50 protein-coding genes, 10 tRNA genes and 1 pseudogene are annotated in these 55046 nt (G+C 41.2%); 36 read left to right on the forward strand and 25 right to left on the reverse strand.

From position 1 onward, the window contains the following. The 3 genes and pseudogenes from DS2_RS14470 to DS2_RS19995 form a co-directional block, all read left to right on the forward strand. Positions 1-628, forward strand: a pseudogene (locus tag DS2_RS14470) (extracellular solute-binding protein); the annotation flags it as partial. 7 nt (positions 629-635) lie between these two features. Further along, complete coding sequence (locus tag DS2_RS14475) at positions 636-3287, forward strand: hybrid sensor histidine kinase/response regulator (protein WP_035015552.1); 2652 nt, start codon at positions 636-638, stop codon at positions 3285-3287. A 343-nt stretch (positions 3288-3630) separates the two neighbouring features. Beyond that, entirely contained in the window at positions 3631-4995 is a 1365-nt protein-coding gene (locus tag DS2_RS19995; protein WP_051479907.1) for an EAL domain-containing protein, read from the forward strand. Position 4996: 1 nt separating this feature from the next. Here DS2_RS19995 and DS2_RS14485 read toward each other — a convergent pair whose 3' ends face one another. The 7 genes from DS2_RS14485 to DS2_RS14515 form a co-directional block, all read right to left on the reverse strand. Further along, positions 4997-5938: an alpha-L-glutamate ligase-like protein gene (locus DS2_RS14485; protein ID WP_035015553.1), complete on the reverse strand. Its 942-nt coding sequence runs from the start codon at positions 5936-5938 to the stop codon at positions 4997-4999. After that, positions 5919-7448, reverse strand: coding sequence for an inactive transglutaminase family protein (locus tag DS2_RS14490; protein ID WP_035015554.1), 1530 nt, complete (start codon positions 7446-7448; stop codon positions 5919-5921). The genes DS2_RS14485 and DS2_RS14490 overlap by 20 nt, the downstream gene beginning before the upstream one ends. A 10-nt stretch (positions 7449-7458) precedes the next feature. Beyond that, complete coding sequence (locus DS2_RS14495; protein ID WP_235188620.1) at positions 7459-8103, reverse strand: ATP-dependent zinc protease; 645 nt, start codon at positions 8101-8103, stop codon at positions 7459-7461. Between the two features lie 183 nt (positions 8104-8286). Next, positions 8287-9996, reverse strand: a complete 1710-nt coding sequence (locus tag DS2_RS14500; RefSeq protein ID WP_035015556.1) for a GNAT family N-acyltransferase — start codon at positions 9994-9996, stop codon at positions 8287-8289. Positions 9997-10121: 125 nt separating this feature from the next. Then, positions 10122-10928, reverse strand: coding sequence for a UDP-2,3-diacylglucosamine diphosphatase (locus tag DS2_RS14505; RefSeq protein WP_035015557.1), 807 nt, complete (start codon positions 10926-10928; stop codon positions 10122-10124). 121 nt (positions 10929-11049) lie between these two features. Further along, on the reverse strand, positions 11050-11514 hold the full coding sequence (locus DS2_RS14510) for a hypothetical protein (protein ID WP_035015558.1): 465 nt from the start codon (positions 11512-11514) through the stop codon (positions 11050-11052). Then, positions 11480-12913 (reverse strand): M28 family peptidase, encoded by a 1434-nt coding sequence (locus DS2_RS14515; RefSeq protein ID WP_035015559.1) that lies wholly within the window; start codon positions 12911-12913, stop codon positions 11480-11482. The genes DS2_RS14510 and DS2_RS14515 overlap by 35 nt, the downstream gene beginning before the upstream one ends. 138 nt (positions 12914-13051) lie before the next feature. Here DS2_RS14515 and DS2_RS14520 point away from each other — a divergent pair, with 138 nt between their 5' ends. Next, positions 13052-15952, forward strand: a complete 2901-nt coding sequence (locus DS2_RS14520) for a putative bifunctional diguanylate cyclase/phosphodiesterase (RefSeq protein ID WP_035015560.1) — start codon at positions 13052-13054, stop codon at positions 15950-15952. Between the two features lie 57 nt (positions 15953-16009). On the opposite strand, the gene rpsT is transcribed toward DS2_RS14520, so the two are convergent. Beyond that, entirely contained in the window at positions 16010-16270 is a 261-nt protein-coding gene (rpsT, locus tag DS2_RS14525; RefSeq protein WP_035015561.1) for a 30S ribosomal protein S20, read from the reverse strand. 258 nt (positions 16271-16528) lie between these two features. Between rpsT and murJ the strand changes: the two genes are divergently transcribed. The 12 genes from murJ to DS2_RS14585 all read left to right on the forward strand — a co-directional run bounded on the left by murJ (position 16529) and on the right by DS2_RS14585 (position 30716). Next, positions 16529-18085 (forward strand): murein biosynthesis integral membrane protein MurJ, encoded by a 1557-nt coding sequence (gene murJ / locus DS2_RS14530; RefSeq protein ID WP_035015562.1) that lies wholly within the window; start codon positions 16529-16531, stop codon positions 18083-18085. A gap of 51 nt (positions 18086-18136) precedes the next feature. Beyond that, on the forward strand, positions 18137-19069 hold the full coding sequence (gene ribF / locus DS2_RS14535) for a bifunctional riboflavin kinase/FAD synthetase (protein WP_035015563.1): 933 nt from the start codon (positions 18137-18139) through the stop codon (positions 19067-19069). Between the two features lie 23 nt (positions 19070-19092). Further along, on the forward strand, positions 19093-21918 hold the full coding sequence (ileS, locus tag DS2_RS14540; protein WP_035015564.1) for an isoleucine--tRNA ligase: 2826 nt from the start codon (positions 19093-19095) through the stop codon (positions 21916-21918). Beyond that, positions 21918-22430, forward strand: a complete 513-nt coding sequence (lspA, locus tag DS2_RS14545) for a signal peptidase II (protein WP_035015565.1) — start codon at positions 21918-21920, stop codon at positions 22428-22430. The genes ileS and lspA overlap by 1 nt, the downstream gene beginning before the upstream one ends. Positions 22431-22442: 12 nt before the next feature. Beyond that, positions 22443-22889, forward strand: coding sequence for an FKBP-type peptidyl-prolyl cis-trans isomerase (fkpB, locus tag DS2_RS14550; RefSeq protein ID WP_035015566.1), 447 nt, complete (start codon positions 22443-22445; stop codon positions 22887-22889). Positions 22890-22907: 18 nt separating this feature from the next. Continuing rightward, the gene (gene ispH / locus DS2_RS14555) at positions 22908-23837 is read left to right on the forward strand and encodes a 4-hydroxy-3-methylbut-2-enyl diphosphate reductase (RefSeq protein ID WP_035015567.1); all 930 of its coding nucleotides are present in this window, start codon (positions 22908-22910) and stop codon (positions 23835-23837) included. Positions 23838-24157: 320 nt separating this feature from the next. Next, positions 24158-24712 carry a type IV pilus modification protein PilV gene (gene pilV, locus DS2_RS14560; RefSeq protein WP_035015568.1) on the forward strand — a complete coding sequence of 185 codons (555 nt, stop codon included), beginning with the start codon at positions 24158-24160 and terminating at the stop codon, positions 24710-24712. 12 nt (positions 24713-24724) lie between these two features. After that, complete coding sequence (locus DS2_RS14565) at positions 24725-25765, forward strand: PilW family protein (protein WP_035015569.1); 1041 nt, start codon at positions 24725-24727, stop codon at positions 25763-25765. After that, positions 25753-26238 carry a PilX N-terminal domain-containing pilus assembly protein gene (locus tag DS2_RS14570; RefSeq protein WP_035015570.1) on the forward strand — a complete coding sequence of 162 codons (486 nt, stop codon included), beginning with the start codon at positions 25753-25755 and terminating at the stop codon, positions 26236-26238. Before DS2_RS14565 ends, DS2_RS14570 begins: the two co-directional genes overlap by 13 nt. A gap of 2 nt (positions 26239-26240) precedes the next feature. Continuing rightward, on the forward strand, positions 26241-29966 hold the full coding sequence (locus tag DS2_RS14575) for a pilus assembly protein (protein WP_035015571.1): 3726 nt from the start codon (positions 26241-26243) through the stop codon (positions 29964-29966). A 5-nt stretch (positions 29967-29971) separates the two neighbouring features. Beyond that, positions 29972-30409: a type IV pilin protein gene (locus DS2_RS14580; protein WP_235188621.1), complete on the forward strand. Its 438-nt coding sequence runs from the start codon at positions 29972-29974 to the stop codon at positions 30407-30409. A gap of 1 nt (position 30410) precedes the next feature. Beyond that, positions 30411-30716 (forward strand): TapY2 family type IVa secretion system protein, encoded by a 306-nt coding sequence (locus DS2_RS14585; RefSeq protein WP_035015572.1) that lies wholly within the window; start codon positions 30411-30413, stop codon positions 30714-30716. 1 nt (position 30717) lies between these two features. Here DS2_RS14585 and DS2_RS14590 read toward each other — a convergent pair whose 3' ends face one another. From DS2_RS14590 to gltX, 9 genes are all read right to left on the reverse strand, one after another. After that, on the reverse strand, positions 30718-31281 hold the full coding sequence (locus DS2_RS14590; RefSeq protein ID WP_035015573.1) for a GspH/FimT family protein: 564 nt from the start codon (positions 31279-31281) through the stop codon (positions 30718-30720). 105 nt (positions 31282-31386) lie between these two features. Further along, a complete protein-coding gene (locus tag DS2_RS14595) occupies positions 31387-31983 on the reverse strand; it encodes a GspH/FimT family pseudopilin (protein WP_035015574.1) in 597 nt (198 codons plus the stop codon). Positions 31984-32108: 125 nt separating this feature from the next. Beyond that, positions 32109-32184: transfer RNA gene (locus tag DS2_RS14600), tRNA-Glu, on the reverse strand. Between the two features lie 33 nt (positions 32185-32217). Next, positions 32218-32293, reverse strand: a tRNA-Glu gene (locus DS2_RS14605). 33 nt (positions 32294-32326) lie between these two features. After that, positions 32327-32402: transfer RNA gene (locus DS2_RS14610), tRNA-Glu, on the reverse strand. Between the two features lie 27 nt (positions 32403-32429). After that, positions 32430-32505 (reverse strand) — tRNA-Glu (locus DS2_RS14615). 27 nt (positions 32506-32532) lie between these two features. Next, a tRNA-Glu gene (locus DS2_RS14620) sits at positions 32533-32608 on the reverse strand. Between the two features lie 61 nt (positions 32609-32669). After that, positions 32670-32745 (reverse strand) — tRNA-Ala (locus DS2_RS14625). Between the two features lie 87 nt (positions 32746-32832). Then, a complete protein-coding gene (gltX, locus tag DS2_RS14630; RefSeq protein ID WP_035015575.1) occupies positions 32833-34242 on the reverse strand; it encodes a glutamate--tRNA ligase in 1410 nt (469 codons plus the stop codon). Positions 34243-34497: 255 nt separating this feature from the next. Between gltX and DS2_RS14635 the strand changes: the two genes are divergently transcribed. The 3 genes from DS2_RS14635 to DS2_RS14645 all read left to right on the forward strand — a co-directional run bounded on the left by DS2_RS14635 (position 34498) and on the right by DS2_RS14645 (position 34785). Then, positions 34498-34573 (forward strand) — tRNA-Val (locus tag DS2_RS14635). A gap of 30 nt (positions 34574-34603) precedes the next feature. Then, positions 34604-34679: transfer RNA gene (locus DS2_RS14640), tRNA-Val, on the forward strand. A 30-nt stretch (positions 34680-34709) separates the two neighbouring features. Next, positions 34710-34785 (forward strand) — tRNA-Val (locus DS2_RS14645). Between the two features lie 139 nt (positions 34786-34924). Here DS2_RS14645 and DS2_RS14650 read toward each other — a convergent pair. Further along, positions 34925-35440, reverse strand: coding sequence for an RDD family protein (locus DS2_RS14650; protein WP_035015576.1), 516 nt, complete (start codon positions 35438-35440; stop codon positions 34925-34927). A gap of 201 nt (positions 35441-35641) precedes the next feature. Here DS2_RS14650 and DS2_RS14655 point away from each other — a divergent pair. Beyond that, positions 35642-35728: transfer RNA gene (locus tag DS2_RS14655), tRNA-Leu, on the forward strand. Between the two features lie 227 nt (positions 35729-35955). On the opposite strand, the gene DS2_RS14660 is transcribed toward DS2_RS14655, so the two are convergent. Then, the gene (locus DS2_RS14660; protein WP_035015577.1) at positions 35956-36351 is read right to left on the reverse strand and encodes a hypothetical protein; all 396 of its coding nucleotides are present in this window, start codon (positions 36349-36351) and stop codon (positions 35956-35958) included. A 157-nt stretch (positions 36352-36508) separates the two neighbouring features. On the opposite strand from DS2_RS14660, the gene DS2_RS14665 reads away from it, so the two are divergent. Continuing rightward, positions 36509-37891 (forward strand): hypothetical protein, encoded by a 1383-nt coding sequence (locus tag DS2_RS14665; protein ID WP_035015578.1) that lies wholly within the window; start codon positions 36509-36511, stop codon positions 37889-37891. A 192-nt stretch (positions 37892-38083) separates the two neighbouring features. Continuing rightward, positions 38084-38758, forward strand: a complete 675-nt coding sequence (locus DS2_RS14670) for an inovirus Gp2 family protein (protein ID WP_035015579.1) — start codon at positions 38084-38086, stop codon at positions 38756-38758. A 26-nt stretch (positions 38759-38784) separates the two neighbouring features. Here the strand turns inward: DS2_RS14670 and DS2_RS14675 are convergent, their stop codons facing one another. Further along, the gene (locus tag DS2_RS14675; protein WP_035015580.1) at positions 38785-40266 is read right to left on the reverse strand and encodes a flagellin; all 1482 of its coding nucleotides are present in this window, start codon (positions 40264-40266) and stop codon (positions 38785-38787) included. A 68-nt stretch (positions 40267-40334) separates the two neighbouring features. On the opposite strand from DS2_RS14675, the gene DS2_RS14680 reads away from it, so the two are divergent. From DS2_RS14680 to DS2_RS14710, 7 genes are all read left to right on the forward strand, one after another. Beyond that, the gene (locus DS2_RS14680) at positions 40335-40562 is read left to right on the forward strand and encodes a hypothetical protein (protein ID WP_035015581.1); all 228 of its coding nucleotides are present in this window, start codon (positions 40335-40337) and stop codon (positions 40560-40562) included. Between the two features lie 144 nt (positions 40563-40706). Next, positions 40707-41276: a DUF6933 domain-containing protein gene (locus DS2_RS14685; RefSeq protein ID WP_152537618.1), complete on the forward strand. Its 570-nt coding sequence runs from the start codon at positions 40707-40709 to the stop codon at positions 41274-41276. 79 nt (positions 41277-41355) lie between these two features. Continuing rightward, complete coding sequence (locus DS2_RS14690) at positions 41356-41676, forward strand: macro domain-containing protein (protein WP_051479908.1); 321 nt, start codon at positions 41356-41358, stop codon at positions 41674-41676. Next, positions 41673-42074, forward strand: a complete 402-nt coding sequence (locus tag DS2_RS14695; RefSeq protein WP_035015583.1) for a helix-turn-helix domain-containing protein — start codon at positions 41673-41675, stop codon at positions 42072-42074. The genes DS2_RS14690 and DS2_RS14695 overlap by 4 nt, the downstream gene beginning before the upstream one ends. 311 nt (positions 42075-42385) lie before the next feature. Then, a complete protein-coding gene (locus DS2_RS14700; protein ID WP_035015584.1) occupies positions 42386-42802 on the forward strand; it encodes a DUF6088 family protein in 417 nt (138 codons plus the stop codon). Positions 42803-42934: 132 nt separating this feature from the next. Further along, positions 42935-43234 carry a type II toxin-antitoxin system RelE/ParE family toxin gene (locus tag DS2_RS14705; RefSeq protein ID WP_035015585.1) on the forward strand — a complete coding sequence of 100 codons (300 nt, stop codon included), beginning with the start codon at positions 42935-42937 and terminating at the stop codon, positions 43232-43234. Beyond that, a complete protein-coding gene (locus DS2_RS14710) occupies positions 43235-43549 on the forward strand; it encodes an addiction module antidote protein (protein ID WP_200870155.1) in 315 nt (104 codons plus the stop codon). Positions 43550-43659: 110 nt separating this feature from the next. Here the strand turns inward: DS2_RS14710 and DS2_RS20000 are convergent, their stop codons facing one another. The 4 genes from DS2_RS20000 to radC form a co-directional block, all read right to left on the reverse strand. Next, positions 43660-44097 (reverse strand): response regulator transcription factor, encoded by a 438-nt coding sequence (locus DS2_RS20000; protein ID WP_051479909.1) that lies wholly within the window; start codon positions 44095-44097, stop codon positions 43660-43662. A gap of 179 nt (positions 44098-44276) precedes the next feature. Next, complete coding sequence (locus DS2_RS14720) at positions 44277-44837, reverse strand: tyrosine-type recombinase/integrase (protein WP_035015586.1); 561 nt, start codon at positions 44835-44837, stop codon at positions 44277-44279. A 129-nt stretch (positions 44838-44966) separates the two neighbouring features. After that, on the reverse strand, positions 44967-45386 hold the full coding sequence (locus DS2_RS14725) for a DUF2787 family protein (RefSeq protein ID WP_035015587.1): 420 nt from the start codon (positions 45384-45386) through the stop codon (positions 44967-44969). A gap of 10 nt (positions 45387-45396) precedes the next feature. Further along, the gene (gene radC / locus DS2_RS14730; RefSeq protein ID WP_035015588.1) at positions 45397-45873 is read right to left on the reverse strand and encodes a RadC family protein; all 477 of its coding nucleotides are present in this window, start codon (positions 45871-45873) and stop codon (positions 45397-45399) included. Positions 45874-46019: 146 nt separating this feature from the next. Between radC and DS2_RS14735 the strand changes: the two genes are divergently transcribed. Continuing rightward, positions 46020-46202 (forward strand): helix-turn-helix transcriptional regulator, encoded by a 183-nt coding sequence (locus DS2_RS14735; RefSeq protein WP_035015589.1) that lies wholly within the window; start codon positions 46020-46022, stop codon positions 46200-46202. A gap of 58 nt (positions 46203-46260) precedes the next feature. After that, positions 46261-46518 (forward strand): helix-turn-helix transcriptional regulator, encoded by a 258-nt coding sequence (locus DS2_RS14740; protein ID WP_051479910.1) that lies wholly within the window; start codon positions 46261-46263, stop codon positions 46516-46518. A gap of 106 nt (positions 46519-46624) precedes the next feature. Here DS2_RS14740 and DS2_RS14745 read toward each other — a convergent pair whose 3' ends face one another. Continuing rightward, the gene (locus DS2_RS14745) at positions 46625-46948 is read right to left on the reverse strand and encodes a hypothetical protein (protein WP_035015590.1); all 324 of its coding nucleotides are present in this window, start codon (positions 46946-46948) and stop codon (positions 46625-46627) included. Positions 46949-47169: 221 nt separating this feature from the next. On the opposite strand from DS2_RS14745, the gene mads1 reads away from it, so the two are divergent. The 5 genes from mads1 (at position 47170) to DS2_RS14770 (ending at position 54952) form a co-directional block, all read left to right on the forward strand. Continuing rightward, complete coding sequence (gene mads1 / locus DS2_RS14750) at positions 47170-47370, forward strand: methylation-associated defense system helix-turn-helix domain-containing protein MAD1 (RefSeq protein ID WP_035015591.1); 201 nt, start codon at positions 47170-47172, stop codon at positions 47368-47370. Next, a complete protein-coding gene (locus DS2_RS14755; RefSeq protein WP_035015592.1) occupies positions 47357-50251 on the forward strand; it encodes an SNF2-related protein in 2895 nt (964 codons plus the stop codon). Before mads1 ends, DS2_RS14755 begins: the two co-directional genes overlap by 14 nt. A 157-nt stretch (positions 50252-50408) precedes the next feature. Beyond that, entirely contained in the window at positions 50409-51338 is a 930-nt protein-coding gene (locus DS2_RS14760) for an Abi family protein (RefSeq protein ID WP_035015593.1), read from the forward strand. A gap of 17 nt (positions 51339-51355) precedes the next feature. Next, positions 51356-53191, forward strand: coding sequence for an AIPR family protein (locus DS2_RS14765; protein ID WP_051479911.1), 1836 nt, complete (start codon positions 51356-51358; stop codon positions 53189-53191). A 57-nt stretch (positions 53192-53248) separates the two neighbouring features. Continuing rightward, positions 53249-54952 (forward strand): site-specific DNA-methyltransferase, encoded by a 1704-nt coding sequence (locus tag DS2_RS14770; RefSeq protein WP_035015594.1) that lies wholly within the window; start codon positions 53249-53251, stop codon positions 54950-54952. Positions 54953-55046: the final 94 nt, after the last annotated feature.

The following is a 55046-nucleotide window of genomic DNA, read 5'->3' on the forward strand; positions in this document are numbered from 1 at the left end:
TTTGGCTGCGCAAGCCTCTGGGTTAATGCGTTTTGCTGATATTGGCAACATGAGCAAACGAGAGTTAGATCAACTATTTGATATCTTGTTAGAGCTTAAATTTGACGGACACTTTAATGGCTTTTGGAATTCAGTACCCGAGTCAGTTGAATTTATGGCCAATGGTCGCGTTGTAATAGAAAGCATGTTTTCACCGGCAGTTTCTGCACTAAACGCCCGCAATATACCAGTTGTTTTTGCCGCGCCAAAAGAAGGCTATCGAGGCTGGCATGGGGTAATGTGTTTGTCTGCCGCCACACAAGGGATAAACAAAGACGTCGCATATGAATATATGAATTGGTGGTTATCAGGTTGGCCAGGTGCATTTATTGCGCGTCAAGGATATTATATTTCCAATCCCGAGCGCTCTAAACCATATTTAGCTCAAGACGAATGGGATTATTGGTATATGGGCAAACCAGCCGCAAAAGCTTTAACTGGACCGGATGGTCGATTGAGTGTACCGCAAGGTGATATTCGAACTGGCGGAAGTTACACAAAACGCATGAGTAATGTGGTGGTTTGGAATACAGTAATGCCCACTTACGAGTATAGTTTACAAAAATGGTACGAATTTATTAGTGCTTGAGGGTTAAATGGACATCATCAATTTAGCAATGCGCCATGCTAGAACTTTGTCTGTGCAAATTATTGTTGCCGGTCTAGTGTTCGCGTTATTACTAATTGGTGTTGCCTCTATCTTATTTCGCACGCAGGATGCGTTATCTACTAGCCTTAAACAAAACCAAGCGTCGATAGATGAAATTAACGCGGTTCGGTTGATCGAACGTGATGTAATTGATTTACAGCGCAATGTGCTCATATACAAAAGTACTGCGAGCAAATCAGCCCTCAAGCGTTTTACTATGTTGTATCAAGACATCCAAGAAAACTTAGCGGCGCTCACTTCTTTAAAGCGCAATGATAAATTTTCAGATTATAGTCGGCGTATGCAATCGCATTTAAAAGACTATCGAGATAATTTTAATACGGTAATAGACAACCGTTCGTTAAGGACAGAAATTGTACAAACTGAAATAACGACCATCTATACCGCTTTACACCAACTGATTGAGCAAGCGATTATCGATCAACAATCTGCGCAAGAATTATTACAAGCTATAAAAATAGAGTTGCAAAACACAGAAGTCGCTTTGCTGCGCTATTTAGAACAACCAGACTCAACCCATACACAAGCTTTTGCCCAAGCTCATAGCGCTATAGTGGCACTAGTAACCCAACTACCAGAGCAAATTTCACAACCTTTTAGCGAGTCTTTAACTGAGTTACACGAGCATTTTTACAACGTAGCTAATGTGACTCGAGGGTATAGCTTTTTGGTCAACGTAGTGATGGCTGGTACCGCCAATGAGATTCTATTTCTCTCTAAGCAACTGAGTGCGATAGAAAGAGCGCAGATTACACGCAAAAACGAGCAAATTGTCAGTGCTGTTGAAGCGCAACGTCAGCAAGCATTGTTTATTTCCATGTTTGGATTACTCTTTGCTGTGGTGCTAGGTATTTACTTTGTGTTACGAATTTCGCGGCCGATTATTGACATCACAAATGTTTTTCGTGCTTTATCACGAGACAAGCCCGTTGGGGTGATAACCCACAAACATAGAACGGATGAGGTTGGTGATTTAGCGAGGGCTGCTGATATCTTCCAACAAAAGATTATTCAAACTAAAGAGTTGTTATTGCAATCCCAAAGTTTAAATTTAGCTTTGTCTGAATCTAAACGGGAAGCCGAAGAGGCAACTATCGCTAAAAGTCAGTTTCTAGCTAATATGAGTCATGAAATACGCACACCGATTAATGGTATTTTGGGTCTAGTACATTTGGTATTAGAAACTGATTTAGACTCAAAGCAGCGTGAGTATTTAGAAAAAGCTGATTATTCTAGTAAATTACTACTGAGTATTATCAGTGATGTATTGGATTTTTCAAAAATTGAGGCGGGCAAGCTTGATGTCGATTATTTGCCTTTCTCGACCCATGACTTTATTGATGGTTTGTTGGCTAATATTCATACCATAGAGCAGGCGAGCAAGGTGCAAGTTGTCTTAGAAGCAGAGCCAACAATCCCTGTTAGTTTGGTGGGTGATAGCATGCGCTTAACCCAAGTGGTCATGAATTTAACCAATAATGCATTAAAGTTTACCGAGCATGGCCAGGTTAAAATTCGCATGTGGGGTGAACACCTGGCTGGTAGCAATTATCGCTTATATGTGCAAGTCAAAGACACAGGTATAGGTATGGGAGCCGATCAACTTGAGCGTATTTTTGACTCTTTTTGCCAAGCGGACGCGTCTTCTCGACGCAAATATGGCGGCACTGGACTGGGGTTAACTATCGTTAGAGAGTTGTGTAATCTTATGGGAGGCGATGTTACGGCAAAATCTGTGTTAGATGAAGGCTCTGAGTTTAACTTAAATGTGATGCTTGAGGCCGATAGTGACAACCAGATTATTGAAAGCCACCTCGCAAACCATGCAACTATACAAATATTTGGCAATGAGCCATGTTTTGAACGTTACTTAAAAGCCAGCCTAGCTGTTTACCAAAAACGTCGGCTTAGTACGTCGGCAAAATTTGAACCTGTTGATGGGCCTTTTGTCCTCATCTTGTCGCAGCGACTGTATGCGGATAATTATTTATCCAATTTGGACACACAGCAACACGCGTTTTTAATTGTTGCCGATATTTGCCATAAAAGCTGGTTAGAGCAATTGGCAAAAGTGCCTAAGCGCAATATTTTGTACCGGCCTTATGGACCTAGAGAGTGGTCAGATAAAATCTCAAGTATGTTGGCCAGCTCTGACAATCAAGAGCAAGAACAATTACAGGTGGCTGAAGATGAAGTGCCTAGCTTTGCTGAAGCAAAAGTATTATTGGTTGAAGACAATGAGATAAACCAACTTGTTGCACGGGCGATGTTAGAGAAATATCAAGTCGTGGTTGATGTTGCCGAAAATGGCCAAGTCGCGTTAGATAAAATCTCTGATGAAAATAGCTTTGAGCTGGTGTTTATGGATATTCAGATGCCAGTGATGGACGGTTATCAAGCAACCCGAGGGTTAAGAGAGAAAGGCTTTGCTAATTTACCTATTGTTGGCTTGTCTGCCAATGCTCTGCAGCAAGACTTTGAAGCGGCCAAAAAGGTAGGCATGGATGACTATCTAACAAAGCCGATTGATGAGCACAAGCTACTTGGAGTGCTTAGTCAATACTTAACCATAAAGTAGCAAGCTGCGCCATTTTGGTGAATTGAGTTTGTTGTAGTTGGTGAATGCACAAGCTTGATTATTTATTTCATTTATACTAAATATTATTTAAAGTTTATTGTTTGTTTGAATATGGATTGATTTTCATTTTGACTGTGCTTTTTTATATGTGAATTTTGGTTTTGTGTGTTTGATACCTTGTATTGTTGTTATAAAGTTGTTGGTATAAGGATCTGTTGGTTGTTACTCTTCGACGAGAATTCATCTAGTCTCAATGCCTGTGCCTTGCTGTCATAATTTCGGCATGTAATTTGATTATCATATTCAAATGTAAAACCTCAAGTCGGGCGGGGCGTCAACGAAGATGGTAGATCTTGAACTGGGCATTTTGAATCGCAGTGCATTTTTTACGGAGTTAAAAACTGAATATCAAAATGGCGTTAAAAATAATCAGCAAGCATTATTTATTGCACTAGAGTACGACTGTGTGTGTAAATTGCGCAGTGTTATATGTACCGAGCATATTAGTTTCTTGTTGGCGAATCTGGTTGAGGTTTTTAAAGCGCACTTGCCCGAACGTGCGATATTAGGCAGAAGTTTGAAAGAAATTAATGCCTATATTCCAAATGTTGAGTTGTCCGACTTAAATCAAATCATTCAGCGCTTACAAAACGCCTTCGAAATGCCGATCTACTTGCCTAACGGCCGCATGGTTGAAGTTAAACCCAAACTTTTATCTGCATTTTTACCCGGGATTTTACAAACGCCGAATGATCCTGATGCGGTGATTAATCAGCTTGCGATGTTTCTAGGACACGTTGACCAAATGGATCAAGTCAAAACGCATTTCCATTTAAATGAGCAAACTTTATCGTACCTAAATCAACGCATTCAGATTGATAAGCTAATTTTAGGGGCTCAAGCGAATGATGAGCTGTATGTACTTTATCAGCCAAAAGTTACTATGGGCAATCAAGGTATAATTGGGGCAGAAGCTCTAATTCGTTGGTCATCACCTCAGCTAGGTTTAGTGTCACCAGAGCAATTTATCCAACGTGCTGAATTTACAGGTATGATACAAGCCTTATCTCTATATGTTTTACAGGATGCCATTGTTTTATTAGATAGAGCTCGGGTACACAACGAACAATTTACCGTCAGCATTAACTTAACTGCTACTTGTATTGAGTCAGGTTATTTTATTGCTGAGCTTGAGCACTGTGTCAAGCATTCAGGACACCCAGCATCAGCCTTTGAGTTTGAAGTGACCGAAACCGTGGCCATACAGCACTATGAAACAGCCATAAAAGGATTGGAGCGCATTCATGCCTTGGGCTGTAAAATCGCCTTAGATGACTTTGGTACCGGATACTCTAGTTTATCTTGGTTGTCTAAGTTGCCGCTAGACACACTTAAAATTGATCGAACCTTTGTCAGCAATATGTTTAACTCAAATGCCGACGTACAAATAATCAAAGCTGTAATCGCGTTGGCTAAAGCATGTGAGCTAAATGTGATTGCAGAAGGTATTGAAACGGAAGAGCAAGCCGAAGTTTTAGAGTCTTTAGGCTGTGAGCAGGGTCAAGGGTTTTATTTTGAGCGACCAATACACCCAGTTAAGTTATTACCGTTAATTCAAGCGCAAAGCCACCAAAATGCGAAATATAAAGCCAAAGCACAACGGGCAAGTCGTCGGCTATGGCCAAATATTTTGAATAAGATGAATTAATTTACAATAAACTAAAAGCTTGTTGGCTGAACAAAACCCGCTCTATTGCGGTGCGGGTTTGTTGCTGTTTTTCGATCATTTTTAATCTTGGTTTCAAACCACAGCCGTTAGCGATTTGAATAGACAACCCAGGTCTTGCATTTAACTCAAGCAGTAGTGGGCCTTTTTCTACATCTAATACGATATCCGCACCTAGATAACCTAACTGAGTTTTTTCATAACACTTAGCGGCGAGTTCAAGCATGTCTGTCCAATTGGGTACTTTGAGTTCGCTAAGCTTTTGTTGGGTGTCAGGGTGATACTCAACTGGTTTGCCAAATTGCACCGCATGTAATGCCTGACCATTGGCTATATCTAGTCCAACGCCGACCGCGCCTTGGTGTAAATTTGCTTTGCCATCAGAAGCTTCGGTAGATAGGCGCATCATAGCCATCACTGGATAGCCTTTGAATATGATAATTCGAATATCAGGCACCCCTTCATAACTATAATCGCTAAACAGTTGATCAAAGTTAATTAAGCGCTCAATAATGGCTTTGTCAACTTTGCCGCCTAAACTATACAAGCCTGCCAGAATGTTACTGCAGTGGTGTTGCAAATGTTCGATATTCAGTTCACTGCCATTGGGTTTAGCAAAATTAGGGTTGGCATTGTTTTGAATTACTAATATACCTTTTCCACCACTACCTTGCGCTGGTTTAATGACAAACCCGCCTGTGCTGGGTAATAAAGTCATCAAGTTATTGATCTGTGATTGGTGCTCTATTGTTGCGATTAATTCAGGTACATGGATATCAGAATTTTCCAATAAACGTTTAGTTGCCAGTTTATTGTCGACTAGTGGGTAGAGCTTACGCTCGTTGTAACGCGCAATATATTTTATATTGCGCTCATTCATACCTAATATGCCAAGGCTGGCTAATTTAAACGGATTTACCAGCATATCTCTCTACCAATGATTTAAAGCGAGCAAGTTCAAACAATCGATAACCTGTATAGTTGCCGAGTGCTAAAATGGCCGCGAGCAAAATTAATTGCACACCCAAAAAGTTAAAAGTGAGATGACGAATAAATTCATTGGTCATAGCTAAATAGGCAATTACAGCAGTTAATAAGCTGCCACCGCCTTGAATCACCACTTCTTTTGCACCTTCTTCTTCCCATAACACAGACATACGCTCAATTGTCCATGACAAGATAATCATCGGGAAAAAGGTTACTTTGAGCCCTTCACTTAAACCAATTTGGTAACTCAATAAACTAAATAGCGTGATAATGGCGATAACACTGATGATTACTGCTGATATTCGCGCGACCAATAGTAAGTTTAAATGAGATAGGTAACTGCGTAGTAATAAGCCGGTAAAGACAATTAAAGTAAAGCCAACTAACCCGGTAACTAAAGAAGTTTGAATAAATGCGAGTGCGATCAACACTGGCATAAAGGTACCTGATGTACGTAAGCCGACGAGTATGCGCAACATACACACAATTAGCGCGCCGACCGGCAGTAGTAAAATAGTTTTGAATAGCGCTTGCTCTTCTAGCGGCAAGCTATGGATTGAGAAGTTGACTAAACTTTGTTGGACATTTTGTTGTGCTTTAATTGCGGAAGCTATGGTTTCTTGGTGTTTGATGATTGAGAAGCTGACTTTCGAATCAAAGCCGCCCATCACCTCTAACATTGGCATATCTTGTTGTTGCCATAACAACATATCTTGCGGTTTACCACGTTTGCCCGTTGCAGGGTCGAATATTACCGAGTTTTGGCCACTCTGCCACACTTTCACCAATGGAACTAAAGGTTGACGACGTCGGCCATCCTCTAGCTTCACCGCATGGATAACACTGGCGGCAATCCCAGCGTGATTTAGCAGTTTAACCGCAAGTTTAGCTGGCTCAGACTCTTCATCTCGCAACAAGGCTAAGTTCTGCTGGTTTTGCTGTGTGGTTAAGAGTTGAAATAGTTGTTGTGCATAACTGATCGAGTCTGCTGAAATTGATAATAACTGCTGATTGATTTGTTCAGCAGCGGTTAAATAGGGTTCTGCTAGGCTTACTGGTGGAATGGCGGGTGGTGTTGACTCGATATCGTTTTGCAACTGGTCATGTAAAAAATCAACCCGATAAAATAGAGTTTGTTCACCCTGAGCTTGGCGAATGCTCCATTCCAAAATGTTTTCATTGTCTAAATATGCAACACCATACCCGGAAGATGCGCTAGATTCTGATAAAACAGCGTAACCTTGCTGACTACTTGGACGCGCCAGTTTAATTTTTACTGGCCCATTGTCGGCAGTAAACTCCACTCGAGCTTCTATCGACCAAGTTGTTAAAGTTTCACCGGGCAAAAATGGCACTTGAAAGGTTAGGTGGCGGTATATCGACATCACCAAACCTGTTACAAATAATACGCCAATCAAAGCATAAAAAGGCCATCGGGCATACTGCATGGAGATTTCCTTATGATTTTACTTTAGGGTGGATAAATGACTTACCCACTTCGATTAAAGTGATGTCTTGTAAAAACTCGCGGCCGAGCAATACTGGGTAATCCATATCAGTTCTATCTGCCAAGGTAAATTCAGCCTCTTGCTGGAGGTCGTTACCCAGTTTTACGACCAGTTTGATGACGGTTCTACGCTCCAGTTTATCAGATGAAGCTTGGCGTATTCGTGCGGTCCTAACCACTTTGGCTTCCATATCATAGTCTAATTTAGCTTCTGTATGCGTTAAGGTGAATTTAACCCAGTCTTCCCCATCTCGTTCAAAACGCATGATATTTTTAGCGCTGATAGAGGAGGTGGTTGCACCTGAGTCGACACGAGCTTGGATATGTCTTTGTACAGAAGGCACAAAAATCCATTCAACCTCGCCTACAACTGTTTTGCCATTTAATTTATTAGATGTTTCGGCACATTGTTGGTTTTCTTGTTGTGAGGTCTGATTAAGCTGTTTATATATTTTATCGAGCTTTTTACTGGTTTGTTGCTGCTGTTTATCGAGTTTATTTAAACTTTGCTGTTGGTTTGAACATACCTGAGCAAAGGTTTTTTTCAGCTCTACTAGATTCTCTTGCTTGGATGTATCAGATGCATTAGGTGTCATCGAACAAGCCGGTAATAGTGCACATAACACAAATATTGGTAGGCTTGTTCTATTTGGGTGAGTAAATAGAGTATTTAACATACGTCCTAGTCTAGCGTTAAATAAAATCTATCTTCTCACCACTTAATTGTTTCCCGCAAGGGGTTGAAGGTAAAAAATTGCACTAATGCTATTTTTTACTATTTATTTTGCTAAATAGCGGGCTTTTTTATTGGCTTTTAGTTTAGTTATATCGACCAAGACTAAGCCGTCTATGCAGTCGGCAAAATCAGGGTCAACCCCAAAATCTAAAAATTTAACGCCATCTTCTTCACACAGTTCGCTGTATTGTTTATACAGTGTTGGCACACTGGTTCCCATGTTGGCGAGCATAGATTTCAGTTTAGCAAAATCCGTTTTGTAGTTATCGCCGGTGAACTCAGTTTTCAGAACCGAAATAACATCATTGGGTATTTTATACGGTTGTTTCGAGCTGGCGATAACTTCTTGGTGTTGAAAATACAATTTGTAAAAATATACCATTAAATCTTTTGCTGGTTTAGGCATGCTATTACTCATGCTTACAGGGCCAAAAAGATAACGAATGTTAGGATGTTTTTTTAGAAACGCTCCAATACCGTACCAGAGGTAATCAAGGCTGCGCATTCCCCAATATTTTGGTTGAACAAAGCTGCGGCCAAGTTCGAGACCATGCTCGAAGTATTTTTGCATTTGTTGGTCATAAATGAACAAAGAGTCTGTGTATAAACCGTGTTGCCCATGTGCTTGAATGATCTCAAGTGTTTGGCCTAGGCGATAAGCACCAACAATTTCTTGTTCTTGTTTATCCCATAAGATCAAGTGCTCATAATAAGCGTCGTATTTATCTATGTCGCGCTTTTTGCCACTGCCTTCGCCAACCGCTCTGAAAGATAACTCTCTTAAGCGGCCAATTTCTCGCATAATTGGCGAGCTGTCTTCAAACTTGTATAGATAGATATCTTTGTTGTCGGCGGTTTGACCTAACAACTCACAATTATAAATGGCTTTGGCCAATTCTTGACGATGTTCTGGACGTGCTATGGCCGATTCGGTAACAAAGCAGCCTTTTTTTTGTTTACCAATACGGTACAAATGGCGCTGGAAAAGTCTTATTTTTTCTTTATTGGTGAGTTGGCTGCCTTTAAAGCTGTCGTATGGTATGAGCTCACCAACTCGTACGGGCATATTTTTATCTTGTTGTTTAAACATTTCGTTGACCAAAAATAAGGTCGAAAGTGGTTTGTACAACATAGATAACAGATAAAAAGAGTTGGAGTTTTTCCCTTGAACATGAATTGGCAATATAGGCGATTGAGTTGCTTGGGCCAATTTAAGGAAGCCACCATTCCAGCGACTGTCGCGAATACCTGCTGGTTTTAACCGCGAGACTTCGCCTGCTGGAAATATAATGACGGCGCCGTTGTTATTGAGATAATCTTGGATCCCTCGGATATTTTCTCTTGCGGTGCGTCCTGCCATATTATTGACTGGCAATAACATTGGACGGAGTGGCTCAATTGCCATCAATAATTCATTGGCAACAACTTTAAAATCTTTACGAACTTCGCTGACTAATTTAATTAATGCTAGCCCATCCAATGAACCGATAGGGTGGTTGGCAATAATCACACAGCGCCCTTGGCTGGGGATCCGCTCTAAGTCTCTGGCTGAAATGGTGTAGCTGAAATCAAAATATTCGAGTGACTGTTCAACAAAATCTAAACCACGTAAATGTGGGTAATGATCGGCGAACTCGATGAACTCTTGTTCATGTAAAAGTCTTTTGAGAACTTTACGCGTAAGCGTGCTCAAAATAGGGTGTTTTTGTAGTTGAGGTAGATTTTTCTCTATAACTTCTTCAACAGTAAACATGGTTCAGCTCCTAATAAATAACAGCTGAACTCTAACGAGATAGTGTGAACAGTGGATGCAACTTTTATTGCATTTTTGTTGCTGATAATTTGCTCAATGCAATAAAAGCTGTTCGGCCAACTGAGTTAGGCTGCATGGCTAGCAGGTGTTGTGACCTTAGCCGATTTAAGCTGAGTTAAACTTTGTACGGTTTCGGTCCAATATATCAGTTCTAATTGCCCATCTAAGTGCTCCGTGAGCACAGTGCAGTTTTCAATCCAATCACCGTCGTTGCAATACAAAATACCGTTTTTATATTGCATATCTGGCTGGTGGATATGACCACAGACAATACCATCAACACCTTTGCTTTTGGCATGTGCAATTGCAGCATCTTTATAGCGTTCTATCGCCGCGGCTGCACCTTTAACTCTGCTTTTAATATAACCTGCTAATGACCAGTATCCCCAACCCATTTGTTTACGGAAGCCGTTGCAGCACCGATTTAAGAAGAGTAAAAAGTCGTATAGAACATCACCTAGTTTTGATTGCCATTCACCTAAGCAAACTTGACCATCAAATTCGTCGCCGTGCGTTACAATTAATTTTTGCCCAGTACCTGTGGTATGGATGATATCTTGGTGAATTTCTATGTCAGCAAAGGTCATTCCGATATATTGGCGTACTTTTTCGTCATGGTTGCCTGGTATGTAGACAACCCGTGTCCCTTTGTGGGCTTTATCAATTAAACTATCGATAACTTGATTGTGTGCCGCGGGCCAATGTACGCGTTTTTCTAGCGCCCAGATATCAATTATATCACCGACCAGGTAAATTGTTTTGGTGCTCACTTGTTCAAGCAGGTCGAGTAGAAAATGTGCTTTGCAGTCTTTGCTGCCCAAATGGATATCTGACAGCCAAATCGCTTGGTACTGCGTTTTCTTGTGTTTCATATTTGCATCCCTCTTGGTTGAGTTCCCAACGATATAGAAATGACCTTTCTGATTTGTTAGGGATAGATGCAAATATGCAGAGATGAGATTAAATTACGTTGACTATTTAATGAACATTCTATTACTGCTCTAAGTACTTTCCAACCGCAGCGAAAAAGCCTTGAGTGTCAACAATATCATATCGATTACAATGGCGTTGACCCTGTAAAGTATTGCACAAGTATAACCATCTATTCTGGCCATCTACTTGAACTTCGGCATTGGTATCTAATAAAAATGCTTTGCTGCCAAATCGACTTGGTATGTATATACTCTCAGCTACAACACCTAGCTTTTCGTAAGTGATAATTTTAGGGTAAGGCAAAAGCGCTGCAACAAGCGCCAATAAAGCCAAAAAATACCACTTTGCTTTGCTTGGTTTTTTAGCAACCACAGGTGCTTGAGCGGCCTGAGCCGCTTGTATTTGCGCCATTTTTTGTTTAATCAGCGCTTGCTGTTTGTCAATAGCTGCTTTTTGTTGCTTTTGTCTGAGCTGCTTTTGAAACTCTTCTTTATTGAGTAACTGTTGTTTCTGTGGGCTGTTCATGCTCTGTCACTTTATTACTGAAGATCAGGCCTTCATTGGCAACACTAAATAAAAAGATACTATAAGTTGCAACATTTTGCTGAATAGATTCTAAACTGATCTTGTCAAAAGTATCATTTGCAGAGTGTAAGTACTTAAAATAATTATCAGTTTTTTGCACCCAATTAAATATTGGAATATCCAGTGCAAGCATATGTTGTGTGTTAGTCGCACCACCAGATGCATTATGGCCACGCTCAATCGCCAAATCAGTTGTTAATGTGTGTATCTTATCTGCAAGCTTGAGCGCCGACTCATCAATATTGGTGTCTAGCCTGAAAATAGACTCGCCACCTAAATCAGCTTCAGTTGCAACAACTATGTGTTTGTCATTTAAGTGTTTAATATAGGTTTTTATACCTAGTTGATTAAACTGTGCCGCGGTTACAAAGACAATTTCGATGTCATGTTTTAGTTTATCTTGAAATTGGATTAATTGTTTAATTATACCTAAACCAATGCCAATGCCGGCTGCATTATCTAACGCGCCCGTGCCTAAATCCCAAGAATCAATATGTGCGATAAAAACAACTTTGTTTGGATTGTTTTGACTGTGATCAGCGCTCAGCGTTGCAATAAGGTTGTAGGTATCTACCCAACGGCTTTCGCTATTTTGTAAATTGATGAGTAATGCAACGGGCAGGTTTCGTGCAAAGAGTCTGTCGAGTAAGTCAGCATCGGCTGGTGAAATCGCTGCTGCCGGAATTTGGGGGGAATTACTGTGATACCTGACTGCGCCTGTATGAGCCGTTCGGCTTTTGTCAGTAGTTTGTGAACGGATAATGAGTGCCTTAGCCCCTTTATTTGCAGCGATAATCGCTCCTTTTTGGCGGATTCTCTGCATGTTTAAATAATCTTCTGCTGGACTATGTTCATCTAACTTTCGTGAGATATAAACAATTTTATCTTTTAATTTGTCGGCTTCTACAGAATTTAAATGGTCGAAGTTATTTATTTTAATTACTTCGGCTTCTAGGCCCTCTGCAGGGGTTGCAACACTGCCACCCAATGATTCAATGACCAATTCATGTTTATACGGAGAAATGACCTGTGCCGAGGCGGATATACGCTGCCAATTGCGGACTTTTAGTGGTTGTTTGCTCAAGTGACCAACCGACAGTTCAGTTAGTTGCTGCTCTAACCATTTCAGTGCGTTTAATTCTTTTGCGCTGCCTAAAGGGCGAGCGCCAATTTCTGTGGTGATGGCTTCAATTTGGTGATACGCATAGTCATCTGATAAAGCTTGGTTCTTTATCTTTTCAATCATTTGCAGTGACTCGGCTGCAAAACTTACTTTTACTAAAGAAATGATTGATATTAAACTTAACCACGCAGTTTTGGTTTTCAACAATTTTTGCATTGAAATAATACTAATTATTTATAATTCAACTAAGCTCAATATTATTGCATTAAAAAGGCCAAGAATCAGCGTACAACTGAAAATATTAATATCTGAGGTGTGTTGGACCCTTTTGTTTAACTAATTTAGGCAGTTTGCATGGAATTATTACATCAAGCGTATTACTTCTCTGTTGGTGTTAGTACGTTAGTAGCACTGGTGTTATTTGCACTTGCTGTGGTGAGCTATCACAAAGGTCGGATGATCTCTTTGGGCATTATTTGTATCATGGTGTCTGTTTTTCAGTATATTTCAGCGCAACTCATTCTAGAACCTGAGCTACTAGCACAACTCGAATTACGCAGGCTACGCAATATTTGTGTTGTGACCTTTCCAGCAGTTCTGCTTTATTTCCTCAATACATACTCAAAATTCAAATGGAGCTCGGCAGTTTTTTATCTCGCGTTGACTGTCGGTCTAACGTTTGTTTATGCAAATTTTGCCTTGCCTTACACAACTCGGTTTAGTTCACTGCCAACAATGCAAACGGTGACTTTGGGCCAACAACAATATTATCTAGCCGTAGGAGAAGCTAGTTGGTGGAGCCATGCATGGTTTATTTATTATTTTGTTGTGATGGGGATTGCGCTATACATTGCTAAACGCTTGTTCGAATTAGGCTACAAGGCTATTTCGCTAGCGCTTAGCAGCTATTTTTTCGTGCAAGTGTCAATGGTCTTTTACGTCTACTTAGCAAATTGGGGGATCCACAAAGATTTTCCGGTTACAGGCTTTGGCTTTTTAATTTTCATAGCGTTGATGTGTGTGGCGCTAATATACGAATTTAAATTAGCTGACGCTAAGCTCAGACATAAAACGAAAGCCTTGCGCGAAGAAGCGTTTAAACGTGGGCAACTGGAAAAGGAGCGTGATAAACTCATTCAGTTAGTCCAGGAAGATCCCATTGCAACTCATGTGGTTAACTTAAAAGGTGAAGTTGAACAAACAAATGCGGCAAGTGTTCGTTTTTGGAAAAGTGATTTGGCGCAGCAAAAGTTTAATTTGGTGGCGTTTTTGCGCCATTGTTTCGAGAGCCATCAGTATGTGCTTAACATGCACAAAAATACCAAGTTACCTGAGTTTCAATTAAATAATGTTGATTTGTCTGCTTGGCCACAAGCACAGGCGATTAATCATAACGCTTGGCTCAAAATATATATCTTTCCATTGCATAATCGACAAAAGGAAATTACTCATTTTTGTGTTCGGATTAAGGATGTCTCACAAGAGAAATATGTAGAGCAAGCCATAAACAAAATTGCCCAGGGTGTGGTTGGTGAAAGAGGAGACACCTTTTATCAATCTATGGTTCAGAGTTTAAGTCAAATATTCCCTGTTGATTATGTGTTTATCGCACAAATCTCGCAACAACAGGCAAGTGCTCGCACACTCGCTGTTGCGTATAAAGGTGCAATTGTCGACAACTTTGAATATGCTCTAGAAAATACCCCGTGTGATAAAGCGCGCCTAAATGGTTTATGTTGGTATCCGCAAGGGGTACAAGAGGCGTTTCCGCAAGATTTATTGCTGACCGAAATGGGCATTCAGGGTTATTTAGGGATTGCTTTGCAAGACAGTGAAGGTAATGGCATCGGCATATTAACCCTACTGAGCGCAAGCGAGTTAGATGTTGGCTACCAAGGGCAAGAAATTTTAAATATCTTTGCGGTGCGTGCAAGTTCTGAATTGCAAATGGAGCGAGCTGAATTAGAAATTAGAAATTTAGCTTATTATGATTATTTGACTCAGTTGCCGAATCGAGCAAACTTGTTGAATAAACTAGCGACGTTTTTACAGAGCAAAAACCAGCATTTTGCGCTGTTATTGGTTGACTTGGATAACTTTAAATTTGTTAACGATGCTTTAGGTAACGATGTAGCGGATGAGTTGTTGCGTAAGGTCGGCCAACGCCTTGCATCCTTCAATGAGTCGCTAGCTGCTCGGTACGGTGGCGATGAGTTTATTATTATTTGTCAGCCTCAATCGGCTGAAGATATTAGGCTCTATGCAGAGAAGCTCGCCCATTCAGTTATTCAGCGCTTATCCCAGCCGATTCAAGTTGGCGAGCGAATTGTCAATATTGCCGCGAGTGTTGGTATTTGCCTATTTCCACAGCATAGTACTGATAGGCTTGAAGTTTTACGATTTGCCGAAACTGCCTTGATGCAGGCTAAAGAGTTGGGGCGAGGGCAATTTTATTTATTTGATCCTGAAATTCAAAAGCGCGTTGAACAACGGATATCGTTAGAGCATGATTTAAAAAGGGCGATTGCTCAGAATGAGTTTTCTTTATTATATCAACCTCAATTTAATGCTCAGCAGCAAATTTATGGCGCAGAGGTGTTAATTCGTTGGATCAGTGAACAAAATGGGTTTGTCTCTCCTGCTGAGTTTATACCTTTAGCTGAAGAAACGGGGTTAATTCATGCTATCGGTGATTGGGTGATTGAAAGTGCATTGTTGCAAATGACTGTCCTCAATCAATATGCTTCATTTAAACGTTTGTCGATCAATGTGTCGGCATGGCAATTTGCCGATCATAATTTTGTGAAAAAATTATTAGCGCAGACGGATAAATTTAATATTGATGTTTCAAAAATCACGCTAGAACTGACAGAAACTGGGTTATTGCAAAATGTAGAAGAAGCTAAAGCTAAGTTGTCAGAGTTACGTGCAGTCGGCTTTAAAATAGCATTAGATGACTTTGGTACAGGTTATTCTTCATTGTCTTACTTGCGGGAATTACCGTTAGATGAATTAAAAATCGACAAAGCATTTGTTGATGAAGTTGATGGGATAAAACCCGCACCTTTGGTTGAATCTATGGTGTCTATCGCCAAACATCTAAAATTGTGGGTGGTTGCTGAAGGGGTGGAAACTAAAGCGCAATATCTAGCGTTAGAAAATATGGGGTGTGATCACTACCAAGGTTATTACTTCTCTAAACCTATTACAGCTGACAAGCTGATTGAGCAGTTAGTGCAGGAGCAACAGGCATAAAAAAACCAGAACCGGTGTTAGCCGTATTCTGGTTTCCTGCAATTGTGTAATTGCGAATTATAAAGCTTTAATCTGAGCAGCTAGGCGGCTCTTATGACGTGCAGCTTTATTTTTGTGGATCAAACCACGAGATGCAAAACGATCCAAAATCGGTTGAACGGTTTGGAAAGCAGCAGTTGCGCCTTCTTTGTCACCAGCTGCAATAGCGGCAACAACTTTTTTCAAATACGTACGCATCATTGAGCGGCGGCTTGCATTATGCTGGCGACTTTTCTCGGCTTGAACCGCGCGCTTCTTAGCAGACTTGATGTTAGCCAAAACTAAACTCCTAAAAATCGAAAACAGGGATACCCTTTCTAAAGGCGCGGAAATATGCCTGTAAAAAGGGAAAATGTCAATCTATTTCGGACAAAAAATGCACTTTTCTTCTAGTAAACCAGCTTACTTATTTGCTAATAGATACTAGGGCGTAAATTATCATTCGATTTAATGAAATCAAAGCGAAAAATATGCCACAAAGATCAACTGGCTTTAGTATACTGCAACGCCTGCTCAATATGAAACTGGATAACACTTTTGGCGAAAGGTTTATTAAAATCAGGCATAATTTTTAGTGCAATGACTTTAGTTTCTCGTGTACTTGGATTGGTACGCGATGTGGTAATCGCAAATCTACTGGGAGCGAGCGCTGCCGCTGACGTTTTTTTTCTGACCAACAAAATTCCCAACTTCTTGCGACGATTGTTTGCTGAAGGGGCATTTGCACAAGCTTTTGTGCCAGTTCTAACTGAATACAAAGAAAGTCGCAGTTTAGATGAAACTAAATTATTAATTGCCCGTGTTGCAGGTACCTTGGGTACAATTGTGATGATCACCACCATTTTGGGCGTGATAGGCTCGCCCGTGGTGATTGCGTTATTTGGTACAGGTTGGTTTTTAGATTATTTAAACGGAGGCCCAGGTACCGCAAACTATCTACTCGCGAGCCTGATGCTCAAAATTACCTTTCCATATTTAATGTTTATCGCAATTACCGCTTTGGCAGGAGCGGTACTAAATACTTGGGGGAGGTTTGGCGCAGCTGCATTTACACCTGTATTACTCAACATTAGCATGATTAGTGCTGCAATATTTTTTGCTGATTATTTTGAACAGCCAGCGTTTGCCCTTGCTTGGGGGGTGTTTTTTGGCGGTATTGTCCAGTTTATCTTTCAGTTGCCATTTTTACACAAGGCTGGGTTGATTTGTCGACCACGTTGGGGTTGGAATGATCCTGGCGTTAAAAAAATTCGCTTGTTAATGTTGCCGGCTTTGTTCGGCGTTTCTGTCAGTCAAATAAACTTGCTGTTAGATACTGTGTTAGCAAGTTTTTTGCAATTTGGTTCAATTAGTTGGTTGTATTATTCAGACAGGCTATTAGAGTTCCCGCTTGGTTTATTTGGCATTGCTATCGCTACTGTTATATTGCCTCAGTTATCTAAAGAGCATGTTAATGCTGGCAAACAAGATTTTGCCAACACCATGGATTGGGGTATTCGTATGGTTTGTATTTTGGGTATTCCTTCAAGCTTCGGCTTAATGCTGTTGGCTGAGCCTATGCTGATGGTGTTATTTATGCGCGGTGAGTTTAGTGCTTTTGATGCAGCTCAAAGCCGAATGAGTTTGATGGCGTATGCAGCAGGGTTAATTTGTTTTATGTGGATTAAAGTGCTCGCCAGTGGGTTTTTCTCACGCCAAGACACTAAAACACCTGTTAAAGTTGGTATTTATGCCATGGTACTGAATATGGTGTTTAATCTACTGTTAATTGTTCCGTTTAAGCATGTCGGACTTGCTATGGCTACCAGTTTATCAGCATTGTTTAACGCTGGGTGCTTATATTACTTTTTACATAAACAAGGCGTATATCGCTTGTCTACTGTTGGAGTAATGACACTAGTTCGGGTTATTGCTGCAAGTTGTGTGATGATTGCCACGATCTATTATCTAATGCCCACTCGCATTGAATGGATTGACATGGAGCTAGTAATGCGTGCCTTTTGGCTGGCTGGATTAATCGGGGTTGGTGCTGCTGTGTATTTATTGTCATTATTTGCAATTGGTTTAAGACTTTGTCATTTGAAAGCTGCATAGTTTTGTTAGCTAAGTTATAATCGCGCCGAATTTTTTAGTTAGTGGGCTAGCATGGAGTTAATCCGAGGTATACATAACATCAAACCACAGCACAAAGGCTGTGTTTTGACCATAGGTAATTTTGATGGTGTTCATTTGGGCCATATGTCAGTTTTGGCACAGCTCAAAGCGAGCAGTGTTCAGCATCAATTGCCTTCTGTTGTGATGACATTTGAACCTCAACCCGTTGAAGTATTTAACCCTGCAGCGGCTCCAGCTCGGCTGATACGTTGGCGCGATAAATACCAATTATTGCAACCGCATGTTGACCGGCTTTTATGCGTGCGCTTTAACCGAGCGTTTGCAAACTTGCCCGCAGATGAATTTGTGAGCGAATTATTGGTCAATAAATTAGGCGTTAAACACTTGGTTATCGGTGATGACTTTAAGTTTGGTTATAAGCGTCAAGGTGATTTTCATCTGCTACAAGTTTTGGGTGAGCGCTACAACTTTAGTGTAGAAGACACTCAAAGTTGTATTCTTGGCTCTGAGCGAGTGAGCAGCACGGCTATTCGACAAAGAGTGGCGAATAGTGATTTTACCGGCGCAGAGAAGTTGTTAGGACGGCCATATAGTGTTTGGGGAACGGTTGTACATGGCGCTAAAAATGGTCGTACAATTGGTTTTCCTACCGCTAATATTTTAATGCATCGTAAAGTTTCCCCTGTGTCTGGTGTGTTTGCGGTGCAGGTCAAGCTTGATGGCGTTTTATACGATGCCGTGGCGAATGTCGGTTATCGGCCAACTTTAAATGGCACACGGAATCAACTAGAAGTACATATTTTCGACTTTAATGGCGATTTATACCAAAAGCGCTTGCAGGTCATATTTAAGCACAAAATTCGTGCTGAACAGAAGTTTCAATCTTTAGCGGCATTGCAGCAGCAAATTGCATTAGACTGTGAATCTGCCAAACAATTTTTTGCGCTTGAAAGAGCAGAATAACTATCAGGAATACGGCGAAAAAAATGAGTGATTATAAAAGTACCTTAAATCTACCTGAAACTGGCTTTCCAATGCGAGGCGATTTAGCTAAGCGAGAGCCTGGTATGCTTAAAGCTTGGCAACAAAAAGGTTTGTACCAAGCGATTAGAAAAGCTCGCCAAGGTTGTGAGCAATTCGTTTTGCATGATGGCCCTCCATACGCCAATGGCAACATTCATTTGGGTCATGCAGTTAACAAGGTACTTAAAGATATTATTATCAAGTCTAAAACCTTATCCGGATTTGATGCGCCGTATGTACCAGGTTGGGACTGTCATGGTTTGCCAATAGAACTTCAGGTAGAGAAAAAAGTTGGTAAACCAGGTCGAAAGGTCACAGCGGCTGAATTCCGTGAAAAATGCCGGGCTTATGCGGCAAAACAGGTCGATGGGCAAAAAGAAGATTTTATTCGTTTAGGTGTGTTGGGTGAGTGGGACAAGCCATACCTAACCATGGACTTTGAGTTTGAAGCCAATATTATTCGCTCGTTAGGCAAAATTGTTGAAAATGGCCACTTGGAAAAAGGTTTTAAACCGGTTCATTGGTGTACTGATTGTGGGTCTGCTTTGGCTGAAGCTGAAGTTGAATACAAAGATAAAGAATCGCCAGCGATAGATGTTCGCTTTAAATTAATTGATGAAGCGATTGCTGATAAGTTTGATCATCCAGAAGGGCATAGTGGTCAAGGTGATATTTCGGTGGTTATCTGGACGACTACCCCTTGGACCTTACCAGCGAACCGCGCGGTTGCCGTGCATCCAGAACTAGACTACACCTTAGTTCAAGTAGAAGGTGACCAACCTGAGCGTTTGATTGTTGCGTCTGATTTAGTTAAATCAGCAATGGATCGTTTTGGTTTTGAAAAATATCATGCACTTGGGTATTGCAAGGGGGCCGCATTAGAACTGGCGCAAGCACAACATCCTTTCTACGATTTTACTGTGCCTATTATTTTAGGTGAGCATGTAACTACTGAGTCAGGTACAGGTTGTGTACATACAGCACCGGGCCATGGGCAAGACGACTTTGTGGTTGGTGCAAAATACAATCTAGAAGTAGCGAACCCAGTTGGCGCCAATGGTGTTTATTTACCTGGTACACCTTTATTTGAAGGCCAGCACGTTAGCAAAGCGAATACGCCTATAGTGGATTTGTTACGTGAAAATGGTGCATTGGTCCATCACCATAATTATCCGCACAGCTATCCACATTGCTGGCGGCACAAAACGCCGATTATTTTCCGTGCCACACCACAATGGTTTATCTCTATGGATAAAGCTGGTTTACGTGAAAAATCATTGGCTGAAATTAAACAGACTAAATGGATCCCAGCTTGGGGTGAAGGCCGTATTTCCAACATGGTTGAAGGCCGTCCAGATTGGTGTATTTCACGTCAGCGCACTTGGGGTGTGCCAATTGCTCTATTTGTACATAGTGAAACAGGTGAATTGCACCCTGATTCACCCGCTTTGATTGAGCAGGTTGCGCAACAAGTTGAAGAAAAAGGCATTCAAGCTTGGTTTGATATTGAGCCAACTGATTTGCTTAGTGCTGAAGATGCAAAAGTTTACGTAAAAGTACCAGACACCTTAGATGTATGGTTTGACTCAGGTGTAACACATGCATGCGTGCTTGATGCGCGTGACACTTATACCAAGAAACAAGCAGATTTATACTTAGAAGGTTCTGACCAGCATCGTGGTTGGTTTATGTCATCATTAATGACAGGCATTGCTTTAAAAGGTGCAGCACCGTATCAGCAAGTATTAACCCATGGTTTTACTGTTGATAAAGATGGCCGCAAGATGTCTAAATCAATTGGCAACACGGTTAGTCCACAAGAAATAATCAAAAAATTTGGTGCAGATATTTTACGTTTATGGATAGCATCGGCGAACTATACTGCAGATATTACAGTCTCTGATGAAATCTTTAAGCGCTCTGCTGATGCTTATCGTCGTATTCGCAACACTGCACGCTTCTTATTGTCAAATTTAAATGGCTTTGATCCGACCAAAGATATGGTCGAATTGGATGAGATGGTTGAATTGGACCGTTGGGCAGTTGCAAAAGCATATGAAGTACAACAAGACATTACTCAAGCTTACGACGAATATCAAATTTTACAGGTAGTGCAAAAACTAATGCACTTCTGTTCAATTGATATGGGAAGCTTCTATCTTGACGTGATTAAAGATAGACAATACACAGCGAAAGCAGATGGTCATGCGCGTCGCTCTTGCCAAACTGCATTGTATTTAATCGCTGAAGCAATGACACGTTGGATGGCGCCAGTATTAAGCTTTACCGCACAAGAAATTTGGACTGCACTGCCGGGCAAGCGTGATGAGTTTATCTTTACCCAAACTTGGTATGACAAGTTAGCGCCATTGCCTGAAAGTGCCAAATTATCGGATGCTGACTGGCAGCAAGTGATGGCAGTTAAAGATGAGGTGAATCGTTTGATTGAAGTGGCTCGTCGTGAAGAGGTGATAGGTGCTTCGCTGCAAGCAGAAGTTTCAATTTTTGCCGATGAAAGTTTATATGCATTGTTGGCGAAATTAGAAGATGAATTGCGTTTTGTGTTAATTACATCAAAAGCGGACATTCAACCGTTAGCACAAGCAACTGACGCGGCAGACACTGAAATCGCTGGATTAAAAATCACTATTGAACCAAGTAAAGGTAAAAAGTGTGACCGTTGTTGGCACTATCGTGAAACTGTTGGGCAAATAGCTGAACATCCAACTTTATGTGATCGCTGCGTGACCAATATTGATGGAGCAGGCGAAAGCCGACAATTTGCCTAATGATTGCACAATATAAACAAACAGGTTTAGCTTGGATTTGGTTGGCGTTGTTGGTGTTAATTGCCGACCAAGTGAGCAAAATAGCTGTATTGCAAAGTTTTCAATTGTACGACAGTGTAAAAATTACCGAATTTTTTAACCTAACTTATGTACGAAACTACGGTGCGGCTTTTAGTTTTCTAGCCGACAGTGGTGGTTGGCAGCGATGGTTTTTTACCTTGATCGCTGTAGTCGCTGTTGTTTTGTTGTCGTATTGGTTAGCTAAAACGCCGAAAAAACAAATTTGGTTAGTGATTGGTTTTAACTTAATTTTAGGAGGCGCAGCCGGTAACTTGTACGATCGAGTTGCTTACGGTTATGTGGTCGATTTCCTTGACTTTACTATTCCGTTATATGGCCGATGGCCAGCATTTAATATTGCAGATATGGGAATTGTGATTGGGGCGGCTTGTGTATTAATTGATGCGTTTATTCATCAAAACAAGCAACAAGCGAACGAAAATAAAACATAGTAGTGATTTATCATGAGCACAGTTATTCAACAAAATAGCCAAGTAACATTCCATTTCGCAATTATTTTAGAAGATGGTTCTGCAGCAGAGAGCACAAAAGTTCACAACAAACCTGCTCAGCTAACCATTGGCGATGGTTCATTAACGCCTAGCTTTGAACAATGTTTATTAGGGTTAAAAGCAGGTGATAAAAACAAATTTAAACTGGCACCTGAAGATGCATTTGGTCAAGCAAACCCTGACAATGTGTATCACTTGGATCGCGATAAATTTTCTGCAGATTCACCAGCAGAAGTCGGCAATATCATCGCTTTTACTCAACCTGATGGCAGTGAGTTACCGGGTATTATCCGTGAAGTAGAAGGTCAGTCAGTGACAGTTGACTTTAATCATCCTTTAGCGGGATTAACCGTTGAGTTTGACGTTGAGATAATCGACGTAGTCAACCCTGAAGCTTAACAACAGGTAATCAGAATTATGCAAATACAATTAGCAAACCCAAGAGGCTTTTGCGCGGGCGTCGATAGAGCAATTAGCATAGTCGAACGTGCGTTAGAACTGTTTGAAAAACCAATTTATGTCCGCCATGAGGTTGTTCATAACAAATACGTTGTAGACGGTTTGCGTGAGCGTGGTGCGGTATTTGTAGATGAATTAGAAGAGATACCTGACGACAGTATTGTGATTTTTAGTGCGCATGGCGTATCTCAAGCCGTTAGGCAAGAAGCTAAAGACCGTGGTTTAAAAATATTTGATGCGACCTGCCCACTTGTCACAAAAGTTCATATGGAAGTCACTCGAGCCAGTCGAAAAGGCATCGAATGTATATTGATAGGTCACCAAGGTCACCCAGAAGTTGAAGGCACTATGGGGCAATACTCAAACCCAGCAGGTGGCATTTATTTGGTCGAATCGGCAGAAGATGTTGCCAAGCTTGAAGTAAAAGACCCGACCAATTTATATTATTGTTCTCAAACAACTTTATCAGTGGATGATACTGCAGATGTCATTGATGCGTTACGCGCTAAATTCCCAGAAATCGGTGGACCACGCAAAGACGATATCTGTTATGCCACACAAAATCGCCAAGATGCTGTGCGTCAATTAGCCGCTGATAACGATGTTGTATTTGTGGTTGGAGCTAAAAATAGTTCGAACTCAAATCGCTTGCGAGAATTAGCTGAAAAAGTTGGTAGTCAAGCTTACTTGATTGATACTGCAGATGATATTCAACCACAACTTCTCGAAAATGTGAACTCGGTTGGGGTGACTGCTGGCGCTTCTGCTCCTGAAGTTTTAGTCAAACAAGTAATTGAAAAGCTTAATCAATTGGGTGGCGTATCCGTTAATGAAAAACCAGGCATTGAAGAAAATGTGGTCTTTTCATTGCCTGCCGAGTTAAGGTAGTTTATTTTTCTATTCGCAATCTCTCGAATTTGATCTATAGTTATTTGTGATAGATTAAAAATTGTACGGTTATTTCGATGGCCATTTTGCAAAAGGACGAGAGATTGTGTTGTACTCAAGGTTTTTGCTGCTTCAGCGAGCTGATTATAGATTAGCCCCTTCTGATTATGCTGTTGCGATTAAGTTTTTTTTAAACTTAATCGTGATAACAACAAAATTTGTGAGCTTGTTAAATGTTACAGGCTTGTCTTTTGTGTTAAATTCTTGCATTCTTCCGTGCTGTAAAAAGCACTTTTTCACCAGTTATCAATAGGGATATTATGCGTAACGTAAAAGGCCAATCTGGCTTTTCTTTAGTTGAACTTATTGTAGCCATGTCGGTTATGGCTATTGGTATTGTTGGTGCAGTCGCGACACAGGCTACAGCTAAGCGCTCAGGCGTGGACGCAAGCCAGCGCTCGTTGGCGGTATTTTTTGCGCACGATATGTTGGAGCGCATGCGCCTAAACAAGACTCAATTAAATGCATATCAAGGCACAAGTTACGGTACTGGCAGTTTTTCTGTCAGCAATCAGGTGAATTGTTCGGCCAATAACTATTGCACGCCTCAGCAGTTAGCACTTTACGATACTTTCCAATGGCACCTAAATTTGGCTGGGCGCACTGTAATCAACAGTGAAGGCTCTAGAGTGGGTGGACTGCTCAAACCAACCGGCTGTGTTGAAAACAATAATGGCTACATAACAATAGTGGTTAGTTGGTTGGGCAGGCAAGCAACACAAGATGCTGCTGACGACGGTTCGACATTTGAGAAAAATTGCGGCACCGTCAGTGATAAGCGTCGGCAAGTTACGCTGACCGCTCACATATATTAAGGACAATTTTAGATGCACAGAATTAAAAGTGGTCATAGAGGTTTTTCATTAGCCGAATTATTAGTCGCAATGGCGGTTGGTTTAATCGTTTTTAGTGGTGTTATTGGACTATTGATAGCGTCTGACGAAACCGTTTCCGATACAGTTCAAAGAGGCGAAATGCAAGAAAATGGGCGTCTTGCAATGGCTTTATTGTCTAAAGATGTAATGATGGCGGGTTATTGGGGAAACTTTACCGGAATGGATATTCACGAAGCTGCAGGTGCTGATATTAGAGCAATTCGATTGAACCAAGTGAATGGTAACAAAGTGGCAGTGCAGGGTGCAGACTGTTTGGGGGAAGGTGAAAACAATGGCTCATTTTTTGTCGAAAATAGTGACTTTTTCTTCCGCTTTTTATGGGGAACACATACAACATTTAACCAAATTTTTAACGGGTGTATTGTTGATGCTGTTGTTGGCTCGGATGTATTGCAAGTCAAGCGCGTATTGGGCAGTACTACAGAACAAGGTAATGAAAAAGACACCCGCTATTATTTAATTTCAACTGATAACCAGGGCATTATTTATGCAGGGTCGGATGCTACTCCTGATATTGAAAGTGCGGATATTAACGAATATCTACATCATATATATTACATCGCAGAAGAAATGAGAGGTGGGCTGTTAGTTCCTGTCCTTAAGCGTAAGTATTTGTATAAAACAGCCAACAGCACAGGTAATCAAGGGCAGCTTAAAACCTATAACCTAGTTGAAGGGGTAGAAAAACTCGGTTTTTTATACGGCATAGATACCGATGGTGATGCTACAGTTAATTATTATGCAAAAGCCAACGAATTAGATCGTGAAGATTGGGAGCAAGAAAGGTCGACTATTATGTCAGTTCGTATTCATATATTAGTGCGCGCTTTGGAGCAAGATTTGTCTATAGACAATACCAATATATATGACTTGGGCAGTTATACCTATCAAGCGAATGACAACTATCGTCGAACCTTATTTACCACAACAGTTAAAATTGTAAATGCAGGGAAAGAAGTATGGCGAAATTAATTTGTAGGCCGACATATGCAAAACAGAAAGGTGCAGCACTTGCAGTCGCTTTAGTCTTAATGCTCGTATTAACAACCTTATCTGTTACTTTAATGTATAATACCTCATTAGACACAAAAATGGCTCATGCAACTGTTGTTAAAAAGGCTTCGTTAAATGCATCTCTGGGTGGTAGTGATGAATTTATCCAAAAGGCACATACTCAAGATGCTGTATTTGCTGGTTCAAACCCATTAACAGGTAACACCGATGTTGCAAGTGTCAATTTAACTGGTACGGACTTAACTGGTGAAGCAGAAGCATTGACGGATTTTCCAACCAATTGCCCACATTTTAGTCGTTCTGAAGCCAGTGATTCATATATCCGCTGTACTAGATTCGAAATTAAAGTAACGCATGAATTTGGACAGAACAACCAAGGTAATACCGAGGTGGTGACGGCGGTAGCTAGTCAGATCCCGGGGGAGAGTTAAGGATGAATATTTCGAAGTTAGCCGCTTATTTAAGCGTTAGCGCAGCTGTACTAACTAGTTTTTATTCTGGTGCGGAAGATATAGAGCTTTACGTAAGGAATATAGCTGATCGTGTCGGCACGGCTCCTCAAGTCATGATTATATTTGATAACTCGGGCAGTATGCGGCGCAGTGAAAGTGTTCGCTCGAGTTATGATCCAACCGCATCCTACCCTGGTCGTTATACCAATGGGGCAAATGATAGGGCTGTGTTTTTTACCATAGGTGCTGCAGGTGTTGCAGAGCTACCAGATCCTGTAGACGACGAGCGTCGATTTAACGAAGCAATCAATGCTTGTAATCAATCTTTTATTCCGCTTTATGGACTTTGGAAGCACAAATCCACTGGCGCTGAAATAAATGGTTATGAATTAGAACAACAAGGTTTAAATTACGCTGACTACAATTTAATCGAAGGCGGTCAAGGTTATTACGTAGACCGTGTGGCAGAGTACTATTCGTCAGGGCAAAATAAGAATACTTGGCGTAGTCTGCGCGAAAACAATGGTATGAATGCAACAGATGTTATGGATTGTCTTAAAGATATTTTGGAAATTGACCAAAATAACCCAGGCGAATTTGGCGCACAAAATGGTAATGGTACGCCAATATCCGCTGGTTTACCAGTGAACGGTATGGTGACTGGTAACGGAAATAATCGGGTTGTGCATACTCATTACTTTGTATCAGATCCAAATAACATTGAGAATGATGCAACTTATCAAAGTGCTAAAGCGACATTTGCTGATGTAAATGTGGTGACCTTATATACCGGGAATTATTTAAACTGGAAGACAGCTGCAGATGAAGATGTTGGTACCACCAATAGAAGTCGACTAGACATTGCAAAAGATGCGATTACATCGGTTATTAATGCCACTTCGACTGTCGATTTTGGTTTAAGCTTGTTTAATATTAACTACCCAAACGAAAATAATAACGACGGAGGTCGAATAGTTTCGGCTATAAAAAATAGAACCAGTGCTGAAACTCAAACTTTACTAAATACAGTTAATAACATTCGAGCTGAAACTAACACGCCATTATGTGAAACCATGTATGAGGTTTATCGATATTATGCTGGATTGTCCGTGCAATACGGAAACGAGAATGGTAGTGATGTACCATATTGGTTAGATCATTCGGATGTTTATATCCAACCAGGTAAAGATACAAGTGCAGAAAGTGGTGGAAACTATATTTCTCCATACGGTAATAACTGTAGAAACGAAGCTTATGTTGTTTTGATTACCGACGGTTACCCAACGGTTGATAGAAACGCTGATAATGCAGTAGCTGGTTTGCCCGGCGCAATCTCTAGCTCAAGAGTTGATGGTAATTATTTACCTGTGCTGTCCGAATGGATGTATAACCACGACGTAAATACCAACCTTGATGGGGTGCAAAATGTAGTCAGCTACACGATTGGATTTGGTAGCGACGCGTTAAGTGCAGAACCTATATTAAGAGCCGCAGCGCAAAAAGGTGGTGGTGAGTATTATGCCGCAACTGACCCTGATGAATTAGCTTCAGCCTTGCAACAGGCGTTAATTAGCATTCTAGAGCAAAGTGCGTCTTTTACTTCACCATCGGTCGCATCTAACAATTTTGACCGCACAAGAAGTTTAGACAATGTATATTATTCAATGTTTTTTCCAGAGGACGGCCCTAGATGGCCTGGAAATTTGAAAAAGTTAGTTGTTACAAACAATGTGATCGTCGATTCAAATGGTCTGCCTGCGATTGATTCAAATGGCAATATAGCCAACACCGCATTTACGTTTTGGGGGGCGACCAGCAATTGTGAATCTGGTAATGTCTGTGCCGATGGCAACGATGTTAACAGGGGGGGGGTTGCAGAATACCTAGCTAATAAGTCGCCAGCTGATCGTGATATCTACTCTAATGTTGGACCCGGTGGCGCATTGCAAAATTTTACGCCTGCAAATGTATCTAGCGGAGTAGGTAATTTAGCCAATGTACTAGGCGTAGCTAATGGCGAAGAAGCAGAATTAATAAACTGGGCAAGAGGCCAAGATGTTCACGATGAAGATAATGATGGCAATACCAGTGAAATGAGACTCGATGTATTTGGTGATCCACTGCATTCTAAACCACTTGTAATCAATTATGGTGGCAGTGCTGAAAATCAAGATTTACGTGTGGTTGTTGGCACGAATGCTGGTTTTCTCCATATGTTTGATGATAACGGCTCAAATTTAACGGAATCTTGGTCATTTATTCCAAACAGTCTATTTCCCAATCTTGATCCTCTGCGTGATAACTTAACCAATGACGCGAAAGTATATGGTATGGATGGTTCTCCGGTTGCATATGTTAAGGACGTAGACGGAACGGTTAACGCAGGAGATGGCGATAAAGTTTGGTTATTTGCAGGTATGCGCCGCGGCGGCAATCAATATTTTGCTTTTGATGTTACATCGCCTGACTCTCCGTCAATGAAGTGGAGTATTACAGGTGGTTCAAGCGATTTTCCAACCTTAGGGCAAACGTGGTCACAGCCAATAGTCGGTTTTATTAAAGCATCGCAAATCGATGCTAGTACACCAGTGCTGATTTTTGGTGCTGGTTATGCGAGTGATTCAGACTCAACAGGTGCCACAGACACAGGGAGGGGGATATATATTGTAAATGCAGACACTGGGCAAAGAATCTGGAGTTTTACCCCAGATACAAATTTAGCTAACAATACTCTAGTGAATATTCAGGATGCGATCCCCGCGAAAGTTGGTGCACTAGACTCTGATTTTGACGGCTATATCGATAGAATTTATGCTGGCGACTTAGGCGGTAATATTTGGCGAATGGACTTATTTGGCAGCGACCCAACCAAATGGACAGCTTATCAGCTTGCAGCTTTATCAGGCTCTGATGCAGCAGACAAACGTAAGTTTTTTAACGAGCCAACGATCGTCCGTACATTTATTAATGTGAAAAAGCGTGTCAGCGTGCAAAGCAATGAAAATTCAACCATTATCGTTTCTAAAGAAGTACCCTATGAAGGTATAGTGATAGGAAGTGGTGACCGAGCGCACCCTAACTCTTCGACAGTTAATGACAAACTATATGTAATTCAAGATCGAAACATTATTACAGACTCATATACAAGTACACCATCTTGGTCAGGTATTAGCGAAAGTGACTTGTTTGATATGACCGGTGACCCAGTCCAGCAATCAATTGCGGATGATGATTTAGACTCATTATTAATAGACGGATTATCTACCAAAAAAGGTTGGTATATAGATTTACCAAGAATGGGTGAAAAATCATTATCTGCCGCCCGAGTGATAGGTGGGGTTGCCTATTTCACCTCGTATACGCCACCAGATTCAGGAGTGCTCGCCAATAGTTGCACAATCAAAGCTGGAACTGGGCGTTTGTATGCAATGGATTTAAGTTATGGCACCCAAATATATGATTGGGGAACGGAGATGGTGGTGGGTAATCGTATTCCAGATACACCGGTCACCTTTGCTGGAGAGAACGAATCAGGTAAAAGCTTGTTGTCTTTTATAGGTGTTGGTCAAGGTGAAAATAATACTGGCGTTATAGAAGCCAAAGGTTCGACTGGTGAACCAGGGCAGTCGTGCGCCGATTCTAACACTTGTGATGTTGACTTTGGTTTAAAAACTTACAAACTACATACAAAAGTAGAAGAGAAGTGATTGAAATGAAAGCTAAAAAGCTAGGCTTAACGCTTGTTGAACTTATGGTTTCGGTGGCGATTGTAGGGATTTTAGCTGCTGTGGCTTACCCTGCGTATGTTGATTATTATGCTCAAAGCTACCGAAGTGATGTGATGCGTGAATTAGTCAAAGCGGTTAATCGGCAAGAAGCCTATTATTCAGATCAAATGACCTATACTGCAGATATGACTAACTTGGGTTATGCTGCTGATCCCTACGTGGTTGAAAATTCTATGTATTCGATTGATGTTGTGACTTTTGAAGGTATGGATTTAACCCAAGAATTTGAATTACGGGCGACGGCAGTGGTAACTCAAAAAAATAATGATCCTAATTGTGCAAGCTTAAGCATTAATCACCTAGGTGAGAAATCAGCGCTCGATTCAAATGGAAATGATTCTACTTCGACATGTTGGTATTAAGATGATGAAATTCAGATATATTGCAGGTGTTATCGCTATACTGTGCAATCCAATTCAAGTGTTCGCTTCAACTGAAGACTTTAAGTGTTACGTGCAATTGCATAATAAAACCCATCAAATAGCGTTTGTTGATGGCTCTCAAGTGAGTTCAACAGCTCAAGCTGCAAAAACTTTGTTAAACCAAGGCTTTTACGCAGAAGACGGTAAAAGCATTATCAAAATCAAAAAAGTGATAGAATGCCAAAAAATGTATACGTCGTTTGTTGATGTTAATGCGAATATTGCGGACGAAAGAACACCTAGATAATTTAGCTACAGCTGATGTGACTTGAGTTATTGTTTAGTTCGTCTTTCCCGTCGTTGTCAATATCACGAGACATACGAGGTCTGCCACCTAGGCTAATAATCAGCGCGCGTGCATAGTGCTCGCTGTTGGTTACGTTTGGACAATACCTGAAAGTTCCAGCAAGTCCTTTCAAATTACCAGTTTCGGCAAAGCGCAGGTAGCGCCCTCCAGAAAATATAAGTTGGTCATTAGTCGTCAGCGCTTGGCGAATTCGAATGGTTTTATCTAAGTTTAGATCAAACTGAGCATTGTTATTTTTGTCAATAAAAACTCGATAGCCTATTTTCCATTGGTCAACACAGTTTCCCTGACTGTCGGTGGGGCATATTACGACAGGGTAATTATATTGAATTGCATGATTTCGCGATAACAACACATCTTGATTTAGTTGATATAAGTGGTTGTCTACCCTAGATTCTATCAAGGTTTCTTTCAGGCTGGGTATACCAAGCAATAAAACGATAGCAGCAATAGACAGTGAGATTAATAGCTCTAATAAAGTAAAGCCTAAGTTTAGTTTGGGCATTCTGTTATCCTTAACAGTCTTATTAATTCCGTTGAGCTTGATTCCTGGGTTCTTAATCCATACGATTAAAGTTTAAGCATATAACATAGAATTGGCAACGACTTTTTAAGAGCAAACAATATGGTCGCTGGCATCATTTATTTCGTCTTTGCCATCACCATCTATATCTGATGATGTCCTAGGCCTACCACTTAACCCGATGATTAATGCTTTTGAATATAACTCGGCATCACTCACACTTGGGCAATATTTAAAGGTGGCCTGGGCGTTATTGGTGAATGTAGTAATAGGAGTGCCATCAAATTGAAATTGCAGTGAGCTCCCATCTGAAAATACCAGACTGTCACCTGATGTTATCTTGTCTCGAATAAATAACTTTTTTTCGGTGTTCGAGCTAAAGCTCTCATTACCATCTCTGTCGATAAACACCGTGTAGCCCAAATGCCAGTTTGTGTCACATTCATTATTGGTATTTAAATGACAAATGGTAATCGTTGTTTCATAGTTAACGGCATAGCTGCGTGCAGACACAATATCTTTGTTTAGATTCATGACAACCGTATTGACGCGATTTTCTACAATAGCTTCTAGTAAGCTTGGCACGCCTATTGTCAAAGCAACGCCTGCAATAGCCAAAGTAATCATCAGCTCCAATAAAGTAAAGCCACGTTGGAAAGATTGATGTAAAGTAAATAAGGACATCCGTACTCCTGCTTAAATGCACCGATGGTAACAGGATCAATTATGGCAAATTTTTACCGAAAAGCGAAAAGATATAATGAAAACGTGAATTATATTCAACAATGATTGGTAATTGACTGAGGATATGGCGTCCCATAGGGGATTCGAACCCCTGTTACCGCCGTGAAAGGGCGGTGTCCTAGGCCTCTAGACGAATGGGACGCATAGGAACTTGCGTGATTTATAAATTGTAAATGGCGTCCCATAGGGGATTCGAACCCCTGTTACCGCCGTGAAAGGGCGGTGTCCTAGGCCTCTAGACGAATGGGACGCATAGGAACTTGCGTGATTTATAAATTGTAAATGGCGTCCCATAGGGGATTCGAACCCCTGTTACCGCCGTGAAAGGGCGGTGTCCTAGGCCTCTAGACGAATGGGACACTTAGGAACTTACAAATCAAAAATATTGGCGTCCCATAGGGGATTCGAACCCCTGTTACCGCCGTGAAAGGGCGGTGTCCTAGGCCTCTAGACGAATGGGACACTTAGGAACTTACAAATCAAAAATATTGGCGTCCCATAGGGGATTCGAACCCCTGTTACCGCCGTGAAAGGGCGGTGTCCTAGGCCTCTAGACGAATGGGACGCTGAGTATTTCAGAACAACTAAAAGTTGTTAGGCCATTACATTGAAGTTAAGCAAAAACTTGGTGGAGCTAAGCGGGATCGAACCGCTGACCTCAACACTGCCAGTGTTGCGCTCTCCCAGCTGAGCTATAGCCCCTCTTGCTTAGGTAATCCTTTGTAGAAAGGCTTTCCCTTCAACGCGGGGCGCATTCTATGCACCCCGACCTATCATGTCAACAAAAAATTATGACTTTTCTCGATTATTTATAAACTCAAAGGCTAAGTCGATTCGATTGATTATTTTTTGTCTATCTATTAACGCTAAAGTAACATCTAGTGAAGGTGAGTTACCACCACCTGTTGACGCCACTCGCAGTGGCATACCTACTTTGCCCATGCCGACAGATAATTCTTCGGCAGTTTGGTTGATTGCTGCTTGAATTGCTTCTGGTGTCCAATCAGCCAAGTCAGCTAATTTTTGTTGAACTAACTTTAATGGCTCTTTGGCAACTGGACGTAAGTGTTTTTTCGCCGCATTTGCATCAAACTCGGTAAAGTCTTCAAAGAAGTAACGCGAAATTTCAACCAATTCTTTTAAGGTTTTCACTCGATCGGCTTGAATTTTTATCACCTCAGCTAACGATGGGCCATTCGACACATCTAATTTTTGTTCTGCAAGATGCCATTGCAAATGATCAATGACCTCTTCAACAGGAGAGCTTTTTATGTAATGCTGATTTAACCAAATTAATTTTTCTGTATTGAATGCTGAAGCCGCTTTATTAATTGCTTCTAACGAAAATAACTCGATCATCTCTTCTAAACTAAAAATTTCTTGGTCGCCATGTGACCATCCCAATCGAACCAAGTAGTTTAATAGTGCTTGCGGTAAAAAACCGTCGTCACGATATTGCATTACGCTTACTGCGCCATGGCGTTTAGAGAGTTTTTTGCCATCGTCACCTAATATCATCGAAACATGGGCATAAGTTGGAATAGGTGCACCTAAGGCTTGCAAGATATTAATTTGGCGTGGAGTATTGTTAATATGGTCTTCGCCACGAACAACATGGCTGATACCCATGTCCCAATCATCAACAACCACACAGAAGTTATATGTTGGTGAGCCATCTGAACGTTGAATGATTAAATCATCGAGTTCGCTGTTGGCCACTTCAATACGGCCGCGGATTTTATCGTCAAAAACAACGCTGCCAGTTTGTGGGTTTTTAAAACGGATGACAAAAGGTTGATCACTTGGATGATCGTCTCTATCACGCCATAAACCGTTGTATCTTGGTTTTTCACCCGCAGCCATTTGTTTTTCGCGCATCTCTTCCAATTCTTCAGGTGTGCAAAAACATTTGTAAGCTTTGCCTTCGTCTAATAACTGCTGAATTAAACTTTTGTAACGATCAAAACGTTTAGTTTGATAATAAGGGCCTTCATTCCATTCTAAGCCTAACCAGTTCATTCCATCCATAATCGCGTCTATCGCTTGCTGAGTAGAACGTTCTAAATCAGTATCTTCGATGCGTAATACAAATTCACCCTGATTTGCTTTTGCAAATAACCAAGAATAAAGGGCAGTTCGAGCGCCACCTACATGGAGGTAGCCAGTTGGGCTAGGTGCAAAACGTGTTTTAATCGTCATTTTTGTCTTCCACAAACTTGAAGTTAATGTAATGAATAAAGAGAAAGCAGGCATTTTAGCAATGCTAAAGGCACTTGCCTAATTAGATTTGCGCTTCAGTGCATTTTATTTGGCTATATTTTGGCGCTTTCGCTGGTTTTTTGTTCGTTTGATATAAAAGCGCAATTTTTTTTAGATTTAGTGTTGACAGAATAGCGCGCATCCCTATAATGCGCACCACACACAGCGACATGGTGTAGCCATGAAGCAAAAGATGGACGTTTAGCTCAGTTGGGAGAGCATCGCCCTTACAAGGCGAGGGTCACTGGTTCAAGTCCAGTAACGTCCACCATCTCTTTCTTGTGTGTTCTGTCTTTAAGATGGACGTTTAGCTCAGTTGGGAGAGCATCGCCCTTACAAGGCGAGGGTCACTGGTTCAAGTCCAGTAACGTCCACCATCTCTTTCTTGTGTGTTCTGTCTTTAAGATGGACGTTTAGCTCAGTTGGGAGAGCATCGCCCTTACAAGGCGAGGGTCACTGGTTCAAGTCCAGTAACGTCCACCACTTATTCATACCTATCCTAAATAATTCAACTGATTATTCACAAACCTATCCACAGTATTGGTATTGTCCCTTAATTATCCAGAAATTATTCAAACCTTTTCCACTGGTTATTCACAGAATTGTTTTATATTTGGAAAGGCTACATATAACCTTTCCAATTCACGTGTTTGTTTTGATCTTTTGAAAGCACCACTACTTCGGTTTTGGATATTATATCATGCAGTGCGCGCTTACCGCTCCAAGGAAAAATCACCCAAAGGTTGCTTAAACCACCAAATGAACATGCTAAACGAATTAAACATTGTGCATGAGTGAGTTGTTTACCATTTAAACTGCGCAGCTGCAGTCGCCACGTTTTCATTCCTGCGGTTTGGCCACCGCGACGCCAAAACCAAACGTAAAAGCCGATAAAACAGCACGCTAAATAAACTTGATAAATTAGATTGTTGCGGGCGTATTCAGAAATGTCTCCATGAATGCCAAGCTCAATCAATCCTGCTGATTTTAGACCGTTAATCACGGCTAAACCAACAGATGATGCTAACAACATTATTGCGATAATAATGAGTCCATCATAAACCCAAGCTCCGATGCGACGAATCAGTCCAGCGCGTTTTATGAGTGGTTGAGGATTTACACTTGTTTGTTCTGACATAATCTCTTTTTTGGCTACTAAATTACGTCGCTATTGTACCTACTAAGTTTGATTAGTGGCTAGATAATTATTGTTTTGTCAGCGCCTGACGCTCTGTTGGTGGTTATTTAAGCACTTAAACCATCAATTTCAAAAAAATACTTGCTTGAATACATTGGCTTTGTATAATGCGCGTCACTCTTTAAGAGTTTCCCCCTAAGTGCCTGGGTGGCGAAATTGGTAGACGCAGCGGATTCAAAATCCGCCGGGGTTAAACCCGTGACGGTTCGAGTCCGTCCCTAGGCACCATAATTTTAAATTTTTCTGTTATTTTTCAAATATTTATCCTTGATGCTCTTTTGGTTGCCCCCCAATATACCCACCAATTGGTTTTCTTTAATCTATTCTCATAGTTGGTCATTTTAAGGTGCTCTAGCTTTAATAGACCTTCGGCGTTTTTGGGGACATACCCTGCTAAATACCCTTGTTTTGTTTGAACAGAGTTGATCCTACACCACCCGCATACACAACAATACTTACTTCTTTTTGATTCTTTTGTGTGCTGTGTTTACAAGTTCTGATATGACCATTGAGTAGGTGCTATTTGGGATTTTTGCATTTCGGCATAGTTCTATCAAATTACTGTAAGTAGACTGGTCTAGAGAAATATTGATGCTTTGCTTATTATTTTTAAATTTTTCTATGCGCCACTCACTTTTCATTGTGGTTAGTAGGTTTTTAACCCATTCTTCTCCACCCCCTACAATGGCCTTGTTTACATATTGTAATAGAGCTTCGTTTATGTAGGGACTTTTCGCACCTAAGTCAATTTGATTATAGCTTAAAAAATTTATAATAAATTGCTGTTGCTCTTGAGTTGCATCTTCCAACCAAGTTTCGAGGCGTTTAATTGTCGGATTTTTCTTATACATTAATATAACGTTCTTGATTGTTTTCCTTATGTTATAATTATGTTTGATGTCATTCAATAAATATTATCTGGTGTTATGTTTGATTATAAATCATTATCTATCATTATAGACTGGAAAGTTATATACGGGGGTTTAAATTAAAACTTCTGGGGGGTATATGAAAGTTTCAAATATTCTATTAGATGAAAGTTTGAATGCAAACGAAAAATTAAATTTGATTAAAGTTGTTTCTCTGAATATAGAATCAGATGAGGATTGCAATTCTATTCGGGAGCTGTCGTGCAGATATTCTATTCAGCGAGATGCGCTTGCTAGCATATTAAAAAAAATTAAACTTGAAACTACGGCGAGCCAAAGCGCATTTTATAAACTGGTTGGCTGTGTGAATCATTTCTCCCAACCCAAAGAGTTGCTGAATAGAATAGGCTCTTCCGATAAAGCACAGCATTATTGCAGTGGTGATTGGGATAGCCATGCTCACATAACTATTCTACAAGATTTGTTGGTAAGTGATTTTCCGTATAGCCACAAAGCAAAGAAATATCCATTAAACAAAAATGAAAGAGTTTTGCTGGCTATTTTATATGTGCTTTCTAGCAACTACTTTGTTGTTCGCGACATCCCAAATAAATACCTCGCATTATTATTGGGATGTAAAATTGGATCAATTCGGCCTTTGGTAAATCGTTTGATTAGGAAAGGGTTTATTCGATGTCTTATTGCGGGTGGATCTTCAAAAAGTTTGGGGTTAGTGGCTTCCACGTATTTATTGCAAAGCGATGTGTTTGGCATTAAAAACAGTCGCGTTTTTCAATGCAGGAACTCATTTTCTTACTTGAACTTGATGTCCGCACTAGGCTTAATGCATGAAAATAAGTGGGCGTCTCCTGAAGGCGCTTCCTATGAGGAAATGGTAAACACTTTAATGGATAAAAAATCTCATAAACTTTTTGGTGATGGGTTTAAACTAGACTGCAAAGAGCCAACTGATTTTGCTTATAGCACAAGTGAGCTCCGTCCTATACTATCGACTGTTGCGAAATTAAACACGGTAATTTTACAAGAGTATGTTAGAGCTTTTGATAAAATCAAACCTAAGACTGAATTAGCTAAGGGGGTATTTGATTGCGTCTTACAGAGAGTGTTTGGTTCTGAAACTATTAGACCATTTCAATATTTGCTAGCGCTGTGTTGTTTGCATCATTTGTTAAAACATAATGGGTGGGTGGACATGGTCCGCGCAAATGTTTTAGAGAATATAATTCCCTCCAAAGATTGTGATTCAGCTGGGGATGATAGCAAGCCCAATAAAGACGCAGATTCAAGCAATGGTGGTAGTGACAAGGATGCAGAATTGGCCAATACCAAAAAAGGTGATAAGCAAACTAACAATAAACCTTTAGCAATTCCTGATGCGAAGCTGTGGCCTCGAATTCAGCACATAGAATATTTTATGAGTGTAGCGGATTTGCGTGTCCAGACCAAATGTGAAGAAACAATCTTGTTTTCTCTGACTTCTGAGCAAACTTTATCGGAGTGACTAATAATTAAAAAACCAAGGCCTGTCTTGGCGGCTAAATCAAAAAAGCCTTTATCTCCTTGGTCGGTTAGATGAGTAGTATGTCGGATTGGTATTATAGAAATAGAATAGAAATTCACTAACTGAAAAAGACTGAGTAAAACTATACGTGCAACAACCTTGATATGTGTTTAACCAATTAGGATATAAATCATGTCAAGACAATATCGAGCAATAACAGAATCACACGTAACAGAGTTTAACGGTTTTCCTCTTCCTAAAGGTGGGGGTCCATACTACACCAATCACTTGGATAAAATTGATAAAACAATTCAGTGTGCATTAAGAGAACATCCTCGTACTATGGCCGTTAGATTAGATTTACACATACCCAGCTACCATAGGGATGATTATTGTGCGCCAGCGTATACCGGCTCCAGCATAATTACCCGCTTTTTTGAATCATTGAATGCTAAGTTGACTGCCGATGAAATGCAACGCAGAAGAAACAATACCAGAGTACACCCATGTCGATTGAGATATATATGGTGCAAAGAAAAGGTGAGCTCATTGCACCCACATTACCACCTTGTGTTATTTGTGAATAAAGACAGGTTCCACACTGTAGGCAGTATCGATATGCAAAGTGGTGAGCGTGGGTTGTTCAATATGGTAGTCGAAGCATGGGCGAGTGCAATTGGGATACTGTCACCAAATCCAACAATCGTACATATGCCGGTTAAAGCAGTGTATTGGCTTACGCAGTCAGACCTTGCTCAGAAGAGCCCGAAAATATGTGATTTTTTTCAAAGAGCCGCTTATTTAGCCAAAGTGGATTCAAAGCATGCCGAGAAAGGCGAGCACTTCTTTGGTAGTAGCCGAGGGTAAGGTGTCGCCATTAGATGTGCTGCAGGTTATGAGGCAAGTAGTGACAGTGCAATATTCGGTTGCTGCTGTGCCTGTATTAGCAAGGTTTCGGCGGATTGTTTGAGAATTTGGTGTTTTACAAGGCTTGCCGTTTCCGCAGCATAATCTGCATCATGAATGCGACTTTTGGCGTTAGTCACATTCTCAGCAACGTTAGATAAGTTTCTGATGGCAGATTCAAATCTATTGCCTGTTGCGCCCATACTGCTGCGTTGATTGTTCACCTGGTACTGTGCAATATCCAGTATGCGAATGGCCTGCTCATATCCATCTTGAGTATTAATATCGAGTACGTCTATTGTGGCTTTGATTTTATCTACAGCGTATAAGCCTAGCTCTGGAATATTTTCAGGCAACACATCTAGGTTTGAAAGTTTTTCGCCAAATGACGTGAGTCTGAACCTTGGGATATAAAGTCCATCATCGGTACCGGGAAACGCATTCGCCATATCATCCAATTTAACCCCATTTGAAGCAACAAACGTAATACCGGTAGAGTTTGGATTTGATGGGTGAAAAATACCTGACACATGAACACCAGAACCACTTAAAGCGGATCTTATTTGGCCTAAAGCTTCAGAAACATAATAACCATTTTCACTGGTTACTGATGGGTTTGCAGGGTCATAATGTATGGCTGGGTCATAAGTAGGTATATTGATTGCGACATTAATGTCATTCACTTTAAAGGTGGTAGGTTGCATAGATGGATCAAAATAAGAATGTACAACGGTGCTGTAATTATCGATTCGTTCCACTTTAACTGGAGAATTATTAACTGGGAAATCAGCATTATTGATCTCATCAAAAAACTCCTGAGCAGTATTGTATGGACCTGAAAATTCAACGCCGTTTAAGTTTAGCGCCTGTGAATCTAGTGCTTTAGTTAAGTTGGTATTCCATGTATATGAGTTGTAACCACCGGAAGATTGATATGTTCTACGACTTTCCCACTCATAAGCACCTAGCTGGCTTGAACGTGCATCTAAGTCAGACACTTCAATATTGTTACCAGCATTGGCATCTACTAAAAAGCGCCCAACATATTCACCGGTTAGCATGGGCTCGCCGTTGAATTCGGTTGTTTGCGCCACCCGCTCTAATTCGGCTTTAAGCTGCTGAAATTCAGTATTGAGCGCGTGTTTGTCTGCATCAGAATAAATGCCATTACCAGATTGCACGGCTAATTGTCGCATTCGTTGAATGAGGCTAGCGGTTTCAGATAATGCGCCATCGGCTACTTGAGTGGCTGATATACCATCACTGCTGTTTCTAATGCTCTGGTTTAATCCACCAATTTGTGACGTCATTCTGTCGGAAATTTGCATACCCGCTGCATCATCTGCAGCACGATTAATTCGAAAACCTGAAGATAAACGTTCAAACGCCTTATCCAACTCCGTGTTGTGTCCACGTAGTTGGTTATTCAAATTAATGACACTTGTTTGATTTTGAATGGACAGACTCACCGATAATTTCCTTAAACCCTTTCCAGTGTTACGACACCTTGCACACTTGTTATCGGATTTATAAATGAGTGTTAGATAATCCATATGCCTATTTGGCTAGGTATATTGCTTACAGTCGCGCCATCCAAGAACAAGGGATGTCGGTTAAAGAAGCGATAGCGCATAAACGCAATGTATGTGTACCCAATGCAAAAGCAGAAAAAATGGCTGGGTTAAAAGCAGATCTTGAAACAGTCCAACAAAAGTTAAAGCAATCGAAAATGGCTTTGGAGGCGGTAAAGCAAAAACGCGTGTAGCGAGATATTGATGCTACCTAAATTTAGCTAAGTATCCTTACCACAACCGCCACTCATAGCGCATTTTAGAAGCACGCAACCTTGGCGGTTGTTCTTTATAACAAACGATGTACACTCGCAGAAAGATTTAATTTAGGCTACCTGATGATTGAATTATTCTGCACTCAAAAGTTAATTGCTAAGCTGCCAGTGAGCCAAGGCTTATTGCCCGAAGGGATTGCGTTAAATGAAAGTTTGACGGAAAAAATATTAAATAATCCTTTATCGGGCTGGCATGCCAATTTATTAACAATCCAACGGCGAAACTGTATTTTAATGGTACACAACCAAACTCGCTTCCCACTATTATTGATTGGCTTGACCAAAAAAGATTTTGCAGTGTTGGATTACCATTTCGCTGACGCGCTCATGAATACATTGTTGAAATTGGGCGCAGATGAAGAGCAGATGCAAGCTGCGCAAGATTTGTTAGCACCAGTTAGTATTGCAAAAGCGTTTGATCGCTCAGTACAAGGCACAATGAATCAAATGAAAGGTGATCTTGAGCATTTCATTTGGTTTGACGATTTAAATATAATGGATTGTTCGGCATATAAACTTTCAGTTTGGTTGGCAAAACGACCTTGTACAGTTAAAGGGCAAAAAGACTGTGTCTGGCCAGATAAAGCCATGTTGCAGCTTTTAACTAGCAATGCCAGTTTGTTCCAAAACTAAGCTCAAACTCAATATGCCCAATTTACTCACAAGGCTGAACTAATAAAATTGTGTAATAGTTATTCGCAGGTGGGGAGATATGATTCATTACAAACAAGGTAATATATTGCACGAGCAAACCCAAGCTATCGTTAATGCTGTGAATACGGTTGGCGTAATGGGAAAGGGCTTAGCTTTACAATTCAAAAAAGCATTTCCAGATAATTTTAAAGTGTACAAAAAAGCTTGTGATGAAAAATTGCTAACAACTGGGCAGGTATTGTCTGTCGAACTAAACAGTATTAATCCCCCGCATTATATTATTAACTTTCCAACTAAAGCACATTGGAAATCGCCATCCCAAATTGGTTATATTACATCTGGATTAGAAGCTTTAAAGCAGGAAGTTAAGCGGCTTTGAAAAATGGATTTACTGTTGAAGAAATTGACGGTGAAGAATATAGCAGTATAGGTGACATCAATGGTTTGCATAAAACTATAGCTGCTGTGAATGTTGATAGTAGAATGCCATTAACCGGTGAAGAGTTTAAATTTTTACGAGTTGAATTGAATGCTTCGCAAAAATTACTTGGTAGCCGTTTTGGGGTTTCAGAGCAAACTATTGCCCGCTACGAAAAAGGTCAATCAGAAATTCCTAGAACGACTGATGCTGCACTACGATCTCTATACATGGAAAGCTTGGATAAAAACAATCCAGTGAGTTATTTTCTAGATTTATTGTCTGATGCAGAAGCGCAAGACGCAGCTAAAGATATTTTACTAGAAGAGATTCATGAGCATTGGGAAATTGCGGTTTGATATTAAAAATTGCTTATTGAGCCCCAACATTTTTGTCGGCTCTTTAATTTGTGCTGTGATGTATCTGGCTAATACAGACCCCACTGAATAACGCGGCCTTAACTCATCTCTGATTTTTTAGTTCGAATGGCCACTTTTATCTGCTGACAAAGATTTAGTTGATGTGATTTTTACACTTCGTTTATTGAATTAATTTTTATTGATGTTTTTCTTTGCGTCGCAACATTTCAAGTGATTTGATGTCGTATTTTGGGTGTTGATGTATGTCGTATTTTTGCGTACATTTTATACGGTGAACATAGGGGCTATTGATGACTATTCAAAGCAGAATTCAAATGAGAGTTAAGCGCTCGAAGCGTTCTGTTTTCCTGCGTTCTGATTTTGAGGACATTGCTGGTTATGATCAAGTGGGCCGGGTGCTGAGAAAGCTTGCTCTTGATGGCTTACTGATGAAGATTGGTTATGGCTTGTATGTTCGAGCTAGAAAAAATCGAATTACCGGAAAGTTGATGCCTGATAATGATGGTGGCGCAGATGGCGTATTGATTGAAGCCATGGAGCGATTAGGTGTCGATTATAAATTTGATGATCTATCAAACATGAACTTAACAGGTCAAAGCACACAAATTCCAGCAAGCGTTAAAATCACCCCAAAAGATCCTCGCTTCACTCGTAAAATTACTGTAGGCAAGCAGTGTGTCAATACTGACATGCCTGAAGTCGATTGAGTAATATTTAATCCTAACCAGATTCGTTGCTGCCATTTTAAATAAAAAGAACACTAAAATATTTGCCTTGGTGTATCTTTGTGGATACACTTTGTTATAGTTATAGATGATGCAACGTAAATATTTTGGTATATGGAATACATTGTTAAGAGACTGGACGAGTTTAACGACTGGCTGAACGATATAAAAGACAGTAAAACTCGGCTGCGTTTAGCTCGCCGATTAGACAAAGCAGGCCGAGGGTTATTGGGCGATGTTAAGCCTGTTGGTGATGATGTTTGGGAAATGCGCGAATTTTTCGGCCCAGGTTGGCGTATGTATTATGTGATTAGGGGCGAGTATATTGTAATTATGCTGGGCGGTGGTGATAAATCGAGCCAGACTAAAGATATTGAAATTGCTCTGAAAAGAGCGGAAAGCCTTGGGGATTAGATGATGACTCAAAAAATTAATGTAAGTAGTTTGCCAGAGTTTGATTTGTCTGAGCAGTTGAGAACCGATGACGATATTGCTGAATATTTGACTATGGTATTGGAAGAGGGGGATACGGACGAATTGATTCGTGCCATTGGTTATATTGCTAAAGCGCGTGGTATGTCGCAAATTGCTCAACAAACTGGTTTAGGGCGTGAAAGCTTATATAAAAGCTTTAGAGCTGGAGCTAAACCGCAGGCGGAAACTATTTTTAAAGTGCTCAAAGCAATTAATATTGACTTGCGTGCCGTAAGCCATGGCAGTATTGCGTAGAGCGATCATTCTACTTGGATACTAGCTCTAATAGTTGAATTAGAATCTCCTCCGGTAGCTGATATACAGCTGGATATTCAAAGTAAGTGTGGCTGAAAGTTAATTAACTTTCAGCCTTCAAACTCCACTAACTCGGCCGCTTTCACAAATCCCGCTTTTAGCGCCTGCCTTAATAATGCTATTGGTGAGCTAACGCCAATTTTGCGATAAATGTTAGATCTGTGCACCGATACAGTTTTTGGCATCATATCTAATGTACTAGCGATATGTTTTGGGTGGATGCCAAAACAAATCAGCCGACAAACCTCAATTTCTCGGTTGGTTAAGCCACCAAAGTCTTCGACTAATTTTCTGTCAGTCTGTTTGATTGGCGTAGATATATTCGAATCCACTTCGACTAACTCAAATATAAACCCCATACGTTGGAAAACAGATTTTAATAGTTCAGCTTCTTTAATCTCAAGCGTTTCAATATCACTCGGAAAATCCAAGGCGGTTGTGTTTTTCAGTGGCAAATCATGCCCTTTATAGACTAAGTAATATTTCATGGCACACCTATACAACTGGTTTAAGTCCCTATAAAAGCCGCACAACATCCTTGTTCACAAACAGGGGGCTGACGAGGATGATACTCTAACTAATATTGTATACAAGAAGGGATAGTCAAATTGCTTATAAGGCTAAGTTATTTGCTTAGTTTTGTTGATTAAATAAACAAAATGGCTTTCTATAACTCAAGCTCTTTAAAGTCACAATCTATTTCATCTTGCGTTATACCGATATAACGTAAAGTCGCAGACTCCTGACTATGCCTAAGCATTTTCATCACCCGGCCTAAATCTTGGGTTTTTTGGTACAACATATAACCACGGGTTTTGCGCATTGAGTGAGTACCTAAATTGAGGTTGAGCTCTTCACCTACCAGCCTAAATGCATCGCAAACAGCGCGCCGCGTTAATGGCTTAGGTTTACGGTATTTGGTTTGTCGACTACGATACGACTGAAATAGGTAAACATGGTTAGGATGGCGGAGCTTAATGTCGTTAATTAATATTTGCGCCTTGGCATTTAGTTGGATATTGGCAACTTTACCGGTTTTACTTTCGCGTAGAATTAACCTGTCTCCCTGAATGTCGGAAAACTGAATGGATAATAAATCGGATATGCGTAGCGCTAAATTAATACCAATGTTCCACACGTCTGACATTTGTTTACTGACGCGAATAGAGAGCAGGTGGCTAATTAAACGAATGGTGTCTGCATCTTTAATTGCATGGACTTCACACATGGTTAACTTCCTCATTTTTTCTATAAAGGGTAAAAAGGGAACCAAGGGCGCTTTCAAATACCGAAGGCCCCATGGGACGGGGGATGCAATCTTCCCGTTTTACCAATACGGGAAGCTAGAATAGAACTGCTAATTTTCACAACTTACTTCAACTTCAAACACACCAAGCTGGTGGTAGCTTAAAAAATTGCGGATAAAGTCACGAATGTATTGCCCTGCAAAAAAGTCGTTGATTGCTCTATCCATCACACGCACAGTTTTGCTGGCAAAACAAATATCCACCTCTTTCACCAGTTCGGGTTGGTAAAAATCAAGGTAACAAAAATCTGTAATGTAAATAAACTTCCAACCGCTAGCGCGTTTTTCTAATCGCACTTCTAGCGGGTGGTATCCACCTTGTTCGGCACTATAGTTTGGGTCCCTAAAGTTAAGCGTGATTGCTTGGGTTGCTTCGGAAAGTTGTGCGCTACTCGCTACACATTTATTAATCACGGTTTTAAACCTTGCTGGTAACTCAAAACCTTGTGTTGGGCTGAATAATAAACTCATATGGTATCTCCTATATCAAACCGGCTTCGGCAAACGAATAGGTCGATTCACCAACAATGATATGGTCAAGCACTCTTACATCTATCAGTGCTAAAGCTTGTTTTAAACGCTCAGTAATTTGTTTGTCTGAGTGAGATGGGTCGGGCACGCCAGATGGATGGTTGTGCGCAAAAATTACTGCCGCCGCATTGTATTGCAGAACCAACTTAACCACCTCACGCGGGTAAACTGAAGCACCGTCGATGGTGCCATAAAACAGCTCTTTGTACTGAATGAGCCTGTGCTGGTTATCCAACATTAATACTGAAAATACCTCACTGTCGTGCTGATTAAGCTTGCACGACAAATAAGCTTTAGTCGCATCTACGTTATAAAACGCTTGTTCTCGTACATAGCGCGCTTCAAGAATAGATGCCGCCTGATTCAAAATTGCCTTGTCTTCGTCTTTCAAACTAGTTAAGTAATCTGTGGTTTTAGTGCTGTGCATAATGGCCTCCAGGGTGATTAAAATATTTATGCACAAAGGTAATATAGGTTTGAATTTTGTTGGATTTAACGTCCAAATAAATCCAATGCCGTGTAACAGAATACGGGCACTGCTTATTGAATGAAACGAACAGTAGGAGTAATTCAATGACTAGATTAATTAAGTTAAAAACCGTACTCAATGTAACTGGCCTAGGGCGCTCAACTTTATACGAATATGTGAAGAATGGACAATTTCCAAAACCAGTTGACCTAGGCATCAGAAATGTAGCTTGGGTAGAATCAGAAGTAGAAGAATGGATTCAACAGCGTATAGCCGCACGAAAATAAATCGAAAAAATTTCACACATACATCATGTCTATTGAAGCAATTAATGAGGACTTAACCATGGTTATCAATAGATTAATGAAACTAACAGAAGTTTTACACACAACAGGATTAGGCCGTTCAACACTCTATGTGCTGATATCAGAAAACAAATTTCCGAAACAAGTGCAACTCACTCAACGCTCAGTCGCGTGGCCACAAGACGAAGTGCAAAACTGGGTATTAGAGCGCATAGAAGAGCGTGACAAAAGTAATACTCAAGCAAATTACAACCAATCGCAAACACCAAGGTTATCACCAGGTTTTAAGCTCAACTAAATTACACGAATAAATAGATAGGCATCACAGGCTTTAACGCTGTGAGCTTAAGTGTATCCAACCATGCAGGCTTGCGCTTGCATGGTTGGATACACACATGACAGTTTTAGTTTTTGTTTTCAGTACAACTGAACTTGTAACCACAAGCTAAACACTGGCAATTATCCAGTATGTTTTGGTCTATTACCTCACCAAACTTAGCCCCCAGTTTATAACCAGCTAAACCTCCAGCAATAGCGCCAATAACTGCACCTGTTGGCACACCAACAGGCCCTGCAATAAAACCCACCCGCATGCCAACCTGCGCACCCGTAAAGGCTGTGCGCAAGCTAGCAACAAAACTAGACGCCATACAAATACCACCGGCAACACGCTTGGCATAATTTAATTCAACAGTATTTTTTGATTTACATTTTGGACATTCAAACATAGTGATTACCTCTTTAATAAAAATTTACTATCGGGTTGATAGCAAAGAGGTAATGTAGGTTTGGGTTTTGTTGGAGTTTGGTTATTAAATTAATGGGGGTAATTAGCTAAATGCGTCACAAAACTTTTTGCGCAAATAATATGTTGAGTTCTGCATTCAATTGTACTAGTTTGTCATATTGGCTATGTAATTGACGCACTTTTCAAAGTGGCCGAGTGAAAATGACTGATACCGTTCTGACTATTAAAGAAGTAGCTGAGTATTTGAAGGTAAATGAGAGAACTGTTTACCGGCTAGCAGCGGCACATAAAATTCCTGCTTTTAAAGTTGGAAATGCTTGGCGCTTTAAACAATCCGATCTCGAAGAATGGATCAGTACGCAAGCAGCTCAAGGAAAAGGGGGGTTGGATGGTAATAACTGATTATCAAGCAAAATACTTTGCGCAGGAATTGACCATTCGCCACGCTGAAAATGGCGTTGATAAATTATCTCAATCCCTTTTTGATGCCAGTGTTGACCTCAATCCGCACCAAATCCATGCGGCACTTTTTGCGCTCAACAATCCGTTAAGTAAAGGTGTTGTACTCGCTGATGAAGTGGGCTTAGGGAAAACCATTGAAGCAGGCTTAGTACTGTCACAGTATTGGGCAGAGCGTAAACGCCGCATATTAATCATCTGCCCAGCGTCACTTCGACGCCAGTGGGCACAGGAATTGGGCGATAAGTTTAACTTACCGACGCAAGTGCTTGATGCAAAAACGTGGCGCAATAGTGTTAACAATGGTCAAACTAACCCGCTAGCGAATCACTGCGTTTCTATTATGTCCTATCACTATGCTGCGCGAATGGAAACACAGCTAATGCTGGAGCCATGGGATATAGTCGTCATCGACGAAGCGCACAAACTACGTAATGCGCACCGTAGCAGCAACAAAATGGGTCAAACGCTACGCCGAGCATTAGATGGCAGTAAAAAGCTATTACTTACTGCAACGCCCTTACAAAATTCGCTTATGGAATTGTATGGACTTTCAACCATCATCGACGATCAAATCTTCGGCGATGAGCGAAGCTTCAAACAACACTTTGTCAATAACGAAAGTGCACTAGGGCATCTAAAGAAACGACTTACCGGGTTTATTCAGCGAACCTTGCGAAAAGATGTACTCGAATACGTCCGCTATACCCAACGTCAAACACTCACCGTACCGTTTACACCCTCTAGTGCTGAAATGGCGCTTTACGAAGGTATTAGTGCCTTACTGGAAAAGGACGAGAGCTATGCACTACCAAAGAGCCAACGTCATTTAACCGGCCTTATACTGAGAAAGCTATTAGCATCTAGTTCGCACGCAGTGCTTAACACACTCGAAACCATAAAGCGCCGATTGGTTGACTTGAAAGTACAGGCTAAATCGGATCTCGATATTATCGGTGAGCTTGTTGAGAGTGATGATTTAGGAGAAGAGTACAGCGAGTATGTAGAAGAAACACAAAGCAATACCCCTGAGAGTGATATTGACTTTGAGTTACTCAATGCTGAAATAGCCGAGCTTGAGCATTATATCGAGCAGGCTAAATCCATTACCACCGACAGTAAAACCCAAGCCTTGCTAACGGCGCTTAATCAAGGGTTTGCCAAAATGGAGGAAATGGGGGCGCCACGTAAAGTCATTATTTTTACCGAATCGAAGCGCACGCAAGAATACCTAGCTCGTTTCCTCGAGGCTAATGGCTTTGCTGATAAATTAGTCACCTTTAGTGGCAGCAATAACCATCCAGAAGCAACCAAAGTTTATCAGCAGTGGTTAGCTGAAAACCAAGGTAGTGATAAGGTGAGTGGTTCACCGCAAATTGACCGCCGTACTGCCCTAATTGATTACTTCCGCCATCATGCCGAAGTTATGATCGCAACCGAAGCGGCTGCAGAAGGGGTTAACTTACAGTTCTGTTCGTTACTGATTAACTATGACTTACCATGGAACCCACAACGGGTAGAGCAACGTATTGGCCGTTGTCACCGCTATGGACAGCAATTTGATGTTGTGGTGATCAACTTCCTCAACGAAGCCAACAAAGCCGATCAGCGTGTTTTAGAGTTACTGACTGAAAAATTCCATCTGTTCGATGGCGTGTTTGGTGCATCGGACGATGTGCTAGGCAGCATTGAATCTGGTATTGATTTTGAAAAACGCATCCAAAATATATACGAGACTTGTCGGCAACCGGCGGAAATAGAAGCAGCTTTTGATCAATTGCAAAAAGAGCTAGAAGCCGACATCAACCAAAAAATGCGCGAGACCCAGCAACTGCTGCTGGAAAATTTCGATGAAGATATTCATGACTTGCTGAAAATTCAGCTTGATGCCGCGCAGCAACGCCTCGATAAAGTAGGTCGTTGGTTTTGGCAACTCAGTACGCATGAGCTTGCAGCTATCGCAGATATCGACCCAAGCAATCATAGTTTTACGCTTAATCAGAACATAAATCAGGCTCCTGCTGGTATCTACCAACTTGTACGCCGAGGACAGCAAAGCGGCAGTATTGAAACCGGTAAACTAGCCAATGCCCATGTGTATCGTATCACCCACCCGCTTGGTGAATGGGTGATCAGCAACGCGCTTCAACGTGAATTGCCTACTGCTAGCGTAATTTTTGATTACAGCAACCACCAAACAAAAATCAGTATGCTAGAACCCTTAGTTGGTTCGTCAGGTGTACTAAGCCTACAAAAATTCAGTGTCGAATCATTAGAACGTAGCGAAGACCATTTACTGTTCGCCGCGCAAGACGACCATGGCAACCTGCTACCAAGTGAAGTCGTGCAAAAGCTGATGCAGCTTAATGCCTGTGTGCAAAGTGAAGTAAGTGAGCAAGAACTTGCCGCCTTATATCCTGGCTATCAAAATGCGCTGCAGCATGCGTTACAGCAGTCGAGACTAGGCATCGAAAAGCAAGTTAACGATCGTAATCTCAGCTTCTTCGAGCAAGAGGTAAACAAGTTAGATTCTTGGGCAGACGACTTAAAAGAAGGGCTTGAACAATCTATAAAAGAGCTTGATAAGCAAATCAAGCAAGTACGCCGCGAAGCCAAAATAGCCCCAACCCTGGAAGAGAAACTTGCCCTGCAAAAACAGCAGCGCCAGTTAGAAAGTCAGCGCAATAAAAGCCGCCGTGAACTGTTTGATAAACAAGATGAAGTGGACGAAAAGCGCGAACAGCTGATTGAAAGCTTAGAAGGCAAACTGAATAAAAAAACCAGCCAAGAGACCCTATTTACCATTGGGTGGACGGTTCAATGATGACAATCAATTTCAACGCCAGCATTGACTTTTTTCAGTTTGGGGCTATGATCACTGCAACAACACCCCTCCCGCTACCCGTCAGATCAGCGCCCTGTGAGGGGTTACTCGTTTCTGGGGCCCGCAAAATTCGATCTTCTGTTACATGGGAGGTCAAATGAGCCGCAAAACAGCCCCTAAAGTCGCCTTTACCAAGCCCCCTACAAGCTTTAGCGATCAAGTACGCTTGTTGCAACAACGTGGCCTAGTGATCAGTGATGTCCCCAAAGCCGAGTTTTATCTGGCACAGCTCAACTACTATCGTTTTGCGGCTTATTGTTTGCCCTATGAGCAAGATCACGCCAGTCATGCGTTTATCGCAGGCACCCAGTTTGAACAAATCCTAAACCTATATGTGTTCGATCGTGAACTACGTTTGTTAGTGCTAGATGCCATCGAGCGTTTTGAGGTGTCATTGCGCACACAAATTGCGTATCAGTTGAGCCAAAAATACCAAACGGCGCACCCTCATTTAAAACCAGAGCTTTTTGGTGACTTATTAGAATACGCCAGCAGCCTTGGCAAACTCACGGGTGAGGTAAAGCGCAGTCGCGAAGAGTTTATTAAACACCTTACGCAAAAATACCAAGAGCCACTACCGCCTATTTGGGCCTGTGTTGAGCTGTTAACCATGGGGCAACTTTCCCGTTGGTACAGCAATATCAAGCTGCGTGCCGACCGCCAAGTAATAAGTAAAAGCTACGGCCTAGATGAAAAAACCCTGACCTCCTTCTGTGAACATTTGTCGCTAGTACGCAATTTAAGCGCCCATCATTCTAGGCTATGGAACCGTGATTTTATCAAAACCACCGTACTACCACGCCATGGTGAATCGGCACTGATCCAAAGCTTGCAAAACCTGCCCGATAGTGACCGGCGTTTACGAAAAATTTATAACACCTTGGTGATGCTGGGCTACCTCATGGATGTGATCAGTGGTGAACATCACTGGAAGCAACGACTCACCCAATTGATTAACCATCACCAAATAGACAATAGCCGCATGGGCTTTCCAGCCGACTGGCAAGCGCGGCCAATTTGGCAATAAAAATAAGGACAACTCACTTGGCAGCATTACAACCACAATTTCTTGCACCCTTAAAAGAACTGCTTCAGCAGCGGTTTGTGCCGCATTTACCGCCATTGCTTGGGCAAGGTGGACGAGAAGACTTACCTGAAAAACAAATTGCACGTGCGTTCAGCGCTTATGTACTGCAAACACATTTTGGCATTGATGCAAAATTAGCGGCACAGTCAGTGTTAGACGACTACAACGATCAAGGCATAGATGCAATTTACTTTGATGAAAACACACGCATCTTATTTATTGTGCAATCAAAGTTTAAATCACGTGAGCAATTTCTCCTGCCTGAAGCGCAGTCCCTGATGACAGGGGTTGAGTTATTGTTAGATAAGAACTTTCAAGCCTTCAACCAAAACTTCAATAATCGCCGTGACTATATAGAAAACGCGCTAGATGAGTGCAATAGCATACAAGTGCTGATTGCATACACTGGGAGTGGTATAGCGGGTACAGCAAACAACGAAATGCAACGCAAGCTTGCTGCATTAGTTGAGCGCGGTGAAGCGCAATTAAAAGTGCAGGTTGAAGAGTTTTCAGCACAGGATGTTGAAGAAGCTTTGCGTGCAGAGCAAGCTATCTCCGAAGTAAATGAAAAAGTAGCTGTTTATAAATGCACAACGACCAATGAGCCCAGAAATGCTGTATTTGGTGTAGTCAAAGTGAATGATCTAGTCAGTTTACACAATAAGCATGGCAAAGCACTTTACGAGAAAAATATTCGCTATTTCATTGGTGCTGGGCGTCGTGGGGTCAACAGCGCAATCAAGCAAACACTACTGGCTAACCCGCAAGATTTTTTCTTTTTAAACAATGGAATCACAATGGTGGGAAACCATGTAGAACCCAAGCGCCTGCAGAACAAAGGTGGCCCACGAAACATTCAGGTACTAGGCCTATCCGTCGTTAACGGTGCGCAAACCATCGCTAGTGCTGCGCAGTTTATGCGTGAAAATCCAGATGCCGATATCAGCCAAGCCCAAGTGATGGTGACGATTATCAACACGGGTAACGATGCATTCCACAAACAAGTAACCAAAGCGCGTAACCTGCAAAACCCAGTAGATTTAGCCAACTTTGCCGCACTGGACGATACCCAAGAACGCTTGCGCCAAGAGATGAAAATGTTTGGTGTGGAATATCTCTACCGCCCACAACAAATCGCAGCAGTGGGTATTCGTAGCATTACTATCGACACATTGGCAAAGGCATTGGCCTGTATGCAAGGTGATGTACGTGTGCCTTATCAGCTAAAGGCAGAGCCTGGCAAATTTACTAACCAAGAAAGTACCGAATACCAAGCCATTTTTAGTGCAGATTTACAAGGTGCCGTCGCCATTAACGCGGTGAACTGCTATTTGGCGATACAAGGCTTATGCACTGCCGCAGAGCGCAGTAACCCAAGCCCAGAAAAACTGGTCTATCGCCATTTTACCTACTGCATAACTACGCTAGTAATGGCGCAGTTTAAAGGCGCTATTACTGCCCCAGAAATTACCGAGCAAGCTGAATTTGAAGGCTTAATCAGCCGCACCTTTGATGAACTGCGACAGCAATTTTTTGATAGTTTTACGGCATTAGCATTGGGCAGTGCGCCACACGCGTATTTTAAGCGCTTGGGCGATACCGCACGTTTAATGCAAACGGTGTGGATCAGCCATTTAAACTTGGCAGAAAGTCCGGCAGTTGTTGCAAAACAAGAACGCCTTCAGGCTAACGACCCACATAACCAGAATTTATTTAGTTACTTAGCCGAGCAAGCACAACGCCGACAAGGGCAAAACGCTCAAGCGGCCAATCGGCAAGCACAGCCAGCCTAGCTATTGCGGTGGGACAAAGACGCCAAGTAACGAACACAATATAAGAGCACAGAAATGATGAGCAAAACCAAATTAGAACTGACCTGGATAGGCAAAAACGAGCGCAAAAAGTTAGAGCCGCGCATTTTGTTAGAAGACCCGAGCAAGTCTTATCACGCCAGCCAAAAAGTCACGGACAACGACATTTTTGATAATAAGCTGATTTTTGGCGATAACCTGTTAGCGTTGAAGGCGTTAGAGCAAGAATATGCGGGCAAAGTGAAGTGTGTTTACATAGACCCACCATTCAATACCGGAAGTGCTTTTGAGCACTATGATGATGGTCTGGAGCATTCCATTTGGCTGGGCTTAATGAGGGATAGGTTAGAAATAATTCGTAATCTACTAAGTGATGATGGAGTAATATTCGTTCACTTAGATGACTGCGAAATGGCTTATTTAAAAGTTTTGATGGACGAGATTTTTGGTCGTGCAAATCAGTTAAATACCATATCGATGACCACAAATGACCCTTCGGGCTTTAAGGCAACAGGAGCCACAGTTTTCTCCACAGTAAACTTTTTGCTTGTATACGCAAAAGATCGCACCCAGAAACCGCTTAACAAAATCTATATACCTAAAGGATATGATACGGGATATAACAAATATCTATTAAACCCGGATGACCATTATAAAAGTTGGACGTGGTGCGGTATTGCCGATGCGTTTGCAAAGGCCAATGGCTATAAAGATACAAAAGAAGCCAAGAAAAAACTGCCTGATACATTTGATGATGAATTAGCACAATTCGCAATTGATAATGCAGAACGTGTATTTCAATCCGTTGCAATTGGTGGTGGTGCTAAAATAAAGAGAAAAGAAACTATCGAGAAGTCAAAGACAGATAGGGATAAGGTTTATGTACATCCAAATGAGGATGTCGAAGGCTTTTATATCGCAAATGGTAGGCAAATGGTCTTTTACTCCAATAGGCTTTTGGAAATTGACGGTGAGATGCAACCTGCTGAACTAATAACTGATGTTTGGACCGACATTAGTTGGAATGGAATAGCAAATGAAGGTGGCGTTAGTTTCAAAAATGGAAAAAAACCCGAAGCGCTTTTGAAGCGGATTTTCGAAATGTGTACGCGAGAAGGCGATTTAGTCTTTGATTCATTCGGTGGTTCGGGAACTACTGCTGCTGTAGCTCACAAGATGAAAAGACGTTGGATCTCGGTCGAGCTAGGTGAACATTGTCATACCCATATTATCCCGCGCTTACAAAAAGTGATTGATGGTAACGATCAAGGCGGCATTTCTAAAGCTGTAAACTGGCAAGGCGGAGGCGGTTTCCGTTATTACAAACTTGCGCCGTCATTAATTGTTAAAGATAAGTTCGGCTTGGAAGTGATCAACAAAGAATACAACCCAGAAATGCTTGCTGAAGCCGTTTGCAAGCTAGAAGGCTTTACCTATGCGCCATCAGAAGTGGATTGGTGGGATCATGGCTACTCAACTGAGACTGACCATATTTACGTGACCACACAAAGCCTGTCTGTTGAAAAGTTAGAAGCACTGTCAGAAGATGTGGGCAGTGATCGAACCCTATTGGTGATGTGTGGCGCATTTCGCTGCGAAGCAGGCCGCTTTGCCAATTTAACCTTGAAAAAACTGCCAAAAGCCATTTTAGATAAGTGCCAATTTGGTCAGGACGATTATTCGTTAAATGTGGCTAATTTAACAGACGATGCGTCTGTCGATGACGATGCAGTGCAAGATTAACGGTTAATAAGGATAATTATAATGACCATGGATTTATCAAGCTTAAAACCCGAGCAATTACGTGCCATTAACAACGTTATCGGCCGGGTAAGTT

The sequence above is a fragment of the Catenovulum agarivorans DS-2 genome, assembly GCF_000568405.1.
Lineage (GTDB): Bacteria > Pseudomonadota > Gammaproteobacteria > Enterobacterales > Alteromonadaceae > Catenovulum > Catenovulum agarivorans_A.

What these genes read in the sequence shown, in the direction of transcription:
- DS2_RS14475 (WP_035015552.1), top strand. Translation starts at nt 636, where the DNA reads ATGGACATCATCAATTTAGCAATGCGCCATGCTAGAACTTTGTCTGTG.
- DS2_RS19995 (WP_051479907.1), top strand. Translation starts at nt 3,631, where the DNA reads ATGGTAGATCTTGAACTGGGCATTTTGAATCGCAGTGCATTTTTTACG.
- DS2_RS14485 (WP_035015553.1), bottom strand. Translation starts at nt 5,938, where the DNA reads ATGCTGGTAAATCCGTTTAAATTAGCCAGCCTTGGCATATTAGGTATG.
- DS2_RS14490 (WP_035015554.1), bottom strand. Translation starts at nt 7,448, where the DNA reads ATGCAGTATGCCCGATGGCCTTTTTATGCTTTGATTGGCGTATTATTT.
- DS2_RS14495 (WP_235188620.1), bottom strand. Translation starts at nt 8,103, where the DNA reads ATGACACCTAATGCATCTGATACATCCAAGCAAGAGAATCTAGTAGAG.
- DS2_RS14500 (WP_035015556.1), bottom strand. Translation starts at nt 9,996, where the DNA reads ATGTTTACTGTTGAAGAAGTTATAGAGAAAAATCTACCTCAACTACAA.
- DS2_RS14505 (WP_035015557.1), bottom strand. Translation starts at nt 10,928, where the DNA reads ATGAAACACAAGAAAACGCAGTACCAAGCGATTTGGCTGTCAGATATC.
- DS2_RS14510 (WP_035015558.1), bottom strand. Translation starts at nt 11,514, where the DNA reads ATGAACAGCCCACAGAAACAACAGTTACTCAATAAAGAAGAGTTTCAA.
- DS2_RS14515 (WP_035015559.1), bottom strand. Translation starts at nt 12,913, where the DNA reads ATGCAAAAATTGTTGAAAACCAAAACTGCGTGGTTAAGTTTAATATCA.
- DS2_RS14520 (WP_035015560.1), top strand. Translation starts at nt 13,052, where the DNA reads ATGGAATTATTACATCAAGCGTATTACTTCTCTGTTGGTGTTAGTACG.
- ribF (WP_035015563.1), top strand. Translation starts at nt 18,137, where the DNA reads ATGGAGTTAATCCGAGGTATACATAACATCAAACCACAGCACAAAGGC.
- ileS (WP_035015564.1), top strand. Translation starts at nt 19,093, where the DNA reads ATGAGTGATTATAAAAGTACCTTAAATCTACCTGAAACTGGCTTTCCA.
- lspA (WP_035015565.1), top strand. Translation starts at nt 21,918, where the DNA reads ATGATTGCACAATATAAACAAACAGGTTTAGCTTGGATTTGGTTGGCG.
- fkpB (WP_035015566.1), top strand. Translation starts at nt 22,443, where the DNA reads ATGAGCACAGTTATTCAACAAAATAGCCAAGTAACATTCCATTTCGCA.
- ispH (WP_035015567.1), top strand. Translation starts at nt 22,908, where the DNA reads ATGCAAATACAATTAGCAAACCCAAGAGGCTTTTGCGCGGGCGTCGAT.
- pilV (WP_035015568.1), top strand. Translation starts at nt 24,158, where the DNA reads ATGCGTAACGTAAAAGGCCAATCTGGCTTTTCTTTAGTTGAACTTATT.
- DS2_RS14565 (WP_035015569.1), top strand. Translation starts at nt 24,725, where the DNA reads ATGCACAGAATTAAAAGTGGTCATAGAGGTTTTTCATTAGCCGAATTA.
- DS2_RS14570 (WP_035015570.1), top strand. Translation starts at nt 25,753, where the DNA reads ATGGCGAAATTAATTTGTAGGCCGACATATGCAAAACAGAAAGGTGCA.
- DS2_RS14575 (WP_035015571.1), top strand. Translation starts at nt 26,241, where the DNA reads ATGAATATTTCGAAGTTAGCCGCTTATTTAAGCGTTAGCGCAGCTGTA.
- DS2_RS14580 (WP_235188621.1), top strand. Translation starts at nt 29,972, where the DNA reads ATGAAAGCTAAAAAGCTAGGCTTAACGCTTGTTGAACTTATGGTTTCG.
- DS2_RS14585 (WP_035015572.1), top strand. Translation starts at nt 30,411, where the DNA reads ATGATGAAATTCAGATATATTGCAGGTGTTATCGCTATACTGTGCAAT.
- DS2_RS14590 (WP_035015573.1), bottom strand. Translation starts at nt 31,281, where the DNA reads ATGCCCAAACTAAACTTAGGCTTTACTTTATTAGAGCTATTAATCTCA.
- DS2_RS14595 (WP_035015574.1), bottom strand. Translation starts at nt 31,983, where the DNA reads ATGTCCTTATTTACTTTACATCAATCTTTCCAACGTGGCTTTACTTTA.
- gltX (WP_035015575.1), bottom strand. Translation starts at nt 34,242, where the DNA reads ATGACGATTAAAACACGTTTTGCACCTAGCCCAACTGGCTACCTCCAT.
- DS2_RS14650 (WP_035015576.1), bottom strand. Translation starts at nt 35,440, where the DNA reads ATGTCAGAACAAACAAGTGTAAATCCTCAACCACTCATAAAACGCGCT.
- DS2_RS14660 (WP_035015577.1), bottom strand. Translation starts at nt 36,351, where the DNA reads ATGTATAAGAAAAATCCGACAATTAAACGCCTCGAAACTTGGTTGGAA.
- DS2_RS14665 (WP_035015578.1), top strand. Translation starts at nt 36,509, where the DNA reads ATGAAAGTTTCAAATATTCTATTAGATGAAAGTTTGAATGCAAACGAA.
- DS2_RS14670 (WP_035015579.1), top strand. Translation starts at nt 38,084, where the DNA reads ATGTCAAGACAATATCGAGCAATAACAGAATCACACGTAACAGAGTTT.
- DS2_RS14685 (WP_152537618.1), top strand. Translation starts at nt 40,707, where the DNA reads ATGATTGAATTATTCTGCACTCAAAAGTTAATTGCTAAGCTGCCAGTG.
- DS2_RS14690 (WP_051479908.1), top strand. Translation starts at nt 41,356, where the DNA reads ATGATTCATTACAAACAAGGTAATATATTGCACGAGCAAACCCAAGCT.
- DS2_RS14700 (WP_035015584.1), top strand. Translation starts at nt 42,386, where the DNA reads ATGACTATTCAAAGCAGAATTCAAATGAGAGTTAAGCGCTCGAAGCGT.
- DS2_RS14705 (WP_035015585.1), top strand. Translation starts at nt 42,935, where the DNA reads ATGGAATACATTGTTAAGAGACTGGACGAGTTTAACGACTGGCTGAAC.
- DS2_RS14710 (WP_200870155.1), top strand. Translation starts at nt 43,235, where the DNA reads ATGATGACTCAAAAAATTAATGTAAGTAGTTTGCCAGAGTTTGATTTG.
- DS2_RS20000 (WP_051479909.1), bottom strand. Translation starts at nt 44,097, where the DNA reads ATGAAATATTACTTAGTCTATAAAGGGCATGATTTGCCACTGAAAAAC.
- DS2_RS14720 (WP_035015586.1), bottom strand. Translation starts at nt 44,837, where the DNA reads ATGTGTGAAGTCCATGCAATTAAAGATGCAGACACCATTCGTTTAATT.
- DS2_RS14725 (WP_035015587.1), bottom strand. Translation starts at nt 45,386, where the DNA reads ATGAGTTTATTATTCAGCCCAACACAAGGTTTTGAGTTACCAGCAAGG.
- radC (WP_035015588.1), bottom strand. Translation starts at nt 45,873, where the DNA reads ATGCACAGCACTAAAACCACAGATTACTTAACTAGTTTGAAAGACGAA.
- DS2_RS14735 (WP_035015589.1), top strand. Translation starts at nt 46,020, where the DNA reads ATGACTAGATTAATTAAGTTAAAAACCGTACTCAATGTAACTGGCCTA.
- DS2_RS14740 (WP_051479910.1), top strand. Translation starts at nt 46,261, where the DNA reads ATGGTTATCAATAGATTAATGAAACTAACAGAAGTTTTACACACAACA.
- DS2_RS14745 (WP_035015590.1), bottom strand. Translation starts at nt 46,948, where the DNA reads ATGTTTGAATGTCCAAAATGTAAATCAAAAAATACTGTTGAATTAAAT.
- mads1 (WP_035015591.1), top strand. Translation starts at nt 47,170, where the DNA reads ATGACTGATACCGTTCTGACTATTAAAGAAGTAGCTGAGTATTTGAAG.
- DS2_RS14755 (WP_035015592.1), top strand. Translation starts at nt 47,357, where the DNA reads ATGGTAATAACTGATTATCAAGCAAAATACTTTGCGCAGGAATTGACC.
- DS2_RS14760 (WP_035015593.1), top strand. Translation starts at nt 50,409, where the DNA reads ATGAGCCGCAAAACAGCCCCTAAAGTCGCCTTTACCAAGCCCCCTACA.
- DS2_RS14770 (WP_035015594.1), top strand. Translation starts at nt 53,249, where the DNA reads ATGAGCAAAACCAAATTAGAACTGACCTGGATAGGCAAAAACGAGCGC.